Source organism: Streptomyces sp. CAI-85 (assembly GCF_013363615.1).
Lineage (GTDB): Bacteria > Actinomycetota > Actinomycetes > Streptomycetales > Streptomycetaceae > Streptomyces > Streptomyces antibioticus_B.
The window spans coordinates 114,704-169,301 of sequence record NZ_JAANNX010000011.1 but is presented as its reverse complement, the minus strand read 5'-3'; the positions used below and the strand labels follow the sequence as shown (position 1 = coordinate 169,301).

Sequence of the window (54,598 nt, the reverse complement as noted above, 5' to 3'; positions counted from 1 at the left end):
ACGCTCGACAACTTCACCGCCGTCCTCGACAACCCGCTCTACACCGACTCGATCGTCAACAGCCTGCTCATCGCCGGGATCGGGGGCGCCCTGACGACCGTCGCCATCGCCGTCCTGTCCGTGATCGCGCACCGCTCCCGGTTCCGGTTCCGGGGATCGCTCCAGCAGGGCATGATGTGGCCCCGCATGATGCCGGCGCTCGTCACCGGCATGGCGTTCTTCTGGAGCTTCGCGCTGCTCGACCGCTCCGGCGCCGTCCGCGCCAGTCTGTGGGGCATCGGCATCGCGTTCGCCGTGCGCAGCCTCGCCCTCGGCTACAGCGCCTTCTACCCGGCGCTCGCCGGCATCGGCGCCGACCTCGACAACGCCGCCCGCACCTCGGGCGCCTCCTGGTGGACGGCGATGCGCACCGTCGTCCTGCGCCTGGTGGCACCCGCCATGGGCGCGTCGTTCGTGCTGCTCTTCGTGGCCATGCTCAACGACGCCGAACCCGCCGTCTTCCTCGTCACCGACAGGACGCCCGTCCTCGGCCTCACCATGCTGCAACTCGCGGCGACAAGCATCGGCGGCAGTGTCGCCGCCCTGGGAGTCATCCAGATGGTCATCACCCTGGTCGTCCTGGGCGCCGGACGCGCCCTGCTGGGGGTGCGCCCCCGTGCCTAGCCTCCACCTCCGCGGAATCAGCAAGACGTTCGCCCGGCGCACCGTGCTCCACGATCTCTCCCTGACCGTCCACGACGGCGAGATCTTCACGCTCCTCGGACCCAGCGGCTGCGGCAAGTCCACCACCCTGTGGGCCGTCGCGGGACTGCACGCCCCCGACTCGGGCAGCATCGCCTTCGGCGACCGTGTCGTCTTCGACCACGGCCGCACGAACGTCGAGCCCGAACACCGCAACTGCGGCGTCGTGTTCCAGTCCTACGCGATCTGGCCGCACCTGTCCGTCGCGGACAACGTCGGCTACCCCCTCAAGCTCCGCAGGACCCCCAGGGCCCGACGCGAGCACCGGGTGCGCGAGGTCCTCGACCTCGTCGAACTCGGCGACCACGCCCGCAGCTACCCGCACCAGCTCTCCGGAGGCCAGCAGCAGCGCGTCGCCATGGCCCGCGCCCTCGCCCACCCGCCCGACCTCCTGCTCCTGGACGAACCCTTCTCCAACCTGGACGCCAAACTCAGGGACCGCTCCCGCCAGTGGCTCAAGGCCCTCCAGGCCCAGGTCGGCGTCACCACCGTCTTCGTCACCCACGACCAGGACGAGGCCCTGTCCTTCAGCGACCGCATCGCCGTGATGAACCACGGCCGGGTGCACCAGGTCGGCACCCCGCGGGAGATCTACGAGCACCCCGCCGACCTGTTCACGGCCGGCTTCGTCGGCACCGCCAACATCCTCCCCGCCACCGTCACCCGAGCCGACGGCCACCACGCGCAGGTCCGGGTCGAGGGCATCGGCGAACCGCTGACCGTCCGGCACACCGGCACCCGGCCGGGCCCCGTAATGGTCTGCGTCCGCCCGGAGAACATCACCCTGCACCGCGGCGGCGCCGACGACCCGCCACCGCCGGGCGCCGTCACCATCAAGATCGAGAACCGCGCCTACCTCGGCGACCACCACCGCTACCTCGTCCGCATCGGCGGCACCCCCGTCGTGGTGACCACCACGCGCCCCGTCGCCGACGGCGAGATCGTCGTCAGCCTCCCCGCCGACGGCCTCCGGATCTTCCCGCACCCGACCGACCCCACCGAGGAGCCCCAGCATGCCCCCGTCCCGTGACACGGCCACCCGTGTCGGAGTCCTGACCCCCGCCGGCATGCTCGGCGCCGGCTTCACCCCGGAGTCCGTCGAACGCGGCCTCACCCTCGGCCCGGACGTCATCGCGATCGACGGCGGCTCCACCGACTCCGGCCCCTACTACCTCGGCGCCGGCCTGCCCAAGACCACCGCGGCGGCGGTCCGCCGCGACCTGCGCATCCTCCTCAAGGCGGCCGCCGCCGCGGACATCCCGCTCGTCGTCGGCTCCTGCGGCACCAGCGGCACCGACTCCGGCGTCGACTGGGTCGCGGGAATCGCCCAGGACGTCATGGCCGAGGAAGGACTCGACCTGAGGATCGCCCGCGTCTACAGCGAGCAGGACACCGCCGTCCTCAAGGAACACCTCGACGCGGGCCGCATCCACCCCCTCGCCCCGCACGGCCCCCTCCGCGCGGAGATCCTGGAGAGCTGCACCCACGTCGTCGGCATGATGGGCCACGAACCCCTCGCCGACGCCCTGCGCGCCGGCGCCCAGGTCGTCCTCGCCGGCCGCGCCACCGACACCGCCCTCGCGGCCGTCGTCCCCCTGATGCGCGGCATGCCGGCCGGACCCGCCTGGCACGCCGCCAAGATCGTCGAATGCGGCGGCCAGGCCACCACCGACCCCCGCCTCGGCGGCGTCTTCGCCACCGTCGACCACGACGGCTTCGTCATCGAACCCCTCGACCCCGACAACGTCTGCACCCCCCACTCGGTCGCCGCCCACATGCTCTACGAGACCGCCGACCCCCACCGGATGCGGGAACCCGCCGGCACCCTCGACGTCACCGACGCCGTCTACACCGCCCTCGACCACCGCCGCGTCCGGGTGGAGGGATCCCGCTTCGAACCGGCCGGCCGGCACACCATCAAACTCGAAGGCGCCCGCGTCACCGGCTACGAGACCGTCTCCTTCACCGGCATCCGCGACCCGCACATCACCGCCCACATCGAGGAATGGGCGACCTGTCTGCGCGCCGTCCTCACCGACCGCGTCCGCCAGACCCTCGCCCTGAACGACGACGACTACGGCCTCGACATCCGCCTCTACGGCCACAACGCCGTCCTCGACGACATCGAACCCGACCCCACCCCGCCCCGCGAGGTCGGCGTCATGCTCGTCGTCAACGCCCCCGCGCAGAACACCGCCACCGCGATCGCCAAGGTCGCCAACCCCCTGATGCTGCACCTCCCGCTCCCCGACATGCCCTACCTGCCCAGCCTCGCCTTCGCCACCTCCCCGGCGGAGACGGAACGGGGAGCGGCCTACGAGTTCGTCCTGAACCACGCCGTCGACGTCGACGACCCCACCGCCCTGTTCCGCACCGAGCACTCCCACCCCCGCGAGGCCACCCATGCCTGAACCCACCGCCACCCCGCCCCTGCTCGGCGACTACGCGATCGAGATCCGCTCCAAGAACGCCGGCCCCTTCTGGGTCACCCTGGAGACCTTCATGAAGGACGGCACCGGATACGCCATCGCGGCCGACGACACCTTCCTCAACGAGCGGGTGATCGCCGGCCTCTACAAGGTCGACGCCGCACAGGTCCGCATCTTCCGCATCCCCGCGCTGAACGTCGTGAAGATCTCCTTCCCGCGCCCCGTCGCCCAGGCGAGCCTCCGCGACCGTGACATCCACGCCGGGCAGCACCACGTGCCCCTCGCCACCCTGCCGGTGCCTCAACGGCACCTGTCCGCCTGACCGTTCACCGTCCGTCCCGGCCTTGGGCGCCCAAGTCCGGGACACCGCACGTCAGTTGATGGCGAACCGCGGGCGTCCCCGCAACGAAGCCACCAACTCCTCCGCACCCGCGAACCCCGACGCCCGCCGGGCCTCTGCCGTTTGACCCGCCAGATGCGAGTACACGGTGACACCCCGGACGCCGCGCAGCGGACTCTCCGGCGGCAGAGGCTCCCGCGTCACGACGTCGAGCGCCGCCCCGGCGATCGTGCCCGACCGTACGGCGTCCGCGAGCGCCTGTTCGTCGACGACGGCCCCGCGCGCGGTGTTGATCAGCAGGGCCGTCCTCTTCATCCGCGCGAAGGCATCCGCGTCGAACAGCCCCCGTGTTCGGTCGGTCAGGGCACAGTGGACCGAGACGTAGTCCGACCGCGCGAGCAGCTCGGGGAGGGCCACGAATCGGACCGAGGGGTCGTCCCGCAGCTCCTCGGGCACGCCGGTGGAGCACACCACCTCCATGCCGAAGGCACGGGCGAGCGGGACGACCGCGCGGGCGGTGGCGCCGTAGCCGACCAAACCCACTGTGGCGCCCCGCAGTTCATGCCCGTCCTCGCGCGGCCAGGCCCCCGCGGCCACGCCCGTGGCGCTCTCGACGAGCCGGCGCGCGGATGCGAGCAGCAGGCCGAGCGTGTACTCGGCCACGGCGTTGGCGTTGATCCCGGGCAGGTTGCTCACCCTGATCCCGAGCCGGGCCGCGGCATCGACGTCGATGGAGTCGTAGCCGACACCGGTGCGCACCACGACCTTCAACTGCCCGGCGCGGGCGAGGACATCGGCGGTGAGCGGCTCGTTCGCGACGAGCGCCGCGTCGATCCCGGCGAGCGCCGACACGAGTTCCTCCGGGTCCCGTCGGCCGGTCATCGGCGCATGGCGGGTCTCGCAGCCGGCCGCCCGCAGGTACAGATCCGTGTCGTCGCCGGGGCGCAGATAGTCGGTGGTGATCAGGACGCGCGGCACGCTCTTTCGTTCCTCGTCGCGCGGGTGGCTCACGGGGCGACCCGGCCCGCACCGGCGGGGGCCCCGGTGGTGATCCGCCGCGCTATGGCGGAGCCGAGGGCCACCGTCGTGGCGTTGCCGCCGAGGTCGGGTGTGCGGACCTCCGGGTGTTCCTCCAGGACCGACTCGATCGCGGCCACCACGGCGGCCGCGGCGGCGCTCTCGCCCAGGTGCTTCAGCATCATCGCCCCGCTCCAGATCTGCCCGACCGGATTGGCGACGCCCAGACCCGCGATGTCCGGCGCCGAACCGTGCACGGGCTCGAACAGGCTGGGGTACCGCCGTTCGGGATTGATGTTGGCGCTGGGGGCCACGCCGATCGTGCCCGTGCAGGCCGGGCCCAGGTCGGAGAGGATGTCGCCGAAGAGATTGCTCGCCACCACGACGTCGTACTGCTCGGGCCGGAGCACGAACTTGGCGGCCAGGATGTCGATGTGGTCCTTGTCGGCCCGCACCCGCGGATAGCGCAGCGCCATCTCGCCCGCCCGCTCGTCCCAGTAGGGCATGGAGATCGAGATGCCGTTGCTCTTGGTCGCCCAGGTCAGACGGCGACGGGGCCGGGCGTCGGCGAGTTCGAAGGCGTACCGCAGCACGCGGTCGACGCCGACGCGGGTCATCACGGTCTCCTGGAGCACCGTCTCGCGCTCGGTGCCCTCGAAGATCCGGCCGCCGATGCTGGAGTACTCGCCCTCGGTGTTCTCCCGCACGACATAGAAGTCGATGTCGCCCGGACGATGGTCACGCAGGGGGCTGCGGACCCCGCGCAGCAGCCGGACCGGCCGCAGATTGACGTACTGGTCGAAGCCGCGGCGCATCTGGAGCAGGCTTCCCCACAGCGACACATGGTCGGGCACGACCTCGGGCCACCCCACCGCGCCGAAGAAGACCGCGTCGAAGCCGCCCAGGACGTCGCGCCAGTCCTCCGGCATCATCCGGCCGTGCCGCTGCCAGTAGTCGGCGCTCGCGAAGTCGAACTCCTCGACATCGAGGGCGAATCCGTAGGTGTCGGAGGCGGCGCGCAGACAGCGCAGCCCCTCGGGCACCACCTCCTTGCCGATGCCGTCCCCGGGAATGGCGGCGACGCGGTAACGCTGTGCCACGGTTGTTGCTCCTCGCTCGACGGGCGGAGCACGCCGGTCCGGCCGGCGTGCGCGGCTTTCCACTCTGGGCGGCGCGGGGGCCCGTCACAACGGCTGATCAGGCAAGTTACCCTTTCCCTCACGGAAAGCCCCTGGCGGATCGAGGGCCTGATGAGGACGTCCATCGACGACTTGCAGTTTTTCCAGGCCGTCGCGGCCAGTGAGACCCTCACCGCTGCCGCACGCCGGCTCGGCTACTCCCTCCCCGCGATCAGCAAGCGGCTCAGCGCACTGGAGCAACGCCTCGACGTCCGGCTCGTCCAACGGGGCACCCGCCGCCTGGTTCTCACCTCGGAGGGTGCCCTCTACGCGAGCGGGATCGACGCCATCCTCGACCGGCTCCGCGAACTGGAGGACGTGGTGACCGACGGCTCGGGGGACCTGCGCGGCTCGCTGGTCGTCCAGGCGACCCTGGGCCTCGGCCGCGCGCATGTCGCCCCGCTGCTGGCGGAGTTCGCGGCGCCCCACCCCGCGCTCCAGGTCGTGCTGAACACCTCGGCGCTGCCGCTGCGCCCGCACCGGCGGGAGTTCGACGTCGCCGTCCATGTGGGCCCGCCGCCGGACTCCTCGCTGCGGATGCGCCGCCTCGCGGAGAACCGCCGGGTGCCGTGCGCGTCCCCGTCGTACCTCGAACGACGCGGGATTCCCGGGCGAGTCGAGGAACTCGCCGAGCACGACTGCATCGTGCTGCGCGAGAACGAGGGGGACTTCGTCCTCTGGCGTTTCGGGGACGCCGGCGATCCGGTCCAGGTACGGGTGCGCGGCTCCCTCGCGAGCAACGACGGTGATGTCGTGACCGGTTGGGCGTTGGAGGGGCGCGGTGTGATCATGCGGTCCGAGTGGCAGGTGCGGCCGTATCTCGAACGGGGCGACCTCGTGCGCATCCTGCCCGAGGTGCCGACACCGGCCGCCGACATCTACGCCCTGCTGGCGAGCGACGGGCATGTGCCGCGCCGGGTCACGGCGTTGACCGACCATCTCGCGGCCCGTCTGCCGGCCCGGCTGGGACGGATGTGACGGGGCGCCCACGGACGGTCGCGTGTGCCGTGGGCGCGCGGGCAGGCACACCTCGTACGGGCGAACGTGTTTGTACCCCGGGTGAAGGGCAACGCGGAGTCCATGACTGATCCGAACACGGAATCCAACGAAGCGCGCGCCGCCCGGCGTGCGACCGCATCCGAGGCCGAACGCGCGGTGGAGAGGACGACGGCCCCCGCCGTACGGGCCGCGAACAGCGCGGCGGACAAGACGGCGGGCAAGGCGTCCGACGCCGCGTCGGCCGCGAAGTCCGCGGCCGATCGTGCCGCCGACAAGGCCGAGGGCGCGGCGAACGGCGTGGCCCGCGGTGTCGAGGCGGGCCGCCAGACGCTCGTCGCGACGACCGGCCAGGTCGCCGCCACGGCGAAGGCGGCCACCGATCACGTCACGTCCACGGCCAAGGCGGCCACCGACCAGGTCGCCGACACCGCGAGGACGGCCTGGACGGCGATCGCCCAGCGGAAGCTGGTCGCCGCCGGGGTCGGCGCGGGAGTGACCGTGCTGACGGCCGCGTCGTACGCGGCGGGCCGTCGCTCCGGACGGCAGAGCCACGGCCCGATCACCCGGCTCACCGGCGGCCGGATCTGACGTTCCGCACGCGCGGTGGGCCGGCGGAGCCGATCACGGCGGACCACCGCGCGGAGCCGGGGGAGTCACCGACTCCAGTGCAAGGCGTTGCGAGGCGTACGGAGCAGGCGCCGGGCTCAGGAAGTCGGGGGCCTCAGCCCTCCACGGCCGGTGCCGAGCCGGGCAGCGGACGTCCCGCCGACTCCGCCATGAACCACACCGCCACACCACCGACGACGGCCGCGGCCATCATGTAGTACGCGGGCATCATCATGTTGCCGGTCGCCCCGATGAGCGCGGTCACGACCAGCGGCGTCGTGCCTCCGAACACCGACACGGAGACGTTGAAGCCGATCGACAGCGACCCGTAGCGGACCTTCGTGGGGAACAGCGCCGGCAGCGCGGCCGGCATCGCCGCCGTGAAGCAGACCAGCAGCAGGCCCAGCGCGCCCATGCCGAGCGCCACCGCGAACAGGCTGCCCTGACGGATCAGCAGCAGCGCGGGAACGGACAGCACCAGGAAGCCCGCACAGCCCGCCGCGATCACCGGCCGGCGGCCCACGCGGTCGGTCAGCGCGCCCGCGAAGGGCTGGACGGCCATCATCAGCACCATCACGCCGAGCACGACGAGCAGGCCGTGCGTCGCGTCGTACTTCAGCTCACTGGTCAGATAGCTCGGCATGTACGACAGCAGCATGTAGTCGGTGACGTTGAAGACCAGCACGAGGCCGACGCAGAGCAGCAGCGCCCGCCACTGGCCCGTGATCATCTCGCGCAGCGGCACCTTCGGGCGGTCGGCCTCGGCCTTCTCCAGCTCCGCCGCGAACGCCGGGGTCTCCTCCAGCCGCATCCGCAGATAGAGGCCGATGAGGCCCATCGGACCCGCGATCAGGAACGGGATCCGCCAGCCCCAGCTCAGCAGGTCCTCGGTGGACAGCAGCGCGGTCATCAGCGTGACCAGGCCGGCGCCGCCGATGTACCCGGCTAGGGTGCCGAACTCCAGCCAACTGCCGAGGAACCCACGCCGCTTGTCGGGCGCGTACTCGGCGATGAAGGTGGACGCGCCCGCGTACTCGCCGCCGGTGGAGAAGCCCTGCACCAGCCGGGCGGCCAGCAGGAGCAGCGGGGCGCCGACGCCGATCGAGGCGTAGGAGGGGATGAGGCCGATGGCGAACGTGCCCGCGGCCATCATGATCATCGTGAGCGCCAGCACCTTCTGACGCCCGACACGGTCGCCGAGCGGTCCGAAGACCATCCCGCCGAGGGGGCGGACCAGGAAGGCGGCGGCGAAGGCGCCGAAGGTGGACAGGAGCTGGGCGGTCGGGTTCCCGGACGGGAAGAAGACCTTGCCCAGGGTGACCGCGATGTAGCTGTAGACGCCGAAGTCGAACCATTCCATCGCGTTGCCCAGCGCGGCGGCCTTCACGGCACGCTTCACGAGCGCGGGGTCGGTGACGGTGACGTCGGCGTTCTCCGGCGCGGCCGGGTGGACCGGGACCGGGCGGATCGTAGGGGGAGGGGTGACTGTGGCACTCGCCAAGACTTCGCTCGCCTACTTTCGTCGGGGGCAGGGACGGGTCTGCTCGACGGCGCCGGCGGCAGGCCAAGGAGCGACCATAGTGGGGCATGTGCCCCTTACGGGTCGTAGGCAGTTCAATGCATGCTGCACGTAAATGGTGTGTGGTCTGGGACGTCGGTACGTCCGGAAGGCCGCCGTGACGCCTGCCGCTGTGACCCATCTCGCGCCCCGCGCGCTCCTACGGGATCAGGAACTCCAGCTCGGGACGGTCCCACGCCACCGCGGGCGGATTCGCGGCCACGGTCCCGGTGCGCACCGCGCCCACGCCGAGGTAGAACCCCTCGGCGGGCGGATGCGACACCACCCGCACCCGGTCGAGCCCGGCGGCCCGGGCCTCGGACGTCATGTGCGCGACGAGCAGCCGCCCGATGCCGAGCCCCTGCGCCCGGTCGGCGACGAACAGCAGATCCAGCTCGGGCGGCGCGAGCACGAGCGAGTAGAACCCGAGAACCTGCTCCCGACCGTGCTCGTCGAGGCTCACGGCCACGAAGACCCGGTGGGCCTCGATATAGGCGGAGCCGACCCGGTAGCCCGCGATCATCGGCGCGTACGGCCCTTCGTAGGCGCGCGAACTCCGCACGATCCGCGTGAGCCGCTTGGCGTCCCGCGCCACGGCCCGCCGGATCGTGACGGACCCGTCGGCGGCGGGGGTAATGATCGGCTTCACCAGGAGAGTATTACGCATGGCGGGCGTGACAGGGTGATCACATGACGACGAACCCCCTGCCCTGGTCGGACACCCCCTCCGTCCACGCGGACCTGCGCGCGGCGAAGGCGCTCGTCTACGATCCGTGCGGCTTCACCTGCTCGCGGCCCGTGCCCGAGGCCGAGAGCGCCGAGTACGCGGCCCACGAGTTCACCCTCGACGGCCGCGCCGTCCGCTTCCGCGCGGGCAAGACGACTCCCACCAAGGCCGGTCAGTTCGTCACCGTGTGGAAGAGGTCCCCGGGCGGCCCCATCCAGCCGTTCGACGTGACGGACCCCGTCGACCTCTTCGTCATCAGCACCCGCGACCGGCAGGGCTTCGGCCAGTTCGTGTTCCCCCTGGACGCGTTGCGCGCGCACGGCGTCGTATCGGCGGCCGGTTCCGGCGGGAAACGCGCTTTCCGTGTCTACGCGCCCTGGGTGACGACGACGAACCGCCAGGCCGGCAGGGCGCAGGCATGGCAGGCGGACTTCTTCCTCCCCATGGGTCTCGCGGGAGGAGAGGACGGGCCGTGCGACCTGCCCCGGGCCCGGAAGCTCTACGAGAGGTAGGCGGGCGGCAAGGTGTGACCGAGGCCACATTTCCCGTGGTCCGATCTTGGAATGCGCGGGCCTCCGCCGCCGCTGGACTCCTTGTGGGCCTTCCCTGTGCTGGGGGGCGCACCGGGCAATGGTGGCCGGCGCGACTGGCCACCGGAGCGGGCTACGACGGTCCCCGTCAGCGTCCGCTCCGCAGCATCCCGGATCGCCGCCCGTGAAAGGTATCCCCGCTCCATGCCACTGGCTCTGCTGGCCCTCGCTCTCGTCGCGTTCGGCATCGGTACGACCGAGTTCGCCACGATGGGGCTGCTGCCCCAGATCGCCGACGGGGTCGGCGTGTCCGTGCCGCATGCCGGCAACGTCGTCTCCGCCTACGCGCTCGGCGTCGTCGTCGGCGCACCCGTACTGACCGGCATCGGCGCGCGCATCCCCCACAAGCGGCTCCTGCTCCTGCTGTCCGGCCTGTTCGTGGTCGGCAACATCGCCTCCGCCCTGGCGCCCAACTTCGGCCTGCTGTTCGCCGCGCGCTTCCTGGCGGGGCTGCCGCACGGGGCGCTGTTCGGCGTGGGCGCCGTCGTCGCCTCGCGACTGGTCGCGCCCGAGCGGGCCGGGACGGCCGTGTCGCGGATGTTCCTCGGACTCACCGTCGCCAACATCGTCGGCGTGCCTGCCGGTACGGCGCTCGGGCAGCAACTGGGCTGGCGGTACGCCTACTGCGCGGTCGCCGTCATCGGCCTGATCGCCCTCGCCGCGCTCGCCGCCTTCGTCCCCCATCAGCCGCGCGGCAGGCAGGCGGGCATCCGGCACGAGCTGCGGGCGATGGGCAACCGGCAGGTCGCCCTCGGACTGGCCGTCGCCGTCGTGGGATTCGGCGGCTTCTTCGCCGTCTACAGCTATCTGGTGCCGATCCTCACGCATGTGACGGGCTTCGCCGAGTCCTCGACCACGTGGGTCCTGGCGCTCTACGGCGGTGGAATGACGGTGGGCACGCTGATCGCGGGTCCGCTGACCGACCGCGCCCTGCGCCCGACGCTGTACGGCGGGCTGGCCCTGCTCGGCGCGTCGCTGGTGACGTTCTACTTCACGGTGCACAGCACGGTGCCCGCCCTGGTGACGCTCGCCGTCATGGGGGCGATGGGCGCGATGGTCACCACGCCGGTGCAGATGCTGCTCATGGCCAAGGCGAAGAACGCCCCGACGATGGCGGCGGCTTCGAACCACTCCGCCTTCAACCTGGCCAACGCGGGCGGTGCGTGGCTGGGCGGTCTGGCCATCTCGGCCGGGTGGGGCTGGGCTTCACCCGCGCTGGTCGGCGCGGCCCTCGCCGCGGCCGGGCTGGGCCTCGCCTTCCTCAGCGGCGCCACGGACCGTGACAACGGCGCCTCGGAAGTGGTCACTTCGTCGGGCGCCGAGACGGCGACGGAGGCCGGTGAGGTCGCACCGGCCTGACGGACGCGGGCCCTCACGACGGGGGTGAGTGCGGGGGCCTTCCGCGTCCACGGGTCCTTGTGTACCGGTCCCTCGCCTACTGGTCGTTGCCTACTGGTCCGTCTTCTTGCTCTGTTCGAGACCCTCGGAGAACAACTCCGTGTACTCCTGGACCGACAGGCCCAGGCATTCGGCGGGTACGGCGTCCTGGTCGGTCATCTCGGGGGCCCAGCCGGTGGGCTGGGAACCTATCGCGATGGCCCAGGCGTCCACGCAGGCCTGACGGGCCTCCGCGGCTGACAGTGTTGGCGACGACGAACCGTCCGCATCGCCGGCGCTGTCGGACGACGAGCAGCCGGTGACGGCGAAGCAGGCGGCGGTGGTGAGCAGAACGGCGGATCTACGGAGCATGGGTGTTCCCCCCAGCGACTCAGTGGGTGCTGGCTGAGTGTAAGCGTCACAACACCCTGCGCGGCCGAAGTGTGAAGTGTGTGATCGTTCTGTAACTGTCGGTGTGATCCACACCGCCCTCACCAGCCAGAACGCTCATTCGGGCCACGGATTGATAACGCGTGCGGAGATTCCCTTGGCACCTCGGAAGAAACGAACTCGGCATATCGCTCACGCAGTTCTGCGCGTGACGGACCACGAAGGGGCAGTTCGGCTCTGGTGCCGGCCGGCGCCGACAACTGCCTGAGAGAAAGGGGAGGGTGGCCTCAGGTCACCAGTAGTGGCGGCGGCCGGCGACGGCGTGGCCCATGCCGCCGAGGATCCACAGGGCCGCTCCGACGACCAGCAGGATGACCCCGATGGTCCACAGGACGGCGATGCCGGTGATCAAGCCGATGACCAGCAAAAGGGCGCCCAGGATGATCATGTCGTCCTCCTCGGGGGAGTGGTGGGCTTCCCGCCCCGAGTACCCCTTCGGGCGCGCCGGATGCCCCTTGCGGCCCCTGTGATCTGGGCCGGGCTCAGTCCTCGGCCGCCGACGGCTCCGCCGTCTCGTCCAGTTGAAACCGGCGGCGGACGTCCGGGCGGTCGAGGAGTTTGCGCGGGTAGCCGGGGCCGGGGCGGGCCGTGACGTCCTCCCAGGCGAGGGGCTCCTTGCAGTGGGAGCAGACGACCTCGCCGTGGGTGTCGTGGCCGCAGGTCTCGTGACGGGTGATCACCGGCGGACCCGCCTCGTCCGCGAGCCACCGGTCACCCCAGTCCGTCATCGCGAGGATCACGCCGTAGAAGTCACGCCCCGACTCGGTCAACAGGTACTCGTGACGGACCGGCTGGGTGTCGTACGCGCGCTTCTCCATCAGCCCCGCCTCGACCAGCCGGCGCAGCCGCTCCGACAGGGTGTTGCGGGCGATGCCCAGCTCCTGCTGGAACGCGTCGAACCGGCGGACCCCGTAGAACGCCTCCCTCAGGACCAGCGGGCTCCACGCGTCACCGAGCAGGTCCATGGTCCTGGCCACCGAGCAGGGCCAGTTCGCGAACGACGTACGCCTCATACCCCGATGGTACGAGTCTTTTCACGAAACTCAGCAGGCGACCGGTACCGGACAGTATGCCGCCCGGACCTTGCGCGAGTGAGTCTTAATAAGCAACCATGCAGGCCATCGAGCGAGAGAGAGGGGATCGACGGCATGGAATGGACGGGGCAGGTCTACGCGGACACCCCCACCGTCTCCGCGGAGGCGTACATCGACGCACCGCCGCAGCACCTGTGGGGCTATGTGAGCGACATCCATCTGATGCCCAGGCTCAGCACCGAACTCCGCCAGGTGGAGTGGCTCGACGGCGCGACCGGCCCGCGGCCCGGCAACCGTTTCCTCGGCCGCAGCACCCACCCCGCGCTCGGCGACTGGGAGACCGTGAGCACGGTCGTCGACTGCGAGGAGCCGCACCGCTTCGCCTGGGCCGTGGGCGACCCCGACCACCCGACCAGCGTGTGGCGGTTCACCCTGCGCCCGGAGGGCTCGGGCACGCTGCTGGAGCAGTGGGCGCAGATGGGCCCGGACCGCTCCGGACTGAGCGCGGCCATCGACGCGATGCCGGACAAGGAACAGAAGATCGTGTTCGTACGGCTGCGGGAGTTCGAGGCCGGGATGAAGGCCAACCTCGCCGCCGTCAAGGCCCTGGCCGAACGGGAGATGTGAGATGCGTACCGCGACCACCGTCGAGGCGTCCGGCGGCGCCTGGGGCGAGATCGTCGAGTTCGTCGTGGAGGCCGAGAAGCTGGGCCTGGACATCTGCTGGGTGGCCGAGGCGTGGGGCAGCGACGCCCCGTCGCCGCTGGGCTATCTGGCCGGCCGCACCGAGCGGATCCTGCTCGGCTCGGGGGTGATCCAGCTCGGCACGCGTTCCCCGGTCACCGTCGCACAGACCGCGATGACGCTCGCCCACCTCTCGGACGGCCGCTTCCGCCTCGGCCTCGGCGCGTCGGGACCACAGGTCATCGAGGGGCTGCACGGCATCCCGTTCGCGCGGCCGCTGACCCGGATGCGGGAGACCGTCGAGATCATCCGCAGCGCCTTCGGCGGCGAGAAGATCCGCTTCGAGGGCCGCCACCACACCATCCCCCTCCCGGACGGGGAGGGCCGCCCGATGCGGCTCAGCGTGCCGCCGGTGCAGGTGCCGGTCTATCTCGCCACCCTGTCCCCGAAGATGCTCGAACTCACCGGTGAGATCGCCGACGGCTGGCTCGGCACCAGCTTCGTACCCGAGGGCGCCCACGACGCCTACTTCACCCACCTGGACAGCGGACTGGCCCGCGCCGGCCGCACCCGTGCCGACCTCGACGTGTGCCAGGGCGCCGAGATCAACATCGTCGCGGACGAAGGGCAGTTGGCCGAGGTCGTCGGCAGCCGCAAGAAGGAACTCGCCTTCTCCCTGGGCGGGATGGGCTCCGGGGCCACCAACTTCTACAACAACGCCTACAGCCGCCAGGGTTGGGCCGACGTCGCCGCCCGCATCCGTGAACGCTGGCAGGCCGGGGACCGTGACGGCGCCACAGCTCTCGTCACCGACGAGATGGTCCTCGCCACGACCCTGATCGGCACCGAGGACATGGTCCGCGCCCGGCTCGGGGACTGGCGTGCCGCGGGCGTGGACACCGTCCGCCTCTACCCGGCGGGCGAGACGCTCGCGGCACGGCTGGACAACCTCGGACGCGGCATCGACCTCGTCCGTGCCCTGGACGCGCGCTAGCAGCCGGGCTCGTATCCCTCAGCCGAGCGCGGCGATGTCCTCCGCGCTCAGCGTCAGCTCACCGGCGGCGACGTTCTCCTCCAGATGCGCGACCGAGCCCGTGCCGGGGATGAGGAGGATGTTCGGCGAGCGGGCCAGCAGCCAGGCCAGGGCCACCTGCGGCACGGACGCGTGGTGGCGCGCGGCGATGCCGTCCAGATGCTCGGCGGTGACCGGCTGGAAGCCGCCGACCGGGAAGAACGGGACGTAGGCGATACCGGCCTCGGCGCAGGTGTCGATGAGGGGATCGTCGTCGCGGCGGGCCAGGTTGTAGAGGTTCTGGACGCAGGCGATCGGCGCGACCTCGCGTGCCTGGGCGAACTCCTCGGCGGTGACGTTGGAGACGCCCAGATGCCGGATCAACCCCTCCTCGCGCAGCGCCAGAAGGGTCTCCAGCGGTCCGGTCAACGACGTCCCGCCCCGCTCCAGATCCCCCATCCGCAGATTCACCAGATCCAGCCGGTCCACGCCCAGCGAGAGCAGGTTGGCCTCGACTCCCCGGCGCAGATTGTCGGGGGTCAGGCCGGTCTTCGCCGCGTCGGGCAGCGCGATGTCGGAACCCTCGACCAGCGCGCCCACCTTCGTGGCGATCACCAGGCCGTCGGGATAGGGGTGCAGCGCCTCCCGGATCAGCTCGTTGGCCGCGACGCCGTCACGGGCGTAGTAGTGCGAGGTGTCGATGTGGTTCACGCCCAGCTCCACGGCCCGGCGCAGGACGGCGAGAGCCGTGTCCCGGTCGGGCCGCTCACCCCTCGGCCAGCCGGTCAGCTTCATCGCGCCGTAGCCGATCCTCGCGACATCCAAGTCGCCACCGAGAGACCATCGTTGTGTCGTCACGCCGATCACCCTAGTGCGGCGCGGGGTGCACACACGTCGGAGGACACTCCGTACCGCGCCAGGCAATGCCACACCTTCTTGACCGCCTGAGGATCGAAACGACCACTCCGCGCGGCGTCCCCGACGACACGAGGATCGAGGACGCCGTCCACGGCGATCCGCGCGCCCAGATCGACGTACTCCTGACCGCGATAACCGGGATGACGGCGAAGCTCGTCGACGGTGAGCCGAAACCCGGGATGCCACTCCACGGGACACCCGAGCGCCAGGGCGGCGGCCTCGACGCCCGTACCCCGATAACAGGGATCGAGGACCAGCGCCTCCACATCCGGCCGCCCGAGCCGCACCGGCCCATGAACCTGCGCCTCGACGTAATCGTCAAGGTCGTCCCGGCGATCGGCGAGAGCGAGCTCCACGAGCCCCATCCGGTCCGCCACTCCAAAATCCGTGGGCTCGACGCAACTGTCCGGATAACAGAACGTGGTCCGCGCCAACGTCCCGACAGCCAGCCGAAAATGCGCCGACCCGAACCGCGGCGCCGCGCCAACCGGCTTGCGCCGAAAGTTCAACGCCCCGTAAACCGGCCGCTCATGAGCGGCCCCGTCGTCGTACACCCCGCCGAACATCCGACTCTCCCACCGCCACCGGTCCCCACCGGGATACGCGGTCAGCCCACCATTGCTGGTACCGGTGACGAACTGCGACCGATACACGCCGTCCGCGGCCATCCCCTCCAGAATCCACACCCCACCCCGCACCCACCGATCGGGATGAAAGTTCAGCGTCACCCGCAACGCCCCGTCCAACGCACTCCCCGACGCCAACCCGGCAACGTACTGAACGGCCCGCTCCTGCACGGTCGGACGAACCACGGAATCCATCCGGACAGTGTTCCTTGGGTGATTGGTGGGCGCACGCGGATTCCTTGGCGTGGGGGAGTAGTCGTCAGCTCGGACGTCTAACGGCGCGTAGCCGTGGCAGAAATGCCGGCCGTTCGAAGTGCGCGGGCCAGGTGTTCCATCTCGGGCAGCGTGCCTGAGTAGTCACCGTCCAGCACACGGTGCAGCGTTGCCTTGGCTTCGAGCAGGTCTATGCCCAACTCGGCGCGCAGCACGCGCATGATGGTGACGCTTCTCGCCGACGGAGGGTCTACCTGAAGCCACGCGGCTCCGTGTTCGGCGAGCATCTGGGCCCGCCGTTCTGCCGGCATGGCGCCGGCACCACCACACACGGCTTCGGCAAATCCACAAGCGGAGCACGTCGACTCGACGTCCCAACGCAACTGGTCACCGACCAGGGCCTGCACGCCCCAGCACTCCATCTCCGCATCGCAGGTCTGGCACGCGGCGGAGTACCTGACAGCCTCAATCACCGTCCACGCCACCCCGCAACCCCCACTCGTCGAGGCCGGAGTAGATCAACGCGGTGCGGCCTCGGGGGAAGGACATGGCCGCGGCTTCCCCCGTATAGAGGGCCACCAGGGAGTCGGGACCCCTCCACCAGGTATCTGCGAGGCCCTTCACCTCACGCACCGGTTCGTAGCCGGTCAGGTCGATGGATTCGATGCCGTCGCCGACGAGCCTGGTGACCTGTTTCGCGTAGAGGGACGCGTGGTGGGACAGGGCGAGTGATTGCACCCAGCCCTCGACGGTGGCGTGGAGGGGCGCCCACTCGTAGCCCTGGATGCCGAACTCGCCGGACGGGCTGATCACGAAGGCGTAGGGGAGGGCGGTCCGTGGTGGGCCGGCTTCGAACCACCACCCCGCCGAGTCCGCTTCGGGGGACGTCGGATTGAGGTGGCCGGGGCCTCCGTCGTACTGCGGTCCCGGTGGCAGGACCAGACCTCCCCACCGCCGCTGGAAGGCGTACAGTCGGTCGATCACTTCGCCCGGGACGCCTCGTTCGAGCAACCACGGCCTGCGATCCTCGACGGCCCGGACATCGGCCTTGACGCCGTGCGTGCCGACGAACGACGCGGCTCGTCGGGTCAGACCGTCCGGTACGTCGTTGATCAAGTGAACCTCCACGGCAGGGACGTTACCCGGCGACCGCGAGGCCGGACGACAGGTTGCCGACAGCAGCGTCACGTAGGCTCGGACGTGGTGACGTCGGTCGCCCCGGGTTCGCACACTGAGGAGGCGACGGTGCTCGGAAAGGGCACGCGGTTGTTCGTGGGCGCCCTCGCCGTGGTCTGCCTGGTGCTCCTCGGCCGCAGTGGATCGGGCGGCGACCTCGACGGCACGTCGCTGCCCGCCGGGGGCGCCCGGGACACCGTCGCGAACCGCGTCATGACGTGGAACATCTGCAACCCCTGCGACGAGAGCAACGCCGACCGCGCCGCCGACATCGCCGCCTACGCACCCCAGGTGATCGGCCTGCAAGAAGCCTGCGTGCGGGACGTCGAGAGCATCCGGGATCAGCTCAAGAGCAGGTACGGGCTCGTGTACCACGTCGAGTACGGCAGCGTGCTGCGGAGCTGGAGCCGCTGCGGGGGAGCGCCGTGGAGCCCGGGAGGCTACGGCTCGGCGCTCCTGTCGGCGGCTCCGATGACCGACGTCGTCAAGACCGAGTACCCGGACGGCGGATCCGAGGACCGGGGGTACATGGAGGTCACGACCACGGTCGGCGGCCAGCGCGTCCGGGTCTTCGTGACGCACCTGGCCGAACGGCGCCAGGAAGACGTCCGCGCGGACCAGATCGGCGTCCTCGCGGCAGAGGTCGCCCGGCACAAGCGCGCCATCGTCCTCGGCGACTTCAACGCGGTGCCGTACGCCTCCGAACTCACCCGCATGTGGGCCCTGGCCGACGACGCCGACCCCCAGTGCCGCCCGGGAACCGACGGCACCTGCGAGGTGACCACCGACTGGGAGAGCAAGTTCGACTACATCTTCCTGCGCGGCATCACCCCGCTGAAGCAGCACGTACAGCCCACCGCGCACTCGGACCACCACCTGGTCCACAGCGACCTCGACCTCGGCTGAGACGTCACGTCACCCGCGGTGTGTCAGCACGTTGATCACCCGGCCGTTGGGGTCACGCACGAAGAACCTCCGCACTCCCCACTCCTCGCCCTGCAACGGGTGCACGATCTCCGCGCCGCTCTCCCGCAGCGCCTCGTAGACCGCGTCCACGTCGTCCACCTCGACACTCAGGTCGGGCGTGACCGGTGCCGTCTTGTCGTGGGTCATGAAACTGACCTGCGCGGTCGGGTTGGACGGCGAACCGAGCGTCATGATCCAGCCGTGATCCATGACCTCCTGGAGACCGAGCAGACCGTAGAACGCCCGGCTCTCCCGCACCGCCTCCACGCCCCCCTCCGCCCGGATATTGGGTACGACACGACGAACAGTCATGGGCATCTCCTGATGAATCGGCTGCATCCATGATCCCTCGCACCGGCAAGGGAAGCGGCTATTGCGGCGGGCACGCCTGGGCCGCCTCCCCGGGGCGAAGATGAGGAACCGGCGGAACGGCCCCGCACCCAACCACGCCGCGAGAAGCAGCGGTTGCTCGTGGTCCGGGGATCACATGGCGGAAGAGGAATCTCGCCCCCGTACATCCCGGGACGGCGCAGCGCGAGGTTGAGCTCCTTGAGAAGGCGGGCGAGGTCATACGCGCAGTCTCCTGCGTCACCGCCCCCGCAACTCCGGTCGGCGGGACAGGTGGAGGGCGACGGCCGTCGAGACCGCGATGACGCAGGCCACGAAGATCAACCCGGCTCCGCGCAGCCCGACGGCCACCGTCAGGGCGCCGATTCCCACCACGGGGAGGGAGATGCCGACGTAGGCGGTGACGAAGAGCGCGGAGATCGTCGCGCCGCGCTGCCGGTCGGGGGCGGCGCGGGAGACCTCGGCGACCGACGCGCGGAAGGACAGCCCTTGCCCCATGCCGGCCACCACCGCTCCCGCGACCAGCACTCCGAGGGACTCCACCAGCAGCGAGGAACCGATCAGGACCAGCCCGACGACCAGGATCGCGCAGCCCAGCGGCAGGGCGCGGACGGGGCCGACGCGTTCCATGAACAGTTGGCCGGCGGTCGAGGCGAGGAACACCAGCAGGACGATCGCGCCCTCCACGGCAAGATTGTCGACGCCCAGATACTGCGCGGCGAACGCCGGCGCGACCGCCGTGAACAGCCCCAGCACCGAGAACCCGGCGAACGAGGCCAGCGCGGCGGGCGCGAACACCGAACGGGCCTCGGCCGGTACGACCATGCCCTGCGGGCGCAGAGCAGGTCGCGGCACCGGACGTTCCACGGTCTCCGGCAGCGCCGCGAGCAGGACCATGGCGACGGCCAGCAGCCCGAGATGGACCAGGTAGGGCAGCCGCAGCGGGTACGGGGCGTACTCGGCCAGGACCCCGGACAGCAGCGGCCCGCACCCCAGCCCGCCCATGTTCGCCGCGGTGGCCGCGAACGCCGCCCGCCGCCGCTGCCCCGTCTTGGCCAGTTCGGTGACGGCGGCGGTCGCGGCCCCGCTGAGCAGCCCGGCCGCGAACCCCGACAGCAGCCGCCCCAGGAACAGCAGCGGGAGCCCGTCCTCGAAGAGGAAACAGACCGCCGAGAACACAGACAGCACCAGCGCCACGAAGATCACCGGACGACGGCCGACGACGTCCGAGAAGTTCCCCGCCACGAGCAGCGCGGCGATGACACCGACCGCGTAGACGGCGAAGATCACCGTCACCATGAACTGCGAGAAGCCGATTTCCTCGCGGTAGAGCCCGTACAGCGGGGTCGGCAGCGTCGTACCGGCCATGCCCACCGCGAACACCACCGCCGCGACGGCGTACCACGGACGGTCGGACCGGACCTGCCGCTGGGATTTCGCCATGCCTTCCGTCCCCTGGATAGGTGGTGAGCGGCGGCGCGCCCGGGACGCCGGACGGCCGCGGCCACGTCACCTTATGCGCATGCCGCTGCCCGCATTCCGCTGTGCTGACGGTGTGTCATGGGAACGTGCGCGAACGCCGGGTGACGGGGATCAGGTCATCCCCGCGGCGGCGTGAGTCTGGCGGCCACGGCGTCGAGGACCCAGTCCAGGCCGGTCGTGAAGGTCGTCTCGGCGTCCAGGTCCGTACCGTCGTGGACGGCCTTGGACAGGGCCGGGAAGCGGCCCGTGGCCAGCATTTGCGTCAGGCGCGGGCCGGAGGCGCGCTGCCAGTCGTGCTTGGACAGGCCCGTGGCGCGCTCGGCCCGCAGGTTCGCGATCTCGCGTCTGATCGCGCCGGTGAAGTAGGCGCTGACGGTCTCCACCGCGCGCATGACGGTGTCGACGTCGGCGAGGCCGTCGAGCGCGGACAGGGTGGCCTCGGCGACGGCGATGCCGTTCGGGCCGAGGGCAGGGCGGCCGCCGAGCAGGTCGGCCAGCCACTCGTGACGGAGCGCGGCCTGCCGGGTGCGGTGGGCGAGCGTGCCCAGCGCCTCGCGCCAGTCACCGGGCCGCTCCTCGGGGAGGATCTCGGCGTAGACCTCGTCCAGCATGAGGTCGAACAGCTCTTCCTTGGTGGCGATGTAGCCGTACAACCGCATCGGGCCGGCGTTCAGACGGGCGGCGACCTTGCGCAACGACACCGCGTCCAGCCCGCCCTCGTCGGCCAGGGCGACGGCCGCGGCGACGATCCGCTCCCGGTCGAGCGGCACGGGTCGAGTCGGCGGCTCGGGCCGGTCCCACACAGTCATGGTCACACCATACTGTTGCGATACGACGTATCGAATCAATACAGTGTATCGACATGAGACATCGCATCGCCGTGGTGGGGAGCGGCCCCGCCGGCCTCACCTTCGCCCGCGTCCTGCACCGCCACGGCCACGCCGTGACGGTCCTGGAACGCGACTCCGCCCGCGACGCCCGCCCACCGGGCGGCACGCTCGACCTGCACGCGGGCCTCGGTCAACTCGCCCTGGAAAAAGCGGGGTTGACGGCAGAGTTTCAGGTGCTGTCCCGCCCCGAGGGGCAGGCCATGCGCATCCTGTCCCCGGACGGGACCGTCCTGCGCGACTGGCGACCCGGCCCGGAGGAACGGGCCAATCCCGAGATCGACCGCGGACAACTCCGCGACCTGCTGCTCGGGCCGCTCGACGTCCGGTGGGGGAGGGGAGTGACACAGGTGGTGCCGGGCGCCCGGGGCGGCGCGCGGATCGTCTTCGCGGACGGACGGCAGGAGACGTACGACCTCGTGGTCGGCGCGGACGGAGCCTGGTCCCGGGTCCGGTCGGCGGTCTCGCCGGTGACTCCGCACTACACGGGTGTCACGTCGGTGGAGTCCTCCCTTGACGACGTGGACCGCCGCCACCCGGACCTCGCCCGTCTGATCGGCGACGGTTCCCTTGCCGTGTACGGCGTGAACCGGGCCCTCGTGGCCCAGCGCAACAGCGGGGGTCACGTGAAGGTGTACGCGCAGTTCCGCGCACCGCTGGACCGGCAGGCGGCCGACGTCGACACCGAGACCGTACGATCGAGCCTGCTCGCGCTCTTCGACGGCTGGGCCGCGCCCGTCCTCGAACTCCTCCACCACGGTACGGCGTTCATCCACCGCCCCCTCTTCGTCCTGCCTGTGTCCCACACCTGGGCCCACACCCCCGGGGTGACGCTTCTGGGCGATGCGGCCCATCTGATGCCCCCGTTGGGAGCAGGCGCCAACCTCGCGATGCTGGAAGGCGCCGAACTGGCCGAGTCCCTCGCCACCGACCCCGACGACTTGGACGACGCCGTCCGATCCTTCGAGGAACGGATGTGGGCCCGGGCCACCCGATGGGCACAGCTCACGACGGCGGGCCTGGAACGCCTGGTGAGCCCGGACCCGGCCCAAGCGCTGGCCCTCTTCGACGAGGTCCAACCGTCCTGAGCGCCAAGCCCTCGTCTCTCCAGGGGAGTTGATTGACTGCCCCCATGACCTCACCAGTCTTCGAGTCCACGACTCCTGACCCGATCGCCTACCTCGACCGCGTCGCCGAGACCGACCTCGGCCGCTCCTACAAGGGGCGCATGCTCGACGAACTCGCCATCCGCCCCGGCCATACGGCACTCGACCTGGGCTGCGGCCCCGGCACCGACCTCGCCTCGCTCGCCCAAGCGGTCACCGGGACGGGCAAGGTGATCGGTATCGACCACGACCAGGCCACGATCGACGTGGCGAGAGAACGCACCGCCGATCAGTCCGCCGTCTCCGTGCGACGCGCCGACATCCACGACCTGCCGCTGCCGGATGACACTGCTGACCGCGCCCGAACCGACCGGGTCCTGCAACACGTCGCCGACCCGGCCGGAGCTCTCCGCGAAATCCACCGCGTCCTCCGCCCCGGCGGGCGCCTGGTCATGGGCGAGCCGGACTGGGGGACCCTGACCGTCGACCATCCGGACGGTCAACTCTCGCGCGCTTACAACCAGTTCGTCACGGACAGGGTCGTCCGCAACGCCCGCATCGGCAGCCGGCTCCCCCGCCTGGCGACAGCGGCCGGCTTCACGGTGCCCTCGGTCATCCCGATCACCCCCGTCTTCCGCGACGCCGAGGCAGCCGACAAGATCCTCGGCCTGGAACGCACGACGCAACGCGCGGTGACGGCCGGCTACTTGACCGCGGACGCGGCCCAAAGGTGGCTGGACCACCTCTCCACGGGGCCCTTCCTCGCGGCGGTGACGTTCTACATCGTCGTGGCGGAGTCGTAGTGGAACGGCCCGTCATCCTGAGCGGCCTCGTCGCACGCGGGACCGGGGGCACCTCACCGCAACGACTCGGCGAACTCGCCGTTGAACTCGACATACCGGCCGCCGCCCTTCTCGTTGTCGCGGGTCACCCTGTGCCGACGGAACTGCTTTCGCCGCCGTGCCCGGTGGGCTGCTGCGCAACCGTGGCTTCGGGGTCCGTGAACTGCCTTTCATGGGGCTGGCCCGCAGCACGCTGTACCAGATGGTGTGGAGCTGGGAGACGCGTCCGCTCAGTTGATCGAGGTCGCGAAGGAGGCAGACCGGTTGAGCGTGCGGGAGGATCACGGCGCGTGGCAGCCCGTTTCGCAGGGCTTCGCCGATGAGTGCCCGGACTTGGTCAGGTGGCCGGGGGAGGCGGAAGCAGCGCCGTCAGCAGGGCCTTGAGTGCCGTCGGGTATGTGTCGGCGGGGCCCCGGTCCTTCGTCGCTCGTACGCGGGCCAGGGCTGGGAGGGCGGTGGGGTCCAAGGAGGCGATGGCGAGGTCGCGTTGGGTGGGACGGCGGGGTGGGGTCAGGGGGTGCTCGTTGAGGAGTTCGCCGGTGGTGAGGTGCCAGCAGGCGCTGTAGGCGAGGGACGCCTGGCGTTCGGTGAGGCCGGCGGCGAGGAAGTCGGCTAGGCATGCGTCGCTGAAGGGGAAGGCGTTGCGGGCGACCAACTCGCCGCGGATCAGGACATGCAGGACCCAGACGTGCGCGGCCATGTAGTCGTGGGCCGTGAGCAGCCTCGTGTAGAGGCGTTCCGCCGGGGTCGCGCCCGGTACCTCCACCGGCAGCCGGGACGCGATGTCCTCCAGGATCGCCAGCAACAGCGCGTCGCGGTCGGCCACATGACGGTAGAGCGAGGGGGCCGCCGTACCCAGCTCGGCCGCGACCGCGCGCATCGTGAGCGCGTCGAGTCCCTCGCGTTCGATGAGGCGTCGGCCGGCCTGGGCGATGGCCTCCGGGGTCAGGCCCGGGCGCGGCTGTGACCTGGGAACTCCGCGCCGCCTGCGGGCGAGGTCGGGGTCGGGCGTCTGCGCGGGGGACATGGGGTCATCCTGCCATTTCCGGTGCCCGGATCCGCCGTTCGGTGGAAGTTAGGCAAGCCTTACGCGTACATTGTTCGCGTCGTGCTTTCGCGGCACCGGCCCCACGCGTCAGCACGCCTCCGCACACTGCCTCCACACGCCGCCTCCGCACACCGCACCGCGAACGGGAGTACGCGCCATGGCCAAGAGCACGGGATCGTCAAGAACCCCCGACCTGCCCGACAGTTCCTCAGGCCCCCGCCCCGGCCTCGTCCTCGCCACCGCCTGTGTCGCGCAGGTGATGGTCGTCCTCGACGTGAGTGTCGTGAACGTGGCGCTGCCCTCCATCGCCACCGACCTCGGCTTCGCGCCCGGCGGACTGTCCTGGGTCGTCAACGCCTACACGCTCGTCTTCGGCGGACTGCTCCTGCTCGGCGGCCGGGTCGCCGACTTCGTCGGACACCGTACGGCGATGCTGCTGGGCCTCGCGGTCTTCGGCGTCACCTCGGTCGCCGGCGGGCTGGCGCAGACGCCGGGTCAGCTCGTCGCCGCCCGCGCGGGCCAGGGCCTGGCCGGTGCGCTGCTCGCTCCGCTGAGCCTGGCGGTCATCATGGTGACCTTCCGCGACGGCAAGGCCCGCACCCGAGCCGTCGGCATCTGGGCGATGGTGGCCGCCGCGGGCAGCGCGCTCGGTGTACTCCTGGGCGGACTGCTCACCGAATGGCTGTCGTGGCGCTGGGTCCTCTTCGTCAACGTGCCGATCGTGGCCCTCGGCCTCGCCCTCGCCTGGCTGTCCCTCCGGCCCGGGCGCGCCACCCGCGCCGGACGCCTCGACCTGCCCGGCGCGCTCCTCGCGACCGTCGCCGTGACGGCCCTGGTGAACGGTCTGATCCGGGCCGGCGAGCACGGCTGGGGCACGGCCGGCACGCTCGCCTCCCTCGCGACGGCCGTCGTGACCGGCGCCGCCTTCACGGTCTGGGAACTGCGGACCACCGCCGAACCCCTCGTACGCTTCGGCGTGTTCCGCGCCCGCTCGGTGTGGGTGGCCAACCTGATCGTCGTCTTCATCGGCGCCGCCACGGTCGCCGGGTTCTACTTCGCCTCGCTCTTCCTCCAGAACGTGCTGCACTACTCGCCCCTGCGTGCCGGCGCCGCCTTCCTGCCGTTCTGCTTCGGCACGATCGTCGGATCGATGCTCTCCGGCCGGCTCACCGCCCGCTTCGGCACCCGCCCGGTCCTGACGGTCGGTCTGGCGCTCGGCGCGATCGGCATGCTGCTCTTCAGCCGGATGGACGCGGACTCCACCTTCGCGAACGGCTTCCTGCTCCCCTCGCTCGTCGCCTCCACCGGCGTCGGCCTGTGCATGGTCGCCAACACCTCCCTGGCCACGTCGGGAGCCGCCGCCGAGGACGCCGGACTGCTCAGCGGGCTCATCAACGCGGGCCGCCAGATCGGCGGCAGCCTCGGCCTCGCCGTCCTCACCACGGTCGCCGCGACGCGCGGCACGCCCACCTCCACGGCCGAACGGCTCCATGAACTGGTCGCCGGTTACGACCGGGCCTTCCTCGTGACCGCCGGGTTCTGCGCCGTGGCCGCCCTGACCGCCGCCCTCTTCGCACCCGGGGGTCGGCCGCCCCAGCGGGCCGGGGCGGAATCCGCGTCCGTCCCGGAGGGCAACCCTGCACGGGCCTGACCGGTGCTCCCCGGCCCCGGACTTGGCCTGGCTATACGACGACGGCTCCCGCCCCGTACGCAGGGGAGGGAGCCGTCGAGATACCCGGCGCGGCACCGTTCGGTGGGCCACCGGTCGGCAGGTCAGGCGTGCCGGTGCGAGCGCCGGTTGCCCGTGACCAGGCGGTACAGCGCGAGCAGGATGAACGAGCCGACGATCGCGGCGATCCAGGTCGAGAGGTCGAAGAACCCGTCGATGGAGTCGACCCCGAAGATCACCTTGCCCAGCCAGCCGCCGAGCAGACCGCCGGCGATACCGATGAGCATGGTGACGATGACGCCGCCCGGGTCCTTGCCCGGCATCAGCGCCTTGGCGATGGCGCCGGCGAGCAGGCCGATGATGATCCACGCGATGATGCCCATGACGGTCTCCAGTTCGTCGTGTAAAGAAAGTGTCAGCTCTCGTGTGCACCGTGCGCGTCCGAACAAACGTGTTCTCGGGCCATTGACGGAAACTGCCCGACCGACATGAGGACGCCGTGAAGGCAGGCCCGCAGCAACGAAATCGGATTCCGATCCTCTGACACCGCGCCCACCGCCGTCCGTATTCGTTGTCACCACAGTGGCCAGGCAGGCCGGTCCTGACGGTGCCTGGCGGACGACGACGACAGAGAGCAGGCGCGCATGAACCCCAGTGCTCACATCGAGGCCGTCTACGCGGAGGTCTGCCGGCGCAACGCCGGTGAGACCGAGTTCCATCAGGCGGTGGGAGAAGTGCTGCACACCCTGGCCCCGGCGCTCCAAGCGCACCCGGAGTACGCCGACTCCTCGATCCTGGAGCGGCTGTGCGAGCCCGAGCGCCAGGTGCTCTTCCGGGTGCCGTGGACGGACGACGCGGGACGGGTCCGGGTCAACCGCGGGTTCCGGGTCGAGTTCAGCAGCGCGCTCGGCCCGTACAAGGGCGGCCTGCGCTTCCATCCGAGCGTCAACCTCGGCATCGTGAAGTTCCTGGGCTTCGAGCAGATCTTCAAGAACGCCCTGACGGGGCTGGCGATCGGCGGCGGCAAGGGCGGCTCGGACTTCGACCCCAAGGGCCGTAGCGACCAGGAGGTCATGCGTTTCTGTCAGGCGTTCATGACCGAGCTGTACCGGCACCTCGGCGAGCACACCGACGTCCCGGCCGGTGACATCGGGGTGGGCGGGCGCGAGATCGGCTACCTCTTCGGCCAGTACAAGCGGATCACCAACCGCTTCGAGGCGGGCGTCCTGACCGGCAAGGGCATCGGCTGGGGCGGCTCGCAGGCCAGGACCGAGGCCACCGGCTACGGCGCCGTGTACTTCGCGCAGGAGATGCTGGCCACGCGCGGATCCGGCTTCGACGGCCGCAAGGTCGTCGTCTCCGGCTCCGGGAACGTCGCCGTCTACGCCATCGAGAAGGCCCACGCGCTGGGCGGGTCCGTGACCGCCTGCTCCGACTCCTCCGGCTATCTGGTCGACGAGGACGGCATCGACCTGGACCTGCTGAAGACCATCAAGGAGGTCGGGCGGGCGCGGCTCTCGGCCTACGCGGAGGCCAAGCCCGGGGCGCGGTTCTCCGAGCGCGGCTCGGTCTTCGAGGTGCCCTGCGACATCGCCCTGCCGTGCGCCACCCAGAACGAACTGGGCGGACAGGAGGCGGGCGCCCTGGTGAAGAACGGCGTCCTGGCCGTCAGCGAGGGCGCCAACATGCCGTGCACACCCGAGGCGATCGAGGTCTTCCGGGAGGCGGGCGTCCTGTTCGGCCCCGGCAAGGCGGCCAACGCGGGCGGCGTGGCCACCTCCGCGCTGGAGATGCAGCAGAACGCCTCCCGCGAGGTGTGGACCTTCGAGCAGACCGAGACCCGGCTGGCCGCCGTCATGCGCGGCGTCCACGCCCAGTGCCGCGCCACCGCCGAGACCTACGGCGGCACCCCCGACGACTACGTCCTCGGCGCCAACATCGCGGGCTTCCTGAAGGTGGCGGAGGCGATGACGGCCCAGGGCGTCGTATAGATCCTCACCACGTCCCGGCGTACGCACCGTCAGTCGACCGGAGCGACGATCACCGCCGACCCGGCGGTCGTGACTCCCAGCGCAGGCGTACGCCGGTGGCGCGGGCGATGAGCCGTAGATGGGGTCCCGTGTTGCCGATGTACCAGATCGCCCGGTCGGCACGGGGCCATGCGTAGGCCGGAACGCCCTGGTCCAGCAGCGAGGGCAGGCGGGGCTCTTCGAGGGACTGGGCGGAGAACGCGTACAGCGCGGACAGCCGCGGGGCGATCAGGCCGTAGTCGAGCATGCGGGCGAGGGCGTGTTCGTCGAGGATCGCCTCCTCGACGGACACGGTCAGCGGGTAGACGGCCGGGAAGGACCGGCCGAGGTCAAGGAACATCCGCACACCACGGCCACGCGGGTCGGCCAGCCGCGGACCCAGCGGGGCCAGCGGGCCGAGCGCCAGCCGGGGACGGATCAGCATCGCGTGGGTGAACAGGACGCGGAGCAGCGCGACGTTCATCATGAAGCGCTCCACCTGGAGTTCCGCCGCCGCCAACTCCTCGTGCCGCAGATAGCCCGCGACGATGCTGGCGTTGTGCGCCCGGTACCACAGACCGGGGGACGGGGTCCGGATGAAGTCGAGCCAGAACTCGACGCTGCGGGCGCTGGGGGTTCCGGGGACACCGTCGGTGAGCAGCCGGGCCTCGGCCTTGTCCCGCAGCAGCCGCTCGTTGACGGCCCGCCACCAGGGGCTGCCGCCCGGTGCGTCGACGGACTCGGGCGCGAGGACGCCGCGTGAGCGTGACCAGTGGGTGAAGCTCAACTCGGCGTTGCCGTACGGGCGGAGCGCGGCGGAGGAGAGGTAGAAGTCCCGCGCCAGTCCGAACCGCTCGGCGGCACTGTCCCGTACACGTGCCACCTGTCGCTGGGCACGCGCGGAAGCGTCAGTGGCGTCACCGTCAGTCATGGCGGCCGCCGCCCGGTCGGCTCGGAATCATGCGAGAACCTCAAGAACTCCAGGTAGACACAGCAAACGCGGACCACGCTATCCGCCACCGACGCAATTCCCAGGAAGGCCCGCCCCGAAAACAGGCCCGCGAAAACAGTCCCGCCCCGAAAACAGGGCTGCGCCGGATCGGGGCGCCGGGCAGGATGACCGGGTGGGTGACCTTGTGTGGGACGACGTGAGCCGCCTTGGCGGGGGTCTGGCAGGTGGTTCTCGGTCTCGTCGAGGTGAGGGGCTGGAGGTCTGAGTACTCCGGGGGTGTGACCGAGGCGTCCTTCCTGACGGATCCGCAGCGTCGGGGAAACGGGTGACTACCTCCGTCCGGGTGGGCGTGGCAGGCCCAGGTGGGCTCGGAGTGTGTGGCCCGTGTAGTGGGTGCGGAACAGGCCGCGGGTGCGGAGTTCCGGGATGACGAGGTCGGCGAAGTCGTCCAGGGTGCCGGGCAGGTAGGGGAAGATCACGTTGAAGCCGTCGGCCGCGCCGCCGAGGAACCACTCCTCGATGTGGTCGGCGATGAGATCGGGCGGGCCGGTGATGGTGCGGTCGTCGTTCGCCACCCGCCGGACCAGGTCGCGGATGGTGAGGTTGTCGCGGCGGGCGGCCTGGTAGATCTGCTGCTGAGCTGTGCGGGACTGGTTGGAGACGGGGAGTTCGGGCAGCGGGCCGTCGAGCGGATATGCGCTGAGGTCGAACCCGCCGAGCCAGTAGGAGAGGTCCGCGAGGGCGACCTGCGGGGGCAGCAGCGCGGTCAGCCGGGAGAGTTTCCGCTGTGCCTCCGCCGCCGTGGGCGCCGTGATGACCGACAGCGCCGGAAGCACCTTGACGTGGTCCGGATCGCGGCCGTGGGCGGCGGCGCGCTCCTTGATCTCCGTGTAGAACTCCTTGGCCCGGGCGAGGTCGGTGATGCCCGAGAAGATGACGTCGGCGATCCGCGCCGCGAGGTTCTTGCCGGCCTCGGAGGCCCCGGCCTGCACGATGACCGGGTGCCCCTGCGGCGGCCGTGCGATGTTCAGGGGCCCGGCGACCTTGAGGTGTTTGCCCTCGTGGTTCAGCGCGTGCAGCTTGCCCGGGTCGAAGTAGACGCCTGAGACGCGGTCGTGGCGGAAGGCGTCGTCCTCGAAGGAGTCCCACAGCCCCTTCACCACGTCGTGGAACTCCTCGGCGCGGTCGTAGCGCGTGGCGTGGTCGAGATGGGCGTCCAGGCCGAAGTTCTGGGCCTCGCCGTCGTTCAGGGACGTCACCACGTTCCAGCCCGCCCGGCCGCCGGAGATGTGGTCGAGGGAGGCGAAGGTACGGGCCACGTGGTACGGCTCGTTGTAGCTGGTGGACGCGGGGGCGATGAGGCCGATCCGGGAGGTTCCCGCGGCGAGCGCGGCCAGCAGGGTGGTCGGCTCGAAGGAGTCGTTGACGACGCTGACCCGGCTGAGGACGTCCTCGCTCGCGAACGGCACCCCGACCAGATCGGCGAGGAACACCGCGTCGAAGGCGGCCCGTTCGGCGGTCCGGGCGAAGGCGAGCACCTCGCGGATGTCGACGCCCGAGCCCGCGGCGGTCTCCGGATGCCGCCAGGCGGCCAGGAACTCCCCCGGAGGCTTGAGGAAGGCGTTGAGATGGAGTTGACCGGCGCGGCGGCCAGTGGGGCGGCCGGTGTGGGATGTCATCGTCCGCTCTCCTGGAGATGCCGGTCACGGGCGGCCGGCCGCGGCAGTCCCAGGTTCTCGCGCAGGGTCGAGCCCTCGTACTCCGTGCGCAGAAGCCCCCGTTGCTGCAACAGCGGCACGACCTGGTCCACGAAGTCCTCGGCGGGGCCCGGGAGATAGGGGAAGGAGATGTTGAACCCGTCGGCCGCGTAGGCGCGGAACCACGTCTCGATGTGATCGGCGATCTGCTCGGGCGTGCCGGCGACTGCGGCGTCCGTGGCGAAGCGCAGAGCGAGTTGACGTATCGTCAGGCCCTCGGCGCGTGCCGTCCGCAGCAGCAGGTCGCGGCGGGACTTGCTGCGGTTGCTCTCGGGGATGTCCGGCAGCGGACCGTCCACCGGACGGTCGCTGAGGTCGAGGTCGCCGATGTTGTCCTGGACGAGCCGGCGGGCCACGTCGTCGTGCACGAGATCCCCCAGCTCACCGAGGCGTTGCCGGGCCTCCGCCTCCGTCGCGGCGACGAGCGGCGAGATGCCCGGCCACACCAGCACATGCGCGGGATCACGCCCGTGGGCCGCCGCCCGTGCCTTGACGTCGGCGTAGAACGCCTGCGCCGGGCCGAGTTCGTACTGCGAGGTGAACAGGACCTCGCCGTGCCGGGCCGCGAACTCCCGCCCCGTCGGGGAGGATCCGGCCTGGAAGACCACGGGATGACCTTGCGGAGGCCGGGAGATGTTCAGCGGCCCGCGCACGGAGAAGTGCTCGCCCCGGTGGTGCGGGGTGTGCAGTCCGGCGGGGTCGTAGTAGCGGCCGGTGGCCTTGTCGCGTACGACCGCGTCGTCGTCGAAGCTGTCCCAGAGCGCCTTGACGACCTGGACGAACTCGTCGGCGCGCCGGTAGCGCAGCTCGTGTTCGAGGTGGCGGTCGAAACCGAAGTTCGCCGCCTCCAGCGGGACGACGGAGGTGACCACGTTCCAGCCGGCCCGGCCGCCCGAGATGTGGTCCAGGGAGGCGAACTTACGGGCGATGTGGAACGGGTGGTTGTAGGTGGCGGTCGCCGTCGCCGCCAGGCCGATGTGCTCGGTCACCAGGGACAGCGCGGCCAGCAGGGTGATCGGTTCGAAGTGCTCGGCGCGGCCGGTGCGCGACAGCGAGTCGAGCTGATGGCCCCAGACGGCGACGACGTCGGCGAGGAACAGGGCGTCGAACCGGCCGCGTTCGAGGGTGCGGGCCAGGTCGGCGTGGAAGGCGAAGTCGAGCTGTCCGTCGGGGCGGCCGTCGGGGTGCCGCCAGCCGGCGATGTGCCCGCCGGAACCCTGGACGAGTGCGCCCAGGGAGAGCCGACGCACGGGGTGTGTGGTCATCCGGTCCTCCCGGTCATAGAGGTCCTCCCGGTCGTGGGGAGGGTCCTGCGGTCAGGCGGGCAGCCGTGGTACGGCGGCCAACAGGCGGCGCGTGTAAGGGTGTTCGGGTTCGGTCAGCACGGACGCGGCCGGGCCCTGCTCGACGGCCCGGCCGTCCTTCATCACCAGCACGTCCGTACACGACCGCCGTACGACACCGATGTCGTGGGAGACGAGCAGCAGCGTCAGGCCGTACGCCTCGGCGAGGTCCTCCAGCAGGGCGAGGATCTGCGCGCGGACCGACACGTCGAGGGCGCTGAGCGGTTCGTCGCCGACCAGGACCTTCGGCCCGAGGGCGAGGGCGCGCGCGATGGCGATGCGCTGCCGCTGGCCCCCGGAGAACTCGTGCGGATAGCGGCCGCGCACGGACGGGCCGAGCGCCACCGCGCGCAGGAGTTCGTCCACCCGGTCGTCGTGGTCGCCCGCCACCTTCAGGCATTCCAGCGGTTCGGCGACGATGTCACGGACCGTGGCGCGCGGGTCGAGGGAGCCCATCGGATCCTGGAGGACGACCTGCACCTCGCGCCGGAACCAGGGCAGCCGGCCCCGGTGGACCGGGCGCCCGCGGTACTCGACCGTTCCGGAGTCGGGCCGTTCCAGCGCCAGCAGGAGCCGTGCCAGGGTGGACTTGCCGGATCCGGACTCCCCGACGACCCCCAGGCTTCGGCCCTCCCGCAGCTCCAGCGACACGTCCCGCACGGCGTGCCGGTGCGCGGGCGGTGCCAGCAGGGAGGCGCGGGGCAGCCGGTAGCGGCGGCTCAGGCCGGTCGCCCGCAACAGGACAGTCATCGGATGACCTCCTCGTATCCGGTCGCGCGGGCGGCCTCCACCAACCCGCGCGTGTACGGGTGTCGGGGCTCGCGCACGAGGGCGCCGGTCGTGCCTTCCTCCACGAGTCGTCCGTCCTTGAGGACGACGGCCCGCGGGCACAACCGGGCGACCACGGCGAGGTCGTGGCTGATGAAGAGCAGCGAGGTGCCGTGCTCCCGCACCAACTCGTCGAGCAGCGACAGCATGTCGGCCTGGACGGTGACGTCGAGCGCGGTGGTGGGTTCGTCCGCGATGAGGAGGGCCGGGCGGGTGGCGAGGGCCATGGCCAGGCCGACGCGCTGCCGTTGGCCCCCGGAGAGCTGGTGCGGCCACGCGCGCACGATCAGCTCCGGATCCGGCAGACCGACCCGCGCGGCCAGTTCGACGGCCGCCGCACGCGCGTGCCGCCGCTTCAGGCCCCGGTGCAGGCGGAGCGGCTCGGCGAGCTGTGCGCCGATGCGCATCAGAGGGTTGAGGGCGCTCATGGGCTCCTGGAAGACCATGGCCATCCGGTTGCCGCGCAGCCGGGACAGCTCCCGGTCGCCGAGGCCGAGCAGCTCCCGCCCGCCGAACCGGACACTTCCGGTGGCCCCGGCGCCGTCGGGCAGCAGACCCATGACGGTCAGGGCGGTGAGGGACTTGCCGGAGCCGGACTCGCCGATCAGGGCGAGGCGTTCCCCGGCGGCGAGGGAGAAGCCGAGACCGTCCACGGCGGTCGTACCGCCGATCCGAACGCTCAGCTTGTCGACCGTGAGCAGGCTCATGCCTCCTCCCGGATCCGCAGGCGCGCGTCGGCCGCCTCGCGCAGCCCGTCCCCGAGCAGGTTGAACCCGAGGACGGAGGCGGCGACGGCGAGCCCGGGCCAGACGACCAGCAACGGGCGGGCGGCGATGTACTGCTGCTGCTCGTGCAGCATGCGCCCCCAGGAGACGGTGGGCGCCGGCGCGCCGAACCCGAGGAACGACAGGGCCGCCTCGGCGAGCACCGCCACCGACAGCACCAGGGAGAGCTGGACGACGAGCGTGGGCGCGATGTTCGGCATCAGATGCTTGCGCACGACCCGCCAGGTCCCGGCGCCGGCGGCGTGGGCGGCCAGCACATAATCCGTGGTGAGCACGCGCGCGGCCTCGGCGCGTGCGATCCGCGCGAGGTTGACGCCCGCGCCGACCCCGACCGCCGTGACCACGGTCCAGGTGGAGGCGCCGTGCACGGCGGTGAGGATCATCGCGATCAGCAGGACCGGGAACGCGATCAGCACGTCCGTGAACTGGACGACGACGGGCCCGATCCAACGCGGCAGCAGCACCGCCGCCAGGGCGAGTGACAGCCCGACGAGGGCGGCCACGGCGGCCGCGAGGACGGCGGTGAGCAGGGTGGCGCGGGCCCCGGTCAGCAGTTGGCTCAGCTCGTCGCGGCCCAGCCGGTCGGTGCCCAGCACATGCCCGCCGGACAGCGGCAGCAGCCAGCCGTCCTCGGGACGCGCGAGCGTCGGGTCGTACGGCGTCCGGACCAGGGAGACCAGCGCGGCCAGGACGAGCAGGCCCACCAGCACGGTTCCGGCGAGGCCGCTGCGGCTGCGCAGCAGCGCACGGACGACGGGAAAGCGCGGAGTCGTCGGAGCCGTCGGAGGCGTCGCAAGCTTGGAAGGCTTCATACGGTGCTCCGCAGCCGTGGGTCGATCAGCCGGTGCGCCAGGTCCACCAGGAACCCGACGACCAGCACCGCGCCCGTGAGCAGCAGGATCTCGCCCTGCACCTTGTCCAGGTCCCGGTTGCCGACGTCCGTGATCAGCATCTGGCCGACCCCCGGCAGCACGAACACCTGCTCCACGACCACCGCCCCCGCCACCAGCGCCGCGATCTGGAGTCCGAGCACCGACACCACGGGCACGGCCGCGTTGCGCAGCCCGTGCCGCAGCAGCGCGCCCGTGCGGGTGCGGCCCTTGGCGCGGGCGGTGCGCAGCCAGTCCTGGTGCAGGACGTCCAGAACCGCGGACCGTACGAAGCGCAGCAGGACGGCGCCCTCGGCGAGGGCCAGGGTCAGCCAGGGCAGCACCAGACTGCGCAGCGCCTGCCCGGGATCGGCCCAGCCGTCGACGGGGAACCCTTGCGCGGGCAGCCAGGGCACCTGGACGGCGAAGACCACGACGAGCAGCAGCCCGGTCCACAGCGTGGGCAGCGCGATGCCGAACTGGCCGACCGTGTTGACGGCGCTGCCCAGCCGCGAGTCCCGGCGGACGGCGGCGAGGACACCCAGCGGGACGGCGAAGGCGAGTGCGAGGACGACGGCGCCCGCGGCCAGCGGTCCGGTCACCGCGAACTTCTCGGCGAGCTGACCGGACACGGAGGTGCCGTCGAGCACCGAGCGCCCGAAGTCACCGGTGACCACACCCCCGATCCAGTCGCCGTACTGGCGGCGAGCGGCCGGTCCAGGCCCAGGTCGTGGCGTACGGCCGAAACCTGGGCCGGGGTGGCCTTGATTCCGCCGATCGTCTGGGCGACGTCGCCCGGCAGCAGCCGCAGCGCCAGGAAGACCAGCACGCTGGCGGCCAGCAGGGACACCACCAGCCGCGCGGCCCGGTGCAGCAGGAACAGCGTCACCCGCGCCTCACTTCTTCGCCACGGCGAGGTCGGTGAGGCGGTAGCGGTTGCTGGTGAAGTTACGCGGGACGCCGGTGACCCCGTCGCGCACCACGGTGAGGGTCTGGCTGACGAACAGCCAGTCGGCGGCGGCGTTTTCGGAGACCTGCCGGGCCGCCTTCCGCAGCAGGGCGTCACGGGCGCCGTCGCCCTCGGCGGTCTGCGCCGCCGCGTACCACGTGCGCACGTCGGCGTTGTCGTAGCCGAAGTAGTAGTCCGGGTTGGCGAAGTTGTTCAGGTCGCGGGCCTCGGCGTGGTCGACGACGCTGAGCTGGTAGTCGTGCTTGGTGTACACGGCGTCGAGCCAGGTCTGGAACTCCACGCTGCGCACGCTGAGTTGGATTCCCACCTGCTTGAGCTGGGAGGCGAGGTAGTCGCCGATCTCCGCCGGGTAGATGGTGGGGATCTGGACGGTGAGCTTGAGGCCGTCGCCGTAACCGGCCTGTTGGAGCAGCTTCTTGGCGCCCGCCGGATCGTAGGCGTCGATGGAGGTGAGGTCCTCGTACCCGGGGTCGCTCGGCGGTATCGGTCCGCCGACCGGCTTGCCCGCGCCGCCGAGGATCTTGATCAGGCCGGCCTTGTCGACGGCCCGGCGGACGGCGCGCCGCACCCGAACGTCCTTGGTGGGGCCCTCGGCGTTGTTGAGGGCGAGCGTGAACTTGTCGGTGGTGTCGCCGCGCAGCACCGTGTGGTCGGGGTTGTCGGTGAACGGCTGGAGCAGGGTCGCGTTCGCGCCGGTCTCGATGTCGGTCTGGCCGGTGCGCTGGGTGTTGTTGGCCGCGTTGTCGTCCTTGATGTAGTGGAAGACGACCTTGGCGACCCTGGCCTTCGTCCCCCAGTAGGCGTCGTCGCGGACGAACGTGATGGACGAACCGCGCTTCCAGCCCGCGAGCTTGAAGGGGCCGGTGCCGTTCTCCTTCGCCGCGAGGGAGGAGAAGTCGGTGCCCCGCTTGAAGACGATGCCGGCCCGGCCGGTCAGCCCCCAGGGGAAACCGGTGTCGCGGTGGGCGAGTTCGACGACGACGGTGTGCTCGTCGGCGGCGGTGACGCGCTTGACGGAGGCGAGCGCCGCCGCGTCGGGGTTCGTGGAGCCGGCCGCCGTCACCTGCCGCAGCGACCAGACGGCGTCGGCCGCGGTGACCTTCGTCCCGTCGTGGAAGGCGGCGTTCTTCGCGAGGCGGAACGTGTAGGTGAGCCCGTCGGGCGACTCCTCGAAGCCGGTCGCCAGGCTCGGCCGGACCTTGTTTTCCTCGTCGCGGGTCAGCAGGCCCTCGTAGATGTTGTCGAGCAGGATCTGGTCGAGCGCAGCGCCCGCCGTACCGGCGATGTCGAGACTGGTCGGCTCGAGGACCAGGCGGACGTCGACGGTGGCCGCGGTGTCGATGGCGTCGGGCTGGGCGGCCTGGCTGGTCTGCCCCGCGTCCCCGGGGCTGTCGGCGGCGCCGGTGCCGCAGCCGGTCGCGGCCAGACCGACGAGGACGGTCGTGGTGGCGGCGAGCCGGAGGGCGGTGCTGCGGCGCATGACGGATCGGGCTCCTCTGAGGTGTGGGCGCGCGGAAGTGCGCGGGCGGGGAAGGGGGTTCATTCGGCGGCCGCTCTCAGGCCCGCCGCGAGGTCGGCGATCAGATCGTCGACGCCCTCGATGCCGACCGACAGACGCACCAGGCCGGGCGTGACCCCGGCCGCCGCCTGCTGACGGGCGTCCAGTTGGGCGTGGGTGGTGGAGGCGGGGTGGATGACCAGACTGCGGACGTCACCGATGTTCGCGAGATGGCTGAACAGCCGGACCCCTTCCACGAACCGCCGCCCCGCCCGCAGACCGCCCGCGAGTTCGAAGGAGAGGACCGCCCCGGCACCCCGCGGCAGATAGCGCTTGGCCTGCGTCCGCCACGGGCTGGAGGGCAGCGACGGGTAGTGCACCCGCCGCACCTGAGGCTGGTCCTCCAGCCAGACGGCCAGCGCGTGCGCGTTGGCCACATGCCGCTCGATCCGCAGACTGAGCGTCTCCAGGCCCTGGAGCAGCAGGAAGCTGTTGAACGGCGAGACGGCCGGCCCCAGATCGCGCACCAGCCGGGTGCGCAGCCGCAGCGCGTAGGCGAGCCCGAGGTCGGAGAACGAGTCCCAGAACGACAGCCCGCCGTAGGTCGGATCGGGCCGGGTCAGCCCCGGCCAACGGCCGGGATCGGCACCGAAGTCGAACCTCCCGCCGTCCACGACGACCCCGCCGATCGCGGTGCCGTGTCCGGACAGGAACTTGGTGGTGGAGTGCAGGACGATGTCCGCGCCGTGCTCGAACGGCCGCAGCAGATACGGGGTGAGCACGGTGTTGTCGACCACCAACGGCACCCCGGCCTCGTGGGCGACCCGGGCCACCGCCTCGATGTCCAGGACGTTGCCGCGCGGATTGCCGAGACTCTCCCCGAACAGCGCTTTCGTGGCGGGACGTACGGCCGCCGCCCAGGCACCGGGGTCGTCCGGGTCGTCCACGAACGTCACGTCGATGCCGAAGTCGGCGAACGTGTGCTCCAACAGGGTGCGGGTGCCGCCGTACAGGGACGACGAGGCCACGATGTGGTCGCCCGCCCGGGCCAGGTTGAGCAGGGCCAGGCTCGTCGCGGCCTGCCCGCTGGCCACGGCGACCGCCGCCGAACCGCCCTCCAGGGACGCGATCCTGTCCTCCGCCACGGCGGTCGTCGGATTCGACAGCCGTGTGTACGCGTGCGTGGCGAGGTCGCTCAGCTCGAAGGCCGCCGCCGCGTGCGCGGTGTCCCGGAAGACATAGCTCGCCGACTGGTGGACCGGGACGGCCCGCGCGCCGGTGGTCGGGTCCGGCACCGCTCCGGCGTGCACCTGCCGGGTCTCGAACCCCCAGCGTCCGTCGCTCATCGGGTGCCCTCCCGCCGGGCCAGGACGTCGGACCACCAGCGCTCGGCCACCCGTGGATGCGAACGCAGCCAGCCCACCACGGCGTTCTCCCCGAAGGCCGCCAGCAGCGGATTGTCCGGGTCGTCGCTCACCCCGCGGCTGAGCGCCGCCAACTCCGGTGGCAGGAACAGGGGTTTGACCACCGCGTCCAGACGCGGGCCGAGGAAGAAGGGAATCGAGTAGCGGTGCACCCCCGGCTGCGGGCTGACCACACGGTGCTGAGTGGCCCTCAGATAGCCCTGGGTGGCGATCTCCAGCATCTCGCCGATGTTGAACACGAACGCGTCCGGCACCGGCACCGCGTCGATCCACCCGCCGTCCTCGCGCCGCACCTGGAGCCCGCCGATGTCGTCCTGCTGCAACAGGGCGAGATAGCCGTAGTCCTTGTGCGCGCCCACGCCCTGATCGGCGTCCTGGGCGGGGCGCGGGGGATAGTGCACGAGCTTCACATGGACGGCCGCCTCGTCGTCGAACCACTGGTCGAAGTAGCCCTCGTCCTGTCCCAGCGCGGCGGCCAGGGCCCGCAGCACCTCACGGCTCACCCGCAGCGCCTCCGCCTGCCAGCGCAGCACCGCGTCCCTCAACTCCGGCAGTACGGACGGCCATTGGTTGGGTCCCACGAGCCGCAGATAGTCGGGGTCGCCCGGTCCCGTCGTCAGCGTGGCACGCTCGGGGCCGATGTCGATCTGCTCCCGCCAGTCGGGACTGCCCGCCGTGTACTCGGTACCGGTGCGCGTGTAGCCCCGGAACTGGGGCGAGTTGACGTTCTCGATCTCCAGCCGCAGCCGCTCCGGCAGCGCGAAGAAGGCGCGCGCCAGGGCGAGCACCTCGTCGCGCAGCGCCCGGGGGACACCGTGGCCGGTGACGTAGAAGAAGCCCGTCTCATGGGCGGCGGAACGGAGTTCGGCCAGAAAGGCGGCACGGTCGGAGTCGGGACCTCGGAAGCGGGAGATGTCGATGACGGGCAGAGCTGCGGGCTGGGCCATGGGGGTCCTTCGAGGCAACGCCGGGCGGACCGCTCACCGGCCTCGGTGCGGGGGCCGGTCGGAGCGGACGGAGGAATCAGGAAGTCGATTCAGGCGAGAGAGAGGTCGGAGGTCGCGAGCCGTCGTACGGCGTTCAGCGACAGACCTGGTCGAACTGGTCGGCGCGGCGGCTCACCCAGAACGGGTCGAGCAGCACGGCGTAAGCCGGTCCAGTGGTCTCCATGGCCGGATGAAAGCACACCATGGACCGGCCCGTCCACCACGCGTCCCACCGCCCGAGACACCCCGGCCGCCGCGAGCGGTCCACTACAGTGGCGTGTGGGCCGTGACTGGCGCTGAGGTGGAGCACCACCGGGGAGCGGCCTGCCGAACCGGTCGATGCCGTGCGCCTGGGCGAGTGGTCAGCGACGCCTGGAGGCGACCATGTCCCGCACCCACACGCACACGCAGACCCGGACGGCCCGGCTGATGGACGGGACCGCCCTGGCCCGGCGCGTCGTCGAGGAGACGTCGGTCCGGGCGGCGGAGATCACCCGGCGTACCGGAGTGACGCCGTGCCTCGCCACGGTGCTGGTGGGCGAGGACCCGGCCTCGGTGACGTACGTCCGGATGAAGCGGGCCCGCTGCGCGAAGGCCGGCATCGACTCGCGGCTCGTCAGCCTGCCGGCCGCCACCACGACCGCCGAACTCGTGGGCACCCTGCGGTCCTTGTCGCAGGATCCCGCCGTCCACGGCATCCTGTTGCAGCACCCCGTGGGCGCGCACATCGACGAGCGGGCGGCGTTCGAGGCCATCGCGCCGGAGAAGGACGTCGACGGCGTCACGATGAGCAGCTTCGCCTCGATGAGCTTCGGACGGCCCGGCTTCGCGTCCTGCACCCCCGGCGGAATCATGCGGCTGCTGGACGCCTACGACGTTCAACTCGCGGGCCGGCGTGCCGTGGTGGTGGGCCGCAGCGCGATCCTCGGCAAGCCCGTCGGCATGCTCCTGCTCGCCCGCGACGCCACCGTCACCTACTGCCACTCCCGTACGGCGGACCTGGCGGCGGCCGTACGGGAGGCGGACGTCGTCGTCGCGGCCGTGGGACGGCCCCGGCTGATCCGCGGCGAGGACATCCGGCCGGGCGCCGTCGTGATCGACGCCGGATACAACGCGGGCAACGTCGGTGACGTCGACTTCGACACCGCCCGCACCCGGGCCGGTCTGATCACCCCGGTCCCCGGTGGCGTGGAGCCCATGACGATCGCCGTCCTGCTGGAGCAGACCGTCGACGCGGCGTCCGCCCAACTCGGTCTGTCACGTCGCTGAGTTCGCGGCTCAGCGAGCGGCGGGTTCGTCGGCGCCGTAGGCGCGCAGGAAGACGTCCACCGCCGACTCCGCCACAACGCGCAGCTCGGCGGCGGGGACCCGACGGGTGCCCAGCCGTGAACGGGACTCCAACGGGCCGGTGAGCAGGGCGAAGAAGTGCTCGGCGGCCTGTTCCGGGTCGCCGCCGCGCAGTCGGCCGGCCAGCGCGAGACGGGCCAGCCGGTCGGCCAGCGCGGCGCGAGGGCGGTGCGCGGTGCGCTCCTGCACGGTGTCGATCAGATCGGGGAACTGCGCCACCTGCGCGTAGGTCAACGACCGCAGCGCGCGGGAGCGTTCACCGCAGCACACCGTCAGCAGCCGCCGGGCGAGATCCGTGAGCACCGCCCGCAGGTCGCCGCCGGGGCCGAGGTCCCGCAGCCGTTCGACCGCGGCGAGGCTCTCCGCCGCCAGGGCGTCGGCCGCCAGCTCGACGGTGTGACGGAAGAGGGTCTCCTTGTCGCGCAGATGGCTGTAGACCGTCGGTTTGGCGACACGCGCCTCCTCCGCGATCTCCTGGACGCACGCCTGCGCGTACCCGCGCCGCGCGAAGACGGTGAACGCGGCGTCCAGGATCGCCTGCCGCTTGTCGACCCGGCCGCGCGTCACGCCACCGGCCCCGCTTGACTCTGCTGAACCCATGGGTTCATTCTAATTGTGCTACTAGCAAGGCAAGTTGACTGAACCGACGAGTTCAATCGAGCGGGTGGGAGACCATGATCGTTCACATGCTGCGCTTCGCCTTCAAGGACGGGACGACCGAGGAACAGAAGGACCGGGTCCTCGCGCTGATGCGCCGGACGTCCTCCGTCGAGTCGGTGTCGTTCGCCGCCGTCGGACAGAGCCTGGGGGACCCCGCCGAGGGGTTCACCCACGGCTACTGCGTGGGCATCGCGGATCTGGCGGCCCTGGAGCGGTACATGCACGACCCGGTCCACCTCGCCGGGGACCCCGAGATCCTTCCGCACCTGGCCCGGATCCGCATCGGCCCCGACGTCTCCGACGACATGGACCCCGGGCTGGCCGGCGAGATCATGGCACTCCACGAGAAGAAGGTCGCCCTGTACCCCGAGTGGGGCGCCCAGCTCGAACCGCTCGTCGAAATCGGGCTCACCTCGGGCGGGCCCGGCCCGGCGTGACCGCCGCCGCCACTCGCCTCGACGGCCACGCCCGGACCTCACCTCACGCGGGCGGCCTCAACCACGCACCCGCAGCACGGCCTTCCCCGTGTTCGCACCGGCCTCCAGCAGACGGTGCGCGCGCGACGCGTCGGCCAGCTCGTACTCGGCCGTGATGTCGATCCGTACGGAACCGGACGCGGCCAGCGCCAGCGCGGCGAGGGCGTGCCGCCGCAGCAGTGCCGGGTCCCGGCGGGAGAGGTCGCCGATGTTGTAGCCGGTCAGGACACGGTTGTTCTTCCACACCGGGAGGACCGGCAGGCTCAGGTCGGGATGCCGGGCCGCCTCCCCGTAGACCGCGACCCGGCCGAACGGCGCCAGGATCTCGAAGCTCGCCAGCCGGGTGGGGCCGCCGATCGGGTCCAGCACGATGTCCACGCCCCGCCCGGACGTCGCCGCCCGGACCGCGTCCACGAAGCCGTCGCGCTCGAAGACCTCGTCGTAGCCGAAGCGGCGCGCGTACTCCGCCTTCTCCTTGGTGCTCACGGTGCCGTACACGGCCGTGGCCCCCAGGGACCGGGCGAGCTGCGCCGCCGCCGAACCGACCCCGCCCGCCGCCGCGTGGACGAGCACGGTGTCACCGGCCGCGATCCGGGCCGCGCCGGCCAGCACGCCGTACGCGGTCGTCAGCACGAGGGGCGCGGCGCCGGCCGTCCGCAGGCCGAGGCCCACGTCGGTCAGCGGGAACACGAACGAGGCAGGTGCCGTCGCGTATTCGGCGTAGCCGCCGCCGTCCGGGAGGTAGGCGGCGACCTCCTCGCCGAGCGTCAGGCCCGTCACGCCCTCACCGAGCGCCGCCACCGTCCCCGACGCCTCCAGACCGGTCACCGTCTCGCCCTCGGGAGCGCCGAAGTCGCCCAGCCGGTGCTGGACTTCGCCGTAATTGACGCCCGCGTACGCCACCCGGATCAGCACCTCTCCCGGACCCGGCTCAGGAGCGGGCAGCTCCACCGGACGCAGGACCTCCGGTCCGCCGACCTCCTTGAACGCGACCGCCTTCATACCGTCCCCCTTCGACGGGCGCGCCGCGGATGCCGGCCGCCCGTGATCGTCTTCAGCTCTTCAGGGGTCCGGAACCCGCGTCCGAGTCACCGTATTCCCGAACCGGCGATCACCGTCACGGCGCACCAACTGGGGGAATGTCAGGTCGGCTTGCGCCAGACGGAGATGTGCTGCGGGGAGTCCTGGGTGAACGGCGAGCCGTCCCAGTCCGCGACGCGCCGCTCCAGGCGGAGTCCGGCGATCTTCGCCATCAGGTCCAGCTCCGCCGGCCAGGCGTACCGGTGCCGGGAGGCGCCGCGGCGGTAGCGGCCGTCGTCGCCGTCGCGGGTGAAGTGGTGCGAGACCAGGATCTGTTCGACCAGATCGAAGGTGTCGAAGCCGAGATGCCGGTCGGAGACGTCGAACGGCACCGCGACCTGCCCGGGCGGCAGCAACCGCAGCGGCGGCACGCCCAGTTCGACGACGAACCGCCCGCCGGGCGCCAGATGGCGCGCGGCGTTGCGGAAGCACTCGACCTGCTCGTCCTGCGTGAGCAGGTTCGTGATGGTGTTGTAGACGAGATAGACGAGGCTGAACTCGCCGGGTACGACGGTGGTGGCCATGTCGCCGATGACCACCGGGAGCGTGTCCTCGTCGGCCTTGCGGCGCAGGACCGCCGCCATGGGTTCGGACAGCTCGATCCCCACCACGGGCACACCGCGTTCCCGCAGCGGGACGCCCACGCGCCCGGTTCCGATGGCGAACTCCAACGCCCGTCCGCCGTCGACGAGTTCGGCGAGGAAGGCGACCGTCGGTCCGAGGACGGCGGCCGAGGTCCGCTCGGTCTCCTCGGCGTCGTAGCGGTCGGCGGTCTCACGGCTCCACAGCTCACTGCTCGTCATGGGCGGCTCCGGTGTCGGCGGGTTCCAGGGGCGGACGCGGAACTCATCGAGATCATGCGCGTGAGCCTGCCCGAGCGCCGCGCGGTCCGCCACCGGATTTGCGGCCGGGGAGCTGTGCGGGCGTGGTCAGCCGGCGCGCGGTGTCCCGCACCTGGCGCAGGGCGAGCCGGCCGGGTTCCGTGGTGAACCAGCGTGTGTGGTCGGTGAAGTAGGCGCGGGCCAGAGCGGTGTTCGCCGCCGAGCGGGTCACCTCGTGGAAGTAGTGCATCTCCGACAGCGCGTACTCGGCGTTGACCAGGGGCAGCAGCGCGGGCAGCGCCTCCGCCTCGGCCTCGCTCAGCGGGCGGACGGCGGCGTAGCCCTCCAACAGGGCGGTGAGGTGGGCGTGTTGCACCGCCACATGGCGGTGCCCGCGCGGCAGGTCCAGCCAGCCGAAGACGTTGCGCTCCAGGGCCACCGCGAGGTCGTGGACGGCCGTGGTCCGGTCGCTGAGGTTGAAGTCGAGCACCGTGGCCACGGTGTCCGTGCCGCCGGTCGTGTCCCACAGCAGGTTGGAGGCGTGCCAGTCGTTGTGCGTCCACAGCGGCTCCAACTCGGGCAGGAGCGGTGCCAGTTCGGCGTGCAGCGGCAGATGCCAGCGGGCCAGATCGGCGTCGACCGGGTCGGCGCGCAGGGCGTCGGCCAGGGCCGGCCGCCCGGCGACGTAGGCGGCGAGGGCGCCCTGCGGATCGGGGCCGCCGAAGACACGGAACGACGACACCAGCGGCTGGACCCGGCGGGCCGGCGCCCCGTGGCCGACGGCGGCCCGATGGAGCCGGGCGAGCGCGGAGCCCGCCTCCCGGGCGTGGTGGACGGAGGTGAACGGCGTCCAGGACAGCGCGTCCTGGTAGAGGTCCGTGCCAGTGCCCAACGAGTGCACCTCGTAGGTCCATTCGCCGCGCGCCGAGGCGGCGAGGACGTCGACCACGGGCGCGCCGCGGGAGCGCAGATGGCACAGGAAGGCGTGCTCCTCCTCCAGCCCTTCGAGGGTGCGGACGCTGGTGTGGTGGCGTTTGAGGAAGACGCGCCGTCCGTCGTGCTCCACGACGGCGGCCGCGGACAGCGGGCGGGGACTGTGCCAGTGCAGCCGGGCCGGGCCGCCGAGCACGTCCGCCGCCTCCCGGGCGGTGAGGGGAGCCCAGTCGGGTTCGACGCGGTCGTAGCCGAGGCCGTGCGTCGCCGGCGGGGCGGGTTCCGTGGCGTTGCCGCCGGGCGCGGTCATCGTGCGGCCCCCGAGGGTGCGGCGAGCGCGGCCAGGACGCGTTCCTCGACCTCGGCGGCGGTGACGGCGTCCAGCGCGCGCGGGCCCTTCTCGCCGCGTGGCGGGCGGGGCACGTCGATGCGCGCGGTCACCGAGGCGGGCCGCGGTGACAGGACATGGATGGTGTCGGCGAGCAGGACCGCCTCCCGGATGTCATGGGTGACCAGGACGACGGTCCAGCGGTAGGTGTGCCACATGTGGGCCAGCCAGCGCTGGAGTTCACGGCGGGTGAGGGAGTCCAGGGCGCCGAACGGCTCGTCGAGCAGCAGCAGCGGACGCTCCAGGACGACGGTGCGCAGCAGCGCCGCGCGCTGCCGCATCCCGCCGCTGAGCTGACCGGGATAGCTGTGCTGGAAACCGTCGAGGCCGAACGCGTCGAACAGCGCGGCGGCCCGGCGACGCGCCTCCGACCGGCGCACCCCCTGCGCCTCCAGACCGAGCGCGGTGTTGGCGAGGACGGTCCGCCAGGGGAACAGGAGGTCCTTCTGCGGCATGTAGGCGACCCGGCCCGAGCGGGTGCGCGGAGGCTCCCCGTCGACCAGGATCTCGCCGGCCGTGGGCCGGTCGAGCCCCGAGACCAGATTGAGCAGGGTGCTCTTGCCGCTGCCGCTGGGACCGATCACGGCCGCGAACTCGCCCGGCCGGACGGACAGTTCGAGACCGCGCAGGACGGCGAGACCGTCGTAGCCCTTGTCGACGCCGCGCAGCACGAGCCGCGGATCGGGGGCACCGGGGGTGGGGCCGTCGGGGGTGCTCATGGGTGGTCCTTCCGCCGGGTGGCGCGCTCCCAGGGCAGGGCGAGGCGCTGGAGGAGGTAGGTCGTGGCGAACAGGGCGATGCTCAGGGCGGCGGTGACCGCCACGGCCGCGAAGACGAGGTCGGTGCGGAAGGCGCTCTTCTGTGCCTGCATGTAGATGCCGAGCCCGTTCTCCGCGCCGGCGTACTCGGCGAACACCGCGCCGACCACGGCGTAGGTGATGCTGACGCGCAGCCCGGCGAAGAAGTACGGCATCGCGCTGGGCACGCGGACCATCAGGAACGTGCGGGTCCGGCCGGCGCCCAGGGAGCGCAGCAGCCGCATGGCCTCCGGGTCGGCGGAGGCGAATCCGGCGGCGAGGTTGGCGGTGAGCGGGAAGAACGTGGCGAGGGTGACCACCAGCATCTTCGGGAACAGGCCGAACCCGAACCAGATGATCAGCAGCGGTGCGACGGCCACGATCGGGATGGTCTGCGAGGCGACCAGCAGCGGGTACAGGCCCCGGCGGGCCCAGGTGGAGAAGTCCAGCAGGACCGCCACCAGCCAGGCGGCGACGAACGACATCCCGAACCCGGCGACGGTCTCCTGGAGGGTGGGCAGCGTCGCGTCCCACAGGTCCTGCCGGTTCTCCCAGCCCTGGGAGAGCACCCGCCCGGGGCTGGGCAGGACGGTGGGGTCCACGGCGGCCGCGCTGGTGTAGGTCTGCCAGACGGCGAGGAGCGCCGTGACGACGAGGAGCGGGGGCAGGACGACGGCGGGGGAGCGGCGGAGCCTGCGGCGCGCCGGAGGGCGGGCGGCGCTCGTCCCGACGGCGGCTTTGCCGGTGCCGGTGCCGGTGCCGGTGGTTGTGGTGGTGGCGGTCACGACTTCTCCGGGAGGTAGTCGTTGGTGAACCACGACGAGGTGTCCGGGGCGCCGGTCAGCTTCTTGCCGTCGGCGTCGCTGAGCAGCCCGGACGCGTACTCGAAGTCGGCGAACGCCTTCCAGCGGTCGGCGGACTGGGTGCCGAGGGAGCCGTCGGCGGCGCGGTAGTAGGAGTCGGCGAGCAGCTTCTCGCTCTGGTGCACCAGCTCGGTGTTGGTGAGCACGCTCTTGTTCGCCTCGATCAGCAGATCCGCGGCCTTGGCGGGGTTCTCGACGGCGTAGGCGTAGCCGCGTTCCACCGCGTCGAGGAACTTCTTCGCCGTCGCGGCGTTCGCCTTGAGGTACCGGTCGGAGGACGCGATCAGGGTGGAGTAGATCTCCGGGAAGCCGTAGTCGGTGAGTTCGAAGTTCTTCAGCGGCTTGCCGCTGAGCTTCGCCTCCAGCCCCTCCCAGGTGGGCATCGGCATGGCGAAGTCGGCCTTGCCCGCGTAAAGGGCCGCGTACGCCGAGGTGTTGAGGGTGACCGACGTGAAGTCGCCGGTGCCGCCCGCGTTCTTGATGACGGACCGGAGCAGCGGCTTCTCGTAGGCGGCGCCGAAACCGGCGTAGGTCTTGCCGTCCAGGTCCTTGGGCGAGGTGATGTCCTTGCGGTCGGCGGAGACCGCGATGGTGACATTCGTCTTCTGGGTCGCGGCGTAGACCGAGGTGATGTCCTGGCCCGCGGACCGGGCCGCGGTGAGGCCCTCCTGGTAGGAGATGCCGAAGTCGGCCTTGTGGCCGGCGAGAAGGGTCTCGGGCGACGTCGAGCCGTAGGGGAGGATCTTCAGGTCGATCCCGGCGTCCTTGAACCAGCCGAGCTGCTGGGCGACGTAGATGCCGGTGTGGTTGGTGTTGGGCGTCCAGTCGAGCGCGAGGGAGACCTCGGTGAGCCCCTTGGCGTCACCGTCGCGGGAACCGGAACCGGAGTCCGAGGAGCAGGCCGTGACGGCGAACAGGGCGCCGACGGCGGTGGCCGTCAGCGCGAGGCGGACGGCTCGGCGGGGAGTGCGGGGCAGCGGGCGGGACGGGTTCACGGGACGGGCTCGTTTCTTGCGGCGGGCGGCTGGTGCCCGGTACGGGGAGAGGACGGCGAGGGGGTGACGGCTGCTGGTGCGGTGCGGGCGCGGCCGGGACACGGAAGGGTGGCGCGGGGGCGGGCCGGCCCGAGGGGCGGCGTCGCGAGGGCGTGGCGGCGGCGGCCGTCGTACGGGTTCATGCGCTGGTCCGGGCCGCGGGGAGTGCCGCCGGGTGTCCTGGGACGAGGTCCGGCAGCAGGTCGGTGCGGTAGGCCGTGCGCCAGCCGTCGGCCGTGGGCAGGACGCCCTGGGCGGCGAGCCAGTGGGCGTAGGGGCCCATACGGTCCTCGGCGATGCCGCCCCAACGCCCTTCGTGGTCCGTCCAGGTCGGTGCCACCAACTCCAGCGAGCGGGCTATGAGGGGGCGCGGGAAGTAGGGGATGACGCGTTCGAGGAGAGCCAGCGTGGTGGGCTGGTCGGCGGCCGCCTCGGCGAACCCGCGCGCCGTCGCGGCGAGGAACCGGCGTACGGCGTCGGGATCGGCGTGGACCGTCTCCTCGTGCGCTCCGAGGAGGTAGCTGTGGTAGCGCGGGGCGCCGATCTCGTCCACCGGCCAGGTCAGCCGGCGCTCCTCGGGCAGACCGCCGCGCAGCGCGTCCCAGGACCAGTAGACGCCGAAGGTGGCGTCGGCCTCGCCCGACTCCAGGTCGTCCACGGTCAGTTCGCGGTAACCTGCGTCGACGGTCACCACGGCGTCGGGATCACCGCCGTCCGCGGCGACCAGATGCCGCACCAACGCCCGTCCGCGCGGGGTCGGGTTGTACGCGAGGCGCCGGCCCGCCAGGTCCCGGGGCCGTTCGATACCGCGTCCGGTGACGGTCTGAATGGCCTCCAGGGCACGGTGGTTGACCGCCGAGACGGCGATCAGCGGCTGACCCTGGGCGCGGCGCACCAGCAGCCGGTTGGGCGGGAAGATCCCGAAGTCGGCCTGGCGGCGGGCGAGATACTCCAGGGTGTCGCCACGCCCCGGATCCTGCACGGACAGTTCGACCTCGAGACCGGCCTCCCGGTACCAGCCGCGGTCACGGGCGACGAAGAAGCCGGCGGAGTTGGGCCAGGGGTGGAAGTAGTCGAGCATGACGCGGATGTGGGACACGGGGGCTCCGGGAAAGAGGTGCGGCGGGGCGAGGAGGAGTGGGTGCGGATCAGGGGCGTCGGTGGCGGGCGCCGGGGTGGTCGGCGGGCAGCCGCGTGCGGCCGGGGCCGTGGGTGTGCTCGCGCAGCGTGGTGCCCTCGTACTCGGTCCACACCCGGCCGCGGCGCTGGAGTTCGGGCACGACGAGATCGACGAAGTCGCGCAGGGTGACCGGCGGGACGGGGTCGGCGATGTTGAATCCGTCCAGGTCGGCCGCCTCGGCCCACCGCTCCAGTTCGTCGGCGACCGTCGCCGGAGAGCCGACGAGGACCGGCCCGCCACCGCCGACACCGACGAACTCGGCGATCTCACGAGGCGTCCAGGTGCGCTCGGGATCCAGCCGGGTGAACACCTCCAGCAGACCGCGGATGCCCTCGGTGTCGGCGTACCGGAGCGGGGTGTCGGGGTCCAGCGCGGACAGGTCGATGCCGAGCAGGGCGCTGTAGCGGGCGAGGCTGCCCTCCAGCGAGGAGTAGGAGCGGTACTCCTCGTACTTGGCGCGGGCCTCGGCGTCGGTGGGGGCCACGACGACGGTGACGATGCCGAAGAAGCGCAGCTCACGGGGGTTCCGCCCGGCCTCGGCGGCGGCGGCGCGCACGGCGTCGACGAGGGTACGGGCCAGGGAGGGACTGTAGGCGGAGAGGAAGACGCCCTCGGCGTGCCGCCCGGCGAAGCGCCGCCCGGCGGGCGAGGTGCCGGCCTGGTACAGGACCGGGGTGCGCTGGACGGACGGTTCGGACAGGGCGATGTCCGGGACGCTGAAGTGGGTGCCCCGGTGGGCGATCGGATGCACCTTGTCGGGGTCGGCGAAGACTCCGGAGGCCGCGTCGCGCACCACGGCGTCGTCCTCCCAACTGCCTTCCCAGAGCTTGTAGACGACCTCCATGAACTCCTCGGCCACGGCGTAGCGTTCGTCGTGCGGGATCTGCCGTTCCAGACCGAGGTTGCGGGCGGCGCTGTCCAGCGCGGAGGTGACGATGTTCCAGCCGATGCGCCCGTTGCTGAGGTGGTCGAGGGTCGTCATCTTCCGGGCGAACGCGTAGGGGCGTTCATAGGTGGAGGACACGGTGACCGCGAACCCGAGACGCGTGGTGGCCGCGGCGAGCGCGCTGACGAGGAGGAGCGGGTCGTCGGTGGGGGTGTTGATGCCGTCGCGCAGGGCGGCCCGTGTGGAGCCCTGGTAGACGTCGAGGGGGCCGAGGGCGTCGGCGATGAACAGGCGTCGAACCGGCCGCGTTCGAGGATCCGGGCGGTCTCGATCCAGTGGTCCAGGTCCCGGTAGCGGTGCGCCTGGCTGTCGGGGTGCCGCCACAGGCCCATCGCGGTGTGCCCGACGGTCGACTGACGGAGGCCGTTGAGACGTATGCGGCGCGGGCCGACGCCGATGCCGGAGGCCGGGGAGGGTGTCACGGGGGTGCTCCAGATCGACGGAGGATCGATGAAGGGCGGCCTCGGGGCACGGATACCTGATGCCTCGGGCGGCGGATCAGGCGCGGGCGGCGTGCCGAGAGGCGGCGAGGCCGGGAAACGGGGCGCCCTGTCGACGCGGAGAGCGTGGTGGGCGCGGATCAGCCGGCGGTACAGAAGGCGCTGGCGCAGCGTCCGTGATCGACGTGGCGGCGCAGAGTGAGGCGGCGGCCACGGTCGAGGCGGCCCAGCGGGCCGTGGGAAAGGGCGCGGAGAGGCGCGAGGTCGCGCGCGGGGTGGATGGACATCCGCCGCTCCTTTCCTGGGAGATGAGGGTGAGTGAGGAAGAACGTCACTCGGTGATACGCGTTGGGATGATTTACGGCTAGATCATCTGATCTGGTGGCGGTGAGCCTAACATTCCGGTCAGTGGGCGGTGTCCTCGTCGGCGCCGACCAGGGCGTTGATGCGCTGCTCCAGGCTGCGGCGCAGATGCGCACGGGCGGCCTCGCGGGCGCGGTCGGCATCGTGGTCGTGCAGGGCGCGCAGGATCGCCTCGTGCTCCTGGTGCAGCGGCTCGATCCCGCCGAAGGGGGACGGCGGCCCGCTGTCGTAGATCCGCAGCCGGGCCGTGAGCTTCACCAGCAGCTCGGTGATGGTCGCGTTGTGTCCGGCCTGCCAGAGCAGCTCGTGGAACCGGAAGTTGGCCGCCCGTGCGGCCGCCCTGCCCTCGTCCGTGTCGGCGTGGACGATCAGTTCGTGCTGACGGCGTAGCCGGGCGAGGTCGAGTTCGGTGGCCCGCAGGGCGGCGGAGGCGGCGGCCTCGGCCTCCAGGGCGATGCGCGCCTCGTAGATCTCCACGACGTCCTCGGCCGTGCCCGAGCGGACCCGGAAGCCGCGCGGGGCGCGCTCCAGCAGGCCGTCGTGCTCCAGCAGGGCGAGGGCTTCGCGCATCGGGGTCCGGGACACGCCGTAGTCGCTGCTCAGGACCGTCTCCATGAGGGCCGAGCCCGGCGGGAAGCGGCCGTCCATGACGTCATGTCGCAGCCGCCAGTACAGCTCCGAGCCCGAGGGCGCGGCCTCGGCGGGCGCGTCCTGGGCCTGGGCTCCGGGGGCGGAGGGAGCGGGCGGGGTGTGTCTCGGCATGGCGGTCCTCGGTCGGCCGGAACGTTGCGCCCCGCCCGAGGGCGGGAGACGCCGATCCGACGAGTTCGGATACGTGATGGGATCACCGTACAGCAAACGTATGCGTGCGTATACGCTAAGGGCTCCTCCGAATCCGCTCCCCGGCCTGATGCGCCATCGCTCGCCGGGCTTCTGGAAAGGCGCCGTATGAACCTGGGCCCGTCCGGTGCGCACCGCGACAGCATCCTGATCGACGCCGACGAACTGGCCCGCCTGCTCGGGGAGGGCCGGGAGGGGCGCGCGCCGGTGCTCGTCCTGGACGCCACGGTCGTTCTCGCGCAGCCCGCGCACGACGGTGACTACCGTGCCGCGTCGGGCGCCGACGCCTGGGCCGGGGCGCACATCCCCGGCTCACGGCACGTGGATCTGCTGACCGCGTTCACCGATCCCGCGGCGCCCTACCACTTCGCCCACCCGTCCCGCGCCGCGACCCGGCGCGAACTGGCCGCGCTGGGCGCCGACGAGCGCACCACCGTCGTCCTCTACGACCAGGGCTCGCTGCAATGGGCGGCGCGTGTGTGGTGGGTGCTGCGCGACGCGGGTGTGGCCGCCCGCGTGCTGGACGGGGGCCTGCCCGCGTGGACGGCGGCCGGTCTGCCGGTGGTGTCGTCCGCACCCGACGTGGCGGGAACGGTGCGTCGCCCGTCGGAGGGAGACCCGTTCCCCGGTGCCGCGGCAGGCGATACCGCGCGGCCGTCGCTGTGGATGGACAAGGAGGGCGTGCGTGCGGTGAGCGAAGGGCGCGCGGCCGGCACCTTGGTGTGTGCACTGGGGGTGCCGCACTTCGAGGGCACGACCCCCACCCGCTACAGCAGGCGGGGCCGAATCCCCGGCAGCGTGAGCCTGCCCGCCCAGGACTTCCTGGACGGCGACGGCCGCCTCCTCACCGCCCCCGACCTCGCGGCCCGCGCGAGCCGCCTCCCGGACGGTGGTGCCGGCCCGGTCGTTCTGTACTGCGGCGGAGGAATCTCCGCGTCCCTGGACGCCCTGGCCCTCACCCTGGCCGGCGTCGACCCGCTGGTCATGTACGACGGCTCGCTGGAGGAGTGGACGGCGGATCCGGAACTCCCCCTGGTGCGGGGGAAGGTGACCGGTTGAGGAGTTCACGCCTCCTCAACCGGACCGATGACGTGCGATGTTCGGCGCTCGTGCGCGTGAGGCGGTGGATCAGCCGAGTGCCTTGACGGCCTGGTAGTAGGTCCAGGCCGTGCCGTTGCAGGAGGTCTTGGTGGCGCCGCTGTAGCCGTTGCAGACGCGGAGGAGGTCTTCGTAGAAGGCGCTGTCCAGACGGGACTTGTTGGCGGAGAAGGAGCCGGCGGCCTTGTAGTTGCGGTAACCGAAGTCGTGGCGGGCGCAGGACGTGGCGAACGGGAAGCCGAAGGGGTTGTCCGGGGAGGAGGAGCAGTAGTCGGTGGACCAGTCGAATCCGTACGCCGACCAGGCTCCCTGGTTGTTGCGTGCGGAGACCCAGGAGTTGTAGCTCGCGGCGCTGGTCTGGGTCCAACCGGACAGGACTTGGGGCTTGTCGGCGGGGGCGGCGCTTGCGGCGGTGGCGGTCGCTGTGATGGTGGCCAGAGCCATGGCTGAGGCGGCGAGTCCGGTGGCGAGTTTGCGGTGCATTCCACACCTCCACGACGCTGCGGCCCGCCCGTCGGACCGCAGGTTCATGACAAGAATGGTCAGCGTCGCGCCCCGCCTTGCATAGAGTCTGGAACCCAACAATCAAGCGAATTGCAAGGAGTTGCAGAGACAGATTTCAGGGTTGCTACCGGCTTGGCGGACTTTGGCTTGATCTGTTCCCCCGTAACCCGGAGCGCGAGGGGGATCCGGGAGCCGGAAGGTCACAACGACAGCGGAACGATGTCGCAATCGATCCGCTCACCGCTCCTGCACCGAGCTGTGAGGAGGCCGGGGCTCTCCAGGACGCGTTCCATGCGCCGCAGGGTGTCCTCGCGCAGGGCCGTGCCTTCCGTCCCGGCTCCCACGGCGACGAGGTCCAGGGCCAAGTTCCCGGCACAGGCCAGGGTGTTCGGGTGCTCCTCGCCGAAGCCGACCCGGCTGTGTTGCAGCGCGGTCTCGCCGCGACGCCGTGCCTCTTCGTGGCGGCCGAGGGCGGCGAGATCGGTGGCCAGATTGATCGCACAGACCAGGGTGAGCGGGTGCGCCTCGCCGAGCCGGCTGCCGAGGGCGACGAGCGCCGCCTCGTCCAACTGGTGTGCCTCCTGGGCCAGTCCGAGCTGTCGTAGCGTCACGGCGAGATCGACGTCCGCGGACAGGCTGTGCGGGTGCCGAGGGTTGTACACCTGCCGGAACCGCTGGCAGGCCATGACCCCGTGGCGGTGGGCCGCGTCCAGGTCGCCGTTCTCGCGCAGCGCCATCGACAGGGTCAGCTCGGCGGCCAGTGTCCTGGGATGGTTCCGCTCGTAGCGGTTCGCGAACTCGGTGTGCGCGTGCTTGGCCAGCTCCAGCGAGCGCACGGGGTCGCCTGCCTTGCGGCAGGACTCGCTGAGCTGGCGCATCGCCTCGATCGTGGCGGGATGGTCGCGGCCGTACGCCTCCCCGTACGCCTCGTGGACGGACTGGTGGAGACGACGCGCGGTGGCGTAGCGGCCCCTCTCCCGGGCGGTGACGGCAAGTCCGTCCTCGGTGATCAGCAGGGACGGGTCGCCCTTGCCGAACAGACCGCGCTTCAGGACGAGGGTCCGGCGGTCGAGTTCCTCGGCCTGCTGGAAGTCACCGGACAGCCGCAGGTTCACCGCGACACCGTGGGCGAGTTCGAGTGTTACCGGATCGTCCTCGCCGAAGGCTGCGTGGGCCCGTTCGTAGGCGGTCCTGTCCACGTCGGCGGCGGTCACGAAGGCGCCCTCGGCGCGGTGCACGGCGGCCGTGAGCCGGAGAACCCTGAGCGCGTCTTCCGACGTGTCGTCGTCGCCCTGCATCTCCCGGAGGCGGTGGGCCAGCTCCGCCGCGTCGTCGAACCTGCCCGCCGTCCAGTACGAGGAGCCCAGCCACTGCCCCACCGACC

General features: G+C 71.5%; 55 protein-coding genes, 1 pseudogene and 1 riboswitch (2 of these 57 cut by a window edge). Of the genes and pseudogenes, 18 read left to right on the top strand and 38 right to left on the bottom strand.

The window, feature by feature from the left end:
* The 4 genes in view from G6W55_RS16365 to G6W55_RS16350 are tightly spaced (each overlapping or abutting the next) and all read left to right on the top strand, a layout consistent with a single transcriptional unit that may run on beyond the window.
* Positions 1-663, top strand: the final stretch of a protein-coding gene (locus G6W55_RS16365) for an iron ABC transporter permease (RefSeq protein ID WP_175521576.1). It extends 1,080 nt beyond the left edge of the window; only the last 663 of its 1,743 coding nucleotides appear in the window; its start codon lies off the left edge, out of view; it ends in the stop codon at positions 661-663.
* Positions 656-1,771 carry an ABC transporter ATP-binding protein gene (locus tag G6W55_RS39410; RefSeq protein ID WP_175521575.1) on the top strand — a complete coding sequence of 372 codons (1,116 nt, stop codon included), beginning with the start codon at positions 656-658 and terminating at the stop codon, positions 1,769-1,771. The genes G6W55_RS16365 and G6W55_RS39410 overlap by 8 nt, the downstream gene beginning before the upstream one ends.
* A complete protein-coding gene (locus G6W55_RS16355; RefSeq protein WP_175521574.1) occupies positions 1,755-3,152 on the top strand; it encodes an acyclic terpene utilization AtuA family protein in 1,398 nt (465 codons plus the stop codon). Before G6W55_RS39410 ends, G6W55_RS16355 begins: the two co-directional genes overlap by 17 nt.
* Positions 3,145-3,492, top strand: coding sequence for a DUF4387 family protein (locus tag G6W55_RS16350; RefSeq protein WP_175521573.1), 348 nt, complete (start codon positions 3,145-3,147; stop codon positions 3,490-3,492). The genes G6W55_RS16355 and G6W55_RS16350 overlap by 8 nt, the downstream gene beginning before the upstream one ends.
* 51 nt (positions 3,493-3,543) lie before the next feature.
* Here the strand turns inward: G6W55_RS16350 and G6W55_RS16345 are convergent, their stop codons facing one another.
* The gene (locus tag G6W55_RS16345) at positions 3,544-4,521 is read right to left on the bottom strand and encodes a phosphoglycerate dehydrogenase (RefSeq protein WP_309243734.1); all 978 of its coding nucleotides are present in this window, start codon (positions 4,519-4,521) and stop codon (positions 3,544-3,546) included.
* Positions 4,518-5,627 carry a tartrate dehydrogenase gene (locus G6W55_RS16340; protein WP_175521572.1) on the bottom strand — a complete coding sequence of 370 codons (1,110 nt, stop codon included), beginning with the start codon at positions 5,625-5,627 and terminating at the stop codon, positions 4,518-4,520. The genes G6W55_RS16345 and G6W55_RS16340 overlap by 4 nt, the downstream gene beginning before the upstream one ends.
* 150 nt (positions 5,628-5,777) lie before the next feature.
* Between G6W55_RS16340 and G6W55_RS16335 the strand changes: the two genes are divergently transcribed.
* Positions 5,778-6,683 carry a LysR family transcriptional regulator gene (locus G6W55_RS16335; RefSeq protein ID WP_175521571.1) on the top strand — a complete coding sequence of 302 codons (906 nt, stop codon included), beginning with the start codon at positions 5,778-5,780 and terminating at the stop codon, positions 6,681-6,683.
* A gap of 102 nt (positions 6,684-6,785) precedes the next feature.
* Positions 6,786-7,292: a hypothetical protein gene (locus tag G6W55_RS16330; RefSeq protein WP_175521570.1), complete on the top strand. Its 507-nt coding sequence runs from the start codon at positions 6,786-6,788 to the stop codon at positions 7,290-7,292.
* 133 nt (positions 7,293-7,425) lie between these two features.
* On the opposite strand, the gene proP is transcribed toward G6W55_RS16330, so the two are convergent.
* Together proP and G6W55_RS16320 are read right to left on the bottom strand one after the other, a co-directional pair.
* Positions 7,426-8,811 carry a glycine betaine/L-proline transporter ProP gene (proP, locus tag G6W55_RS16325; protein ID WP_217686986.1) on the bottom strand — a complete coding sequence of 462 codons (1,386 nt, stop codon included), beginning with the start codon at positions 8,809-8,811 and terminating at the stop codon, positions 7,426-7,428.
* Positions 8,812-9,028: 217 nt separating this feature from the next.
* Entirely contained in the window at positions 9,029-9,535 is a 507-nt protein-coding gene (locus G6W55_RS16320) for a GNAT family N-acetyltransferase (RefSeq protein WP_175521569.1), read from the bottom strand.
* Positions 9,536-9,558: 23 nt separating this feature from the next.
* Here G6W55_RS16320 and G6W55_RS16315 point away from each other — a divergent pair, with 23 nt between their 5' ends.
* Entirely contained in the window at positions 9,559-10,107 is a 549-nt protein-coding gene (locus G6W55_RS16315; RefSeq protein ID WP_175521568.1) for a MepB family protein, read from the top strand.
* 222 nt (positions 10,108-10,329) lie between these two features.
* A complete protein-coding gene (locus tag G6W55_RS16310) occupies positions 10,330-11,544 on the top strand; it encodes an MFS transporter (RefSeq protein ID WP_175521567.1) in 1,215 nt (404 codons plus the stop codon).
* 90 nt (positions 11,545-11,634) lie between these two features.
* Here G6W55_RS16310 and G6W55_RS16305 read toward each other — a convergent pair whose 3' ends face one another.
* From G6W55_RS16305 to G6W55_RS16295, 3 genes are all read right to left on the bottom strand, one after another.
* Positions 11,635-11,934 (bottom strand): hypothetical protein, encoded by a 300-nt coding sequence (locus G6W55_RS16305; protein ID WP_175521566.1) that lies wholly within the window; start codon positions 11,932-11,934, stop codon positions 11,635-11,637.
* Between the two features lie 310 nt (positions 11,935-12,244).
* Entirely contained in the window at positions 12,245-12,400 is a 156-nt protein-coding gene (locus G6W55_RS16300; RefSeq protein ID WP_175521565.1) for a DUF6131 family protein, read from the bottom strand.
* Between the two features lie 94 nt (positions 12,401-12,494).
* Complete coding sequence (locus G6W55_RS16295) at positions 12,495-13,025, bottom strand: helix-turn-helix domain-containing protein (protein WP_175521564.1); 531 nt, start codon at positions 13,023-13,025, stop codon at positions 12,495-12,497.
* Positions 13,026-13,160: 135 nt separating this feature from the next.
* Between G6W55_RS16295 and G6W55_RS16290 the strand changes: the two genes are divergently transcribed.
* Both G6W55_RS16290 and G6W55_RS16285 read left to right on the top strand, forming a co-directional pair.
* Positions 13,161-13,673 carry an SRPBCC family protein gene (locus G6W55_RS16290; protein ID WP_175521563.1) on the top strand — a complete coding sequence of 171 codons (513 nt, stop codon included), beginning with the start codon at positions 13,161-13,163 and terminating at the stop codon, positions 13,671-13,673.
* A 1-nt stretch (position 13,674) separates the two neighbouring features.
* Entirely contained in the window at positions 13,675-14,724 is a 1,050-nt protein-coding gene (locus G6W55_RS16285) for an LLM class flavin-dependent oxidoreductase (RefSeq protein WP_175521562.1), read from the top strand.
* An 18-nt stretch (positions 14,725-14,742) separates the two neighbouring features.
* On the opposite strand, the gene G6W55_RS16280 is transcribed toward G6W55_RS16285, so the two are convergent.
* The 4 genes from G6W55_RS16280 to G6W55_RS16265 all read right to left on the bottom strand — a co-directional run bounded on the left by G6W55_RS16280 (position 14,743) and on the right by G6W55_RS16265 (position 17,627).
* Positions 14,743-15,600 (bottom strand): oxidoreductase, encoded by an 858-nt coding sequence (locus tag G6W55_RS16280; RefSeq protein WP_175521561.1) that lies wholly within the window; start codon positions 15,598-15,600, stop codon positions 14,743-14,745.
* A gap of 5 nt (positions 15,601-15,605) precedes the next feature.
* Positions 15,606-16,481 carry a DUF3626 domain-containing protein gene (locus G6W55_RS16275; RefSeq protein ID WP_175521560.1) on the bottom strand — a complete coding sequence of 292 codons (876 nt, stop codon included), beginning with the start codon at positions 16,479-16,481 and terminating at the stop codon, positions 15,606-15,608.
* A 77-nt stretch (positions 16,482-16,558) separates the two neighbouring features.
* Entirely contained in the window at positions 16,559-16,906 is a 348-nt protein-coding gene (locus G6W55_RS16270; RefSeq protein WP_309243733.1) for a hypothetical protein, read from the bottom strand.
* 58 nt (positions 16,907-16,964) lie between these two features.
* Positions 16,965-17,627: a hypothetical protein gene (locus G6W55_RS16265; RefSeq protein WP_175521558.1), complete on the bottom strand. Its 663-nt coding sequence runs from the start codon at positions 17,625-17,627 to the stop codon at positions 16,965-16,967.
* A gap of 117 nt (positions 17,628-17,744) precedes the next feature.
* Here G6W55_RS16265 and G6W55_RS16260 point away from each other — a divergent pair, with 117 nt between their 5' ends.
* On the top strand, positions 17,745-18,581 hold the full coding sequence (locus G6W55_RS16260; RefSeq protein ID WP_175521557.1) for an endonuclease/exonuclease/phosphatase family protein: 837 nt from the start codon (positions 17,745-17,747) through the stop codon (positions 18,579-18,581).
* Between the two features lie 9 nt (positions 18,582-18,590).
* Here G6W55_RS16260 and G6W55_RS16255 read toward each other — a convergent pair whose 3' ends face one another.
* From G6W55_RS16255 to G6W55_RS16245, 3 genes are all read right to left on the bottom strand, one after another.
* Positions 18,591-18,953, bottom strand: a complete 363-nt coding sequence (locus tag G6W55_RS16255) for a VOC family protein (protein ID WP_175521556.1) — start codon at positions 18,951-18,953, stop codon at positions 18,591-18,593.
* A 276-nt stretch (positions 18,954-19,229) separates the two neighbouring features.
* Positions 19,230-20,432: an MFS transporter gene (locus G6W55_RS16250; RefSeq protein ID WP_175521555.1), complete on the bottom strand. Its 1,203-nt coding sequence runs from the start codon at positions 20,430-20,432 to the stop codon at positions 19,230-19,232.
* A 155-nt stretch (positions 20,433-20,587) separates the two neighbouring features.
* Positions 20,588-21,280, bottom strand: a complete 693-nt coding sequence (locus tag G6W55_RS16245; RefSeq protein WP_175521554.1) for a TetR/AcrR family transcriptional regulator — start codon at positions 21,278-21,280, stop codon at positions 20,588-20,590.
* 53 nt (positions 21,281-21,333) lie between these two features.
* Here G6W55_RS16245 and G6W55_RS16240 point away from each other — a divergent pair, with 53 nt between their 5' ends.
* The gene (locus G6W55_RS16240) at positions 21,334-22,446 is read left to right on the top strand and encodes an NAD(P)/FAD-dependent oxidoreductase (RefSeq protein WP_175521553.1); all 1,113 of its coding nucleotides are present in this window, start codon (positions 21,334-21,336) and stop codon (positions 22,444-22,446) included.
* A 44-nt stretch (positions 22,447-22,490) separates the two neighbouring features.
* The gene (locus G6W55_RS16235) at positions 22,491-23,267 is read left to right on the top strand and encodes a methyltransferase domain-containing protein (protein WP_175521552.1); all 777 of its coding nucleotides are present in this window, start codon (positions 22,491-22,493) and stop codon (positions 23,265-23,267) included.
* 376 nt (positions 23,268-23,643) lie between these two features.
* Here G6W55_RS16235 and G6W55_RS16230 read toward each other — a convergent pair whose 3' ends face one another.
* Positions 23,644-24,333 carry a TetR/AcrR family transcriptional regulator gene (locus G6W55_RS16230; RefSeq protein ID WP_175521551.1) on the bottom strand — a complete coding sequence of 230 codons (690 nt, stop codon included), beginning with the start codon at positions 24,331-24,333 and terminating at the stop codon, positions 23,644-23,646.
* A 178-nt stretch (positions 24,334-24,511) separates the two neighbouring features.
* Between G6W55_RS16230 and G6W55_RS16225 the strand changes: the two genes are divergently transcribed.
* Entirely contained in the window at positions 24,512-26,005 is a 1,494-nt protein-coding gene (locus tag G6W55_RS16225; RefSeq protein WP_175521550.1) for an MFS transporter, read from the top strand.
* A gap of 122 nt (positions 26,006-26,127) precedes the next feature.
* Here G6W55_RS16225 and G6W55_RS16220 read toward each other — a convergent pair whose 3' ends face one another.
* Positions 26,128-26,406 (bottom strand): GlsB/YeaQ/YmgE family stress response membrane protein, encoded by a 279-nt coding sequence (locus G6W55_RS16220; protein ID WP_175521549.1) that lies wholly within the window; start codon positions 26,404-26,406, stop codon positions 26,128-26,130.
* 261 nt (positions 26,407-26,667) lie between these two features.
* Between G6W55_RS16220 and gdhA the strand changes: the two genes are divergently transcribed.
* On the top strand, positions 26,668-28,014 hold the full coding sequence (gdhA, locus tag G6W55_RS16215; RefSeq protein WP_175521548.1) for an NADP-specific glutamate dehydrogenase: 1,347 nt from the start codon (positions 26,668-26,670) through the stop codon (positions 28,012-28,014).
* 49 nt (positions 28,015-28,063) lie between these two features.
* Here the strand turns inward: gdhA and G6W55_RS16210 are convergent, their stop codons facing one another.
* From G6W55_RS16210 to G6W55_RS16165, 10 genes and pseudogenes are all read right to left on the bottom strand, one after another.
* Positions 28,064-28,915 (bottom strand): hypothetical protein, encoded by an 852-nt coding sequence (locus G6W55_RS16210; protein WP_175521547.1) that lies wholly within the window; start codon positions 28,913-28,915, stop codon positions 28,064-28,066.
* A gap of 398 nt (positions 28,916-29,313) precedes the next feature.
* Positions 29,314-30,663: an LLM class flavin-dependent oxidoreductase gene (locus G6W55_RS16205; protein ID WP_175521546.1), complete on the bottom strand. Its 1,350-nt coding sequence runs from the start codon at positions 30,661-30,663 to the stop codon at positions 29,314-29,316.
* Positions 30,660-32,006, bottom strand: coding sequence for an LLM class flavin-dependent oxidoreductase (locus G6W55_RS16200; protein ID WP_175521545.1), 1,347 nt, complete (start codon positions 32,004-32,006; stop codon positions 30,660-30,662). Before G6W55_RS16200 ends, G6W55_RS16205 begins: the two co-directional genes overlap by 4 nt.
* Positions 32,007-32,057: 51 nt before the next feature.
* Entirely contained in the window at positions 32,058-32,834 is a 777-nt protein-coding gene (locus tag G6W55_RS16195) for an ATP-binding cassette domain-containing protein (protein WP_175521544.1), read from the bottom strand.
* Complete coding sequence (locus tag G6W55_RS16190) at positions 32,831-33,619, bottom strand: ABC transporter ATP-binding protein (protein WP_175521543.1); 789 nt, start codon at positions 33,617-33,619, stop codon at positions 32,831-32,833. The genes G6W55_RS16195 and G6W55_RS16190 overlap by 4 nt, the downstream gene beginning before the upstream one ends.
* Positions 33,616-34,509, bottom strand: a complete 894-nt coding sequence (locus G6W55_RS16185; protein ID WP_175521542.1) for an ABC transporter permease — start codon at positions 34,507-34,509, stop codon at positions 33,616-33,618. Before G6W55_RS16185 ends, G6W55_RS16190 begins: the two co-directional genes overlap by 4 nt.
* Positions 34,506-35,455 (bottom strand): annotated as a pseudogene (locus G6W55_RS38715) (ABC transporter permease). Before G6W55_RS38715 ends, G6W55_RS16185 begins: the two are co-directional and overlap by 4 nt.
* 7 nt (positions 35,456-35,462) lie before the next feature.
* Complete coding sequence (locus tag G6W55_RS16175) at positions 35,463-37,016, bottom strand: ABC transporter substrate-binding protein (protein WP_175521541.1); 1,554 nt, start codon at positions 37,014-37,016, stop codon at positions 35,463-35,465.
* 59 nt (positions 37,017-37,075) lie between these two features.
* Positions 37,076-38,380 carry an O-acetylhomoserine aminocarboxypropyltransferase/cysteine synthase family protein gene (locus G6W55_RS16170; RefSeq protein ID WP_175521540.1) on the bottom strand — a complete coding sequence of 435 codons (1,305 nt, stop codon included), beginning with the start codon at positions 38,378-38,380 and terminating at the stop codon, positions 37,076-37,078.
* Entirely contained in the window at positions 38,377-39,405 is a 1,029-nt protein-coding gene (locus tag G6W55_RS16165) for an isopenicillin N synthase family oxygenase (protein ID WP_175521539.1), read from the bottom strand. Before G6W55_RS16165 ends, G6W55_RS16170 begins: the two co-directional genes overlap by 4 nt.
* Before the next feature lie 315 nt (positions 39,406-39,720).
* Positions 39,721-39,807, top strand: a riboswitch (ZMP/ZTP riboswitch).
* Positions 39,808-39,828: 21 nt separating this feature from the next.
* Between G6W55_RS16165 and G6W55_RS16160 the strand changes: the two genes are divergently transcribed.
* Positions 39,829-40,713: a bifunctional 5,10-methylenetetrahydrofolate dehydrogenase/5,10-methenyltetrahydrofolate cyclohydrolase gene (locus tag G6W55_RS16160; protein ID WP_175521538.1), complete on the top strand. Its 885-nt coding sequence runs from the start codon at positions 39,829-39,831 to the stop codon at positions 40,711-40,713.
* 9 nt (positions 40,714-40,722) lie between these two features.
* On the opposite strand, the gene G6W55_RS16155 is transcribed toward G6W55_RS16160, so the two are convergent.
* Positions 40,723-41,391 (bottom strand): TetR/AcrR family transcriptional regulator, encoded by a 669-nt coding sequence (locus G6W55_RS16155; RefSeq protein ID WP_175521537.1) that lies wholly within the window; start codon positions 41,389-41,391, stop codon positions 40,723-40,725.
* A gap of 86 nt (positions 41,392-41,477) precedes the next feature.
* On the opposite strand from G6W55_RS16155, the gene G6W55_RS16150 reads away from it, so the two are divergent.
* Positions 41,478-41,888, top strand: coding sequence for a Dabb family protein (locus tag G6W55_RS16150; protein WP_254876279.1), 411 nt, complete (start codon positions 41,478-41,480; stop codon positions 41,886-41,888).
* Between the two features lie 57 nt (positions 41,889-41,945).
* On the opposite strand, the gene G6W55_RS16145 is transcribed toward G6W55_RS16150, so the two are convergent.
* From G6W55_RS16145 to G6W55_RS16105, 9 genes are all read right to left on the bottom strand, one after another.
* Entirely contained in the window at positions 41,946-42,929 is a 984-nt protein-coding gene (locus G6W55_RS16145) for a zinc-binding dehydrogenase (protein ID WP_175521535.1), read from the bottom strand.
* 140 nt (positions 42,930-43,069) lie between these two features.
* Positions 43,070-43,810 (bottom strand): class I SAM-dependent methyltransferase, encoded by a 741-nt coding sequence (locus tag G6W55_RS16140; RefSeq protein ID WP_175521534.1) that lies wholly within the window; start codon positions 43,808-43,810, stop codon positions 43,070-43,072.
* Positions 43,811-43,862: 52 nt separating this feature from the next.
* Positions 43,863-45,071, bottom strand: a complete 1,209-nt coding sequence (locus tag G6W55_RS16135) for a phosphotransferase enzyme family protein (RefSeq protein WP_175521533.1) — start codon at positions 45,069-45,071, stop codon at positions 43,863-43,865.
* Positions 45,068-45,868: an ABC transporter ATP-binding protein gene (locus tag G6W55_RS16130; RefSeq protein WP_175521532.1), complete on the bottom strand. Its 801-nt coding sequence runs from the start codon at positions 45,866-45,868 to the stop codon at positions 45,068-45,070. The genes G6W55_RS16135 and G6W55_RS16130 overlap by 4 nt, the downstream gene beginning before the upstream one ends.
* Complete coding sequence (locus G6W55_RS16125; protein WP_309243730.1) at positions 45,865-46,731, bottom strand: ABC transporter permease; 867 nt, start codon at positions 46,729-46,731, stop codon at positions 45,865-45,867. The genes G6W55_RS16130 and G6W55_RS16125 overlap by 4 nt, the downstream gene beginning before the upstream one ends.
* Positions 46,728-47,804 carry an ABC transporter substrate-binding protein gene (locus G6W55_RS16120; RefSeq protein WP_309243729.1) on the bottom strand — a complete coding sequence of 359 codons (1,077 nt, stop codon included), beginning with the start codon at positions 47,802-47,804 and terminating at the stop codon, positions 46,728-46,730. Before G6W55_RS16120 ends, G6W55_RS16125 begins: the two co-directional genes overlap by 4 nt.
* Positions 47,805-47,982: 178 nt before the next feature.
* Positions 47,983-48,942, bottom strand: a complete 960-nt coding sequence (locus G6W55_RS16115; RefSeq protein ID WP_175521531.1) for an ABC transporter substrate-binding protein — start codon at positions 48,940-48,942, stop codon at positions 47,983-47,985.
* A 49-nt stretch (positions 48,943-48,991) separates the two neighbouring features.
* On the bottom strand, positions 48,992-50,293 hold the full coding sequence (locus tag G6W55_RS16110; protein WP_309243728.1) for an NtaA/DmoA family FMN-dependent monooxygenase: 1,302 nt from the start codon (positions 50,291-50,293) through the stop codon (positions 48,992-48,994).
* 521 nt (positions 50,294-50,814) lie between these two features.
* A complete protein-coding gene (locus G6W55_RS16105) occupies positions 50,815-51,534 on the bottom strand; it encodes a GntR family transcriptional regulator (RefSeq protein ID WP_175521530.1) in 720 nt (239 codons plus the stop codon).
* 186 nt (positions 51,535-51,720) lie between these two features.
* Here G6W55_RS16105 and G6W55_RS16100 point away from each other — a divergent pair, with 186 nt between their 5' ends.
* Positions 51,721-52,671, top strand: a complete 951-nt coding sequence (locus G6W55_RS16100) for a sulfurtransferase (protein ID WP_175521529.1) — start codon at positions 51,721-51,723, stop codon at positions 52,669-52,671.
* Positions 52,672-52,740: 69 nt separating this feature from the next.
* Here G6W55_RS16100 and G6W55_RS16095 read toward each other — a convergent pair whose 3' ends face one another.
* Together G6W55_RS16095 and fxsT are read right to left on the bottom strand one after the other, a co-directional pair.
* A complete protein-coding gene (locus G6W55_RS16095; protein WP_175521528.1) occupies positions 52,741-53,193 on the bottom strand; it encodes a phospholipase in 453 nt (150 codons plus the stop codon).
* A gap of 221 nt (positions 53,194-53,414) precedes the next feature.
* Positions 53,415-54,598, bottom strand: partial view of an FxSxx-COOH system tetratricopeptide repeat protein gene (gene fxsT, locus G6W55_RS16090; protein ID WP_175521527.1) — the 3' portion only. It continues 2,311 nt past the right edge of the window; the window shows 1,184 of its 3,495 coding nt (coding positions 2,312-3,495); its start codon lies off the right edge, out of view — the gene reads right to left on this strand; the stop codon is at positions 53,415-53,417.

What these genes read in the sequence shown, in the direction of transcription:
- G6W55_RS16355 (WP_175521574.1), top strand. Translation starts at nt 1,755, where the DNA reads ATGCCCCCGTCCCGTGACACGGCCACCCGTGTCGGAGTCCTGACCCCC.
- G6W55_RS16350 (WP_175521573.1), top strand. Translation starts at nt 3,145, where the DNA reads ATGCCTGAACCCACCGCCACCCCGCCCCTGCTCGGCGACTACGCGATC.
- G6W55_RS16335 (WP_175521571.1), top strand. Translation starts at nt 5,778, where the DNA reads ATGAGGACGTCCATCGACGACTTGCAGTTTTTCCAGGCCGTCGCGGCC.
- G6W55_RS16330 (WP_175521570.1), top strand. Translation starts at nt 6,786, where the DNA reads ATGACTGATCCGAACACGGAATCCAACGAAGCGCGCGCCGCCCGGCGT.
- G6W55_RS16320 (WP_175521569.1), bottom strand. Translation starts at nt 9,535, where the DNA reads ATGCGTAATACTCTCCTGGTGAAGCCGATCATTACCCCCGCCGCCGAC.
- G6W55_RS16315 (WP_175521568.1), top strand. Translation starts at nt 9,559, where the DNA reads ATGACGACGAACCCCCTGCCCTGGTCGGACACCCCCTCCGTCCACGCG.
- G6W55_RS16310 (WP_175521567.1), top strand. Translation starts at nt 10,330, where the DNA reads ATGCCACTGGCTCTGCTGGCCCTCGCTCTCGTCGCGTTCGGCATCGGT.
- G6W55_RS16305 (WP_175521566.1), bottom strand. Translation starts at nt 11,934, where the DNA reads ATGCTCCGTAGATCCGCCGTTCTGCTCACCACCGCCGCCTGCTTCGCC.
- G6W55_RS16300 (WP_175521565.1), bottom strand. Translation starts at nt 12,400, where the DNA reads ATGATCATCCTGGGCGCCCTTTTGCTGGTCATCGGCTTGATCACCGGC.
- G6W55_RS16295 (WP_175521564.1), bottom strand. Translation starts at nt 13,025, where the DNA reads ATGAGGCGTACGTCGTTCGCGAACTGGCCCTGCTCGGTGGCCAGGACC.
- G6W55_RS16290 (WP_175521563.1), top strand. Translation starts at nt 13,161, where the DNA reads ATGGAATGGACGGGGCAGGTCTACGCGGACACCCCCACCGTCTCCGCG.
- G6W55_RS16285 (WP_175521562.1), top strand. Translation starts at nt 13,675, where the DNA reads ATGCGTACCGCGACCACCGTCGAGGCGTCCGGCGGCGCCTGGGGCGAG.
- G6W55_RS16275 (WP_175521560.1), bottom strand. Translation starts at nt 16,481, where the DNA reads ATGGATTCCGTGGTTCGTCCGACCGTGCAGGAGCGGGCCGTTCAGTAC.
- G6W55_RS16255 (WP_175521556.1), bottom strand. Translation starts at nt 18,953, where the DNA reads ATGACTGTTCGTCGTGTCGTACCCAATATCCGGGCGGAGGGGGGCGTG.
- G6W55_RS16250 (WP_175521555.1), bottom strand. Translation starts at nt 20,432, where the DNA reads ATGGCGAAATCCCAGCGGCAGGTCCGGTCCGACCGTCCGTGGTACGCC.
- G6W55_RS16245 (WP_175521554.1), bottom strand. Translation starts at nt 21,280, where the DNA reads ATGACTGTGTGGGACCGGCCCGAGCCGCCGACTCGACCCGTGCCGCTC.
- G6W55_RS16240 (WP_175521553.1), top strand. Translation starts at nt 21,334, where the DNA reads ATGAGACATCGCATCGCCGTGGTGGGGAGCGGCCCCGCCGGCCTCACC.
- G6W55_RS16235 (WP_175521552.1), top strand. Translation starts at nt 22,491, where the DNA reads ATGACCTCACCAGTCTTCGAGTCCACGACTCCTGACCCGATCGCCTAC.
- G6W55_RS16230 (WP_175521551.1), bottom strand. Translation starts at nt 24,333, where the DNA reads ATGTCCCCCGCGCAGACGCCCGACCCCGACCTCGCCCGCAGGCGGCGC.
- G6W55_RS16225 (WP_175521550.1), top strand. Translation starts at nt 24,512, where the DNA reads ATGGCCAAGAGCACGGGATCGTCAAGAACCCCCGACCTGCCCGACAGT.
- G6W55_RS16220 (WP_175521549.1), bottom strand. Translation starts at nt 26,406, where the DNA reads ATGGGCATCATCGCGTGGATCATCATCGGCCTGCTCGCCGGCGCCATC.
- gdhA (WP_175521548.1), top strand. Translation starts at nt 26,668, where the DNA reads ATGAACCCCAGTGCTCACATCGAGGCCGTCTACGCGGAGGTCTGCCGG.
- G6W55_RS16205 (WP_175521546.1), bottom strand. Translation starts at nt 30,663, where the DNA reads ATGACATCCCACACCGGCCGCCCCACTGGCCGCCGCGCCGGTCAACTC.
- G6W55_RS16200 (WP_175521545.1), bottom strand. Translation starts at nt 32,006, where the DNA reads ATGACCACACACCCCGTGCGTCGGCTCTCCCTGGGCGCACTCGTCCAG.
- G6W55_RS16195 (WP_175521544.1), bottom strand. Translation starts at nt 32,834, where the DNA reads ATGACTGTCCTGTTGCGGGCGACCGGCCTGAGCCGCCGCTACCGGCTG.
- G6W55_RS16190 (WP_175521543.1), bottom strand. Translation starts at nt 33,619, where the DNA reads ATGAGCCTGCTCACGGTCGACAAGCTGAGCGTTCGGATCGGCGGTACG.
- G6W55_RS16185 (WP_175521542.1), bottom strand. Translation starts at nt 34,509, where the DNA reads ATGAAGCCTTCCAAGCTTGCGACGCCTCCGACGGCTCCGACGACTCCG.
- G6W55_RS16175 (WP_175521541.1), bottom strand. Translation starts at nt 37,016, where the DNA reads ATGCGCCGCAGCACCGCCCTCCGGCTCGCCGCCACCACGACCGTCCTC.
- G6W55_RS16170 (WP_175521540.1), bottom strand. Translation starts at nt 38,380, where the DNA reads ATGAGCGACGGACGCTGGGGGTTCGAGACCCGGCAGGTGCACGCCGGA.
- G6W55_RS16165 (WP_175521539.1), bottom strand. Translation starts at nt 39,405, where the DNA reads ATGGCCCAGCCCGCAGCTCTGCCCGTCATCGACATCTCCCGCTTCCGA.
- G6W55_RS16160 (WP_175521538.1), top strand. Translation starts at nt 39,829, where the DNA reads ATGTCCCGCACCCACACGCACACGCAGACCCGGACGGCCCGGCTGATG.
- G6W55_RS16155 (WP_175521537.1), bottom strand. Translation starts at nt 41,391, where the DNA reads ATGGGTTCAGCAGAGTCAAGCGGGGCCGGTGGCGTGACGCGCGGCCGG.
- G6W55_RS16150 (WP_254876279.1), top strand. Translation starts at nt 41,478, where the DNA reads ATGCTGCGCTTCGCCTTCAAGGACGGGACGACCGAGGAACAGAAGGAC.
- G6W55_RS16145 (WP_175521535.1), bottom strand. Translation starts at nt 42,929, where the DNA reads ATGAAGGCGGTCGCGTTCAAGGAGGTCGGCGGACCGGAGGTCCTGCGT.
- G6W55_RS16140 (WP_175521534.1), bottom strand. Translation starts at nt 43,810, where the DNA reads ATGACGAGCAGTGAGCTGTGGAGCCGTGAGACCGCCGACCGCTACGAC.
- G6W55_RS16135 (WP_175521533.1), bottom strand. Translation starts at nt 45,071, where the DNA reads ATGACCGCGCCCGGCGGCAACGCCACGGAACCCGCCCCGCCGGCGACG.
- G6W55_RS16130 (WP_175521532.1), bottom strand. Translation starts at nt 45,868, where the DNA reads ATGAGCACCCCCGACGGCCCCACCCCCGGTGCCCCCGATCCGCGGCTC.
- G6W55_RS16105 (WP_175521530.1), bottom strand. Translation starts at nt 51,534, where the DNA reads ATGCCGAGACACACCCCGCCCGCTCCCTCCGCCCCCGGAGCCCAGGCC.
- G6W55_RS16100 (WP_175521529.1), top strand. Translation starts at nt 51,721, where the DNA reads ATGAACCTGGGCCCGTCCGGTGCGCACCGCGACAGCATCCTGATCGAC.
- G6W55_RS16095 (WP_175521528.1), bottom strand. Translation starts at nt 53,193, where the DNA reads ATGCACCGCAAACTCGCCACCGGACTCGCCGCCTCAGCCATGGCTCTG.